We start from the raw sequence: 55,799 nt of genomic DNA on the forward strand, positions 1-55,799 counted from the left end.
CCCCGACCCGCCCGCCGCGACACCGCGCTGGGGGCGAGGAAACGCTTCCAGTTCGGACTGAACCGATTTGAGCAGCTTGCAGCGTATTGACGTGCAGGGTTGCCGCAACTACGGAAACGTCACCGCCGCAACCTAAGGCGGGCAAAGACCAGAATTTCCATCCGGCCAGAATTCCATCCGGCCAAAATTCAGTCAGGAATGTCGGCTTTCGACAACTCGGAAAGGGCGCAGGCTGTTATAGCGCGCCCAACTAGCGTGAAGAGGTGACAGGCAAATGAAGATCCTTGTACCCGTGAAGCGGGTTGTGGATGCGAACGTCAAGGTTCGCGTGAAGGCTGATGGTTCGGCGGTGGAGCTCGCCAACGTCAAGATGGCGATGAACCCGTTTGACGAAATCGCGGTGGAAGAAGCAATCCGGCTGAAGGAAGCCGGCAAGGCCGAAGAAATCATCGTCGTCTCGATCGGCCCGCAGCAGGCGCAGGAAACACTGCGCACCGCGCTCGCCATGGGCGCCGACCGCGCCATCCTGGTCAAGACCGACGAACAGACCGAGCCGCTCGGCGTCGCCAAGGTGCTGAAAGGCGTCGTCGACGCCGAGCAGCCCGGCCTCGTCATCCTCGGCAAGCAGGCTATCGACGACGATTCCAACCAGACCGGCCAGATGCTGGCGGCACTGCTGGGCTGGGCGCAGGGCACCTTCGCCTCCAAGATCGTGCTCGACGGCGACAACGCCAAGGTGACGCGCGAGGTCGACGGCGGCCTGCAGACCGTGGAACTGAAGATGCCGGTGATCGTCACCGCCGACCTTCGCCTCAACCAGCCGCGCTATGCCTCGTTGCCCAACATCATGAAGGCCAAGAAGAAGCAGCTCGACGAGAAGACCCCGGCCGACTACGGCGCCGACGTCAAGCCGCGGCTGAAGGTCATCAAGACCGAGGAGCCGAGTGGCCGCAAGGCAGGCGTCAAGGTCAAGAGCGTCGCCGAACTGATCGACAAGCTCAAGAACGAAGCCGGCGTGCTGTAAGCGATCGGGAAAGGAACAAGAAAAATGGCTATTCTCCTCATCGCAGAACACGACAACGCAACGCTTTCCGACCAGACCGCCAAGGCGCTGTCGGCCGCCCTGCAGATCGGCTCGGACGTGCATGTGCTGGTTGCCGGCAAGGGCGCCAAGCCGGCAGCGGACGCTGCCGCCAAGCTCAAGGGCGTGAGCAAGGTGCTGCTGGCCGAAGCCGACGAACTCGCCGAGCGCCTCGCCGAGCCGACGGCAGCACTGGTTGTGTCGCTGGCGGGCGCTTACGACACCATCATCGCGCCGGCGACCTCGTCGGGCAAGAATGTCGCGCCGCGCGTGGCTGCGCTCCTCGATGTCGCGCAGGTGTCCGAGATCATCGAAGTCGTATCGGCCGACACCTTCAAGCGCCCGATCTATGCCGGCAACGCTATCCAGACGGTGCAGTCGAGCGACGCCAAGAAGGTGATCACGGTTCGCACAGCCTCGTTCCAGGCAGCCCCCGAGGGCGGCTCGGCGGCGGTCGAGACCGTCAAGGCCGCGGCCAATCCCGGCCTCTCCACCTTCGTCGAGAACAAGCTTTCCGAGACCGACCGTCCGGAGCTGACCTCGGCCAAGATCATCATCTCGGGTGGTCGTGCGCTGGGTTCGGCGGAGAAGTTCCAGGAGGTCATCCTGCCGGTCGCCGACAAGCTCGGTGCAGCCGTCGGCGCCTCCCGCGCCGCGGTCGATGCCGGCTATGCGCCGAACGACTGGCAGGTCGGCCAGACCGGCAAGGTGGTTGCCCCCGATCTTTACATCGCGGTCGGCATCTCCGGCGCCATCCAGCATCTCGCCGGCATGAAGGATTCGAAGGTCATCGTCGCCATCAACAAGGACGAGGAGGCGCCGATTTTCCAGGTTGCCGACTACGGCCTCGTCGGCGATCTCTTCGTCATTCTGCCGGAGCTGCAAAAGGCGCTTTGACGCTTTCTGCCAAAGGTATTAAATGGTGAGGGTGGGGTAGACGAAGTCGCCCCGCCCTTTTAGTTTGCACCGCACAAAAAGCAGGCCGCAAAGGCGAAAAGCAATCCAGCAAAAGTGCGCAGCGGTTTTCCCGGGAAAAGCGCGTAGCGCTTTCCCTAGGGAATTGCGGTAAAATAAAAAGGTGGAGCGCTTTCGCAGTTCAAGCGGAAGGGCTCAGGACGGGATCGGTGTAATGAGCAAGATCGAGACGATCGGCATCATCGGCGCGGGCCAGATGGGCGGCGGCATCGCCCATGTCTCCGCGCTTTCGGGCTACAAGGTGCTGATCTATGATATTTCGCCCGACCGCATCGAGAAAGGCATCGCCACAATCAGCGGCAACATGGCCCGCCAGGTGGGGTCCGGCAAGCTCGACGAGAAGGTGCGCAACGACGCGATGGGCCGCATTTCGGCCGCGCCCGCGATGGCCGATCTTGCCGGCGCGGATCTGGTGATCGAAGCGGCGACCGAGGACGAGACGGTCAAGCGCAAGATCTACGCCCAGCTCTGTCCGCAGCTCAATCCCGAAGCCATCCTGGCGACCAACACCTCGTCGATCTCGATCACGCGGCTTGCCGCGCAGACCGACCGGCCGGAGCGGTTCATCGGCATACATTTCATGAACCCGGTGCCGCTGATGAAGCTGGTCGAACTGGTGCGCGGCATCGCCACCGAGGACCAGACCTTCGAGGCGGCAAAGACCTATGTGAAGCAACTCGACAAGACGATTACGGTCTCGGAGGATTTTCCGGCCTTCATCGTCAACCGCATCCTGCTGCCGATGATCAACGAGGCGATCTACACCCTCTATGAGGGTGTCGGCTCGGTCGACGCCATCGACACCGCCATGCGGCTCGGCGCCAACCATCCGATGGGGCCGCTGCAGCTGGCCGATTTCATCGGGCTCGATACCTGCCTGTCGATCATGCAGGTGCTGCATGACGGCCTGTCGGACTCGAAGTACCGTCCTTGCCCGCTGCTGGTGAAATATGTCGAGGCCGGCTGGCTCGGCCGCAAAACCGGGCGCGGTTTTTACGATTATCGCGGCGAGCATCCCGTTCCGACGCGCTGAGCGCATCGTCGGCGCAAATCAGGGGCAAGCCTTTCGGCGGTGACAGGCTCGATCAGGAGGCCGCGGCCAGCGGCTCTGTCCGGCCATCCACGATCCGTGCGTCGGGCGCCACGGAGACACAGCCACGGCCGGCCGCCTTGGCCGCATAGCAGGCCGCATCGGCTCTCGCGATGATCTCGTCGACCTCGCCGCAATTGGCATTGATCGCAGCCAATCCGATGCTGGCGCCGATCACGTGAGGACGGCCGTCCCAGGTGAAATCCAGGCCGCCGATCGCATCGATGATGGAGCGCGCCGCGATCTTGGCGCCGGCTGCTGAACCCGATTTCAGAATGACCGCGAATTCGTCGCCGCCGAGGCGAGCGACGATATCGTCTCGACCAAGCACGCCGCGAATCGCCACGGCAACCCGCTTCAGCAGCGCGTCTCCCGCCGCGTGGCCGCCCGTGTCGTTGACCAGTTTGAAGTGGTCGAGATCGATGAACATGAACTGATGTCCGCTGGCTCCGGCCGACTTTGTCGTGTCGCCGGTCGACTTTGTCGTGTCGGCGGTGCCGTCCTTGCGCGCCTGGCCGACTAGGCCCTCCATGGCGCGGATGAAGCTCGAGCGATTGGCAAGGCCGGTCAGCGCATCGTGTGCCGCGGCGTGCGCCAGTTGGCGCTGCAGCGCGCGCGCATCGGTAAAGTCCTGGAAGACGATGACCAGCCCGCAGAATTCGTTCCGTTCGTTGATGATCGGCGACACGACCTGACGGATGCTGCAGCGCGTGTCGTCGCGCCGGATAAGGACGGCGCGGCTGTTCTGGTCGGCCGGCGCCTGAACGCCAACCACGGGCCGGGTCACGCCAATCCTGTGCCCCGTCTCCTCGTCGACCGCCCAGTAGACATGGCCAAGCACCTTGCCGAGGGCCTCGCCGCCGGCAATCCCGGTCAGCTTTTCGGCGACCGGGTTCATGAAGGTGATGCGGTTTGCGGCATCGGTGCAGATGACGGCATCGCCGATCGATTGCAGCGTCACCCTCAGCCGCTCCTTTTCATCGGCAAGCATTGCCGCCGACACAGTGAGGCGCTCTTCGGCCTCCTTGCGACGGGTGATGTCGGTCAGGCTGCCAATGGCCCTGATCAGCCGTCCATCCTCGTCGCGTTCGATAGCCTTGCCGCGGTCGAGTATCCACATCCAGTGGCCATCCTTGTGGCGCATCCTGAATTCGGCCTCAAAGAACGGTGTCTTGCCCTCGAGATGAGCGCGATCCGCTTCGGCGACAGTCTCGCGATCGTCGGGATGAATCATCGTCAGCCAGCTGTCGGTGTCGCCATCGAGCTCGCCATCCGCATAGCCCAGCATCTTGACCCAGGTCGAGGAATAGGTCGTGCCGCCCTTGCGCATGTCGAGGTCCCAGACGCCTTGGCCGGCACCAGCCAGAGCAAAATTCCAACGCGTTTCCGCTTCGGCAATGCGCGCCTCGGCCTGCTTGCGCGCGTCGATGTTCTCGATTTGCGAGACGAGATAGAGCGGACGGCCGCTGTTTTCATCGCGAATGACCGAGCCGGCAAGATGGGCCCAGACGGGCGTTCCGTCCTTCCTGAGATAACGCTTCTCGAAGTGGAAGGAATTGACCGTGCCCGCCTTCAGATCGTCCATCGTCTCCCGCCCGATCTGCAGATCGTCGGGATGCGTGATCTGGAAGAAAGTCAGCGCCTCGATCTCTTCGCTTGTGTAACCAAGCATGGCGGCGAAGGCCGGATTGGTCTGGCGGATGCGACCGTCGAGACCGACAACCACGATGCCGATCGCCGAATCCTCCATGGCGCGGCGGAAGCGCAGTTCGCTCTCGGCAATCTGTTGGCGATCCCTGCTGATCCTGCGGACGGACAGGGCAGCGAGGAACAGCGCGCCCACCGCCATCGCCACCGCGATCTGCAGGCAGAGCTTCAACGCTTCGGTGCCGAGGTCCAGGCGCGAAAGCAGGATCGAGGTCGCCAGCACGCCCAAGCCGGCGACGAGCAACGCCAACCCTGCATGCCCAAGAGATTCTCGGCTGGTCAATCCTCGCCACATCACGATACGTGCCACCCCCGTGCGCAAACGCATGTTCTCGCATCAACCTTGGCGGATCGTTTTTAAGGAAAGGTTGCGTCCGGCATGCCGGCGTGGTCGCCAACCGGCAAACAATTGCCGGCATGATTAAGGATCGGTGCACGGGTCCGCGATCGTTACGAAACGCTACCAGCGTATGAAAAACCGTCCGCCGAGCGCACCGAGCAATGCGAGCGCTGCGATCGCTATCGTGTACCAGGGGGCGACGAAAAGCGGCGAGTCGTCGAAGCAGTGCGCGGCATAGAAGGTTGCCGCCAGCCCGCCGGCGAGCAGGCCCGCCACCGCACCGGCAAGCACCGGCCGTGTCGGCGCGCCATAGCGCAGCATCCACAGGAAGACGGCAAGCGGGCCAATACCGATCAGCGGGATGAAGCCCATGCAGAGCATCATGTTGTTGCCGACCATCCGTGTACCCCACAGCGCCTCCGGCACCATAAAAAGCTCCAGAAGCACCGCCACGGCTACCAGCACTGGCGCCGCGGCCATCCAGGCCATTGCCCGGCCCGTCGAGGCGCCCGGCGTCGACAAGGCACGGATCAGGGCGAAGGCGCTGACGGCCAGCACGATGGTGAAGACGAATTTGGAGAGGAAGCGCATCGTGTGCGCGGCCGCCATGAAGTCTGGGCGCGGGCCAATGGTCAGCAGGAAAACGATGGCCGCGATCACCGCCCCCGCACCGGCGGCCAGCCACCAGGCCGATTGCAGCGGCATCGCCTTGCTGCTTGCATCGGCGTCCAGCGCCTTGATGAGATCGTCCGTCCTCATGTCATTCCCGCCCGAACCGCCCCTACCCGAATCGCTTGGCTATCGCGGCAAGTCCGCGATGCAGCGACACACGCACCGCCGTCTCGCTGATGCCGAACTTCGCCGCCGTCTCACCGATGGACCGCCCTTCCACCGACACGGCCGAGACCACGGCGCGCTGTGCCGGCGACAGGCTGTGCAATGCCCGGTTGATGTCTCGCTCGCTGACGGTCTCGGTTTCCGGCTCGGCGAACGTCTCGGCGATATCGTCGATGTCGATCTCGATGCGCCGTCCGCGCCGCCGGAACGCATCGATCAGCTTGAAGCGGGCGATCGCGTAGATCCACGGCAACACCGGCGCATCCTGGCGCCAGGTATGTCGTTTCACATGAATGGCCAGCAAGGTTTCCTGCACGACATCCTCGGGATCGACCCCGCCCAGCACGATCTTGCGCCTGGCAAAACCGCGAACCAGCGCGGCAATCCGGTGCAGAAAGTCGGCGTAAGCCCTTTCATCTCCCGCGATGGCGGCCCGCATCAGCCGGGAAAGTTCGGCCTCGTCCTTGCCGCTCACAAGAGTTCACTCCCCCGAATTTCGCGTCTCGGCGCTGATTTGTTACGTGGCCGGCGAAATAATGTCCAAGCCAAACTGCCGGCAAATCACGAAAGTTTGCTGCACACTGCGCGCCGATCGCCAGTGCGATATTGCCCCGCGCTCTTGTTCTTGAACTCAAGGCTTGGCGCCGAACATGGCATCCCGGAAAGACCTGAAGCCCTTTCGAACGGTCAGCTTCATTCGTCTGCGACGGTACTTGTTTCTCAGGCGGCCCAAGATCTGGAGATGTGTCTCATCGATATCCGGAGTGGATAGGGGATCGTTAGCATATGGCAGCTGTGCCAAGGCATCTGCATGCATGTTGGCGTAAGGCAACGAATCATATCTGTCGAAGGGTGTGGGAGGGTCGTTCAATACAGTGGGATTGGTGTTGATCTCGAAAACCTGGATGCGACCATCGACAATGGTGTAGTCGATCCTGCCATATGAGATCCCCGCCTTCTCGAAAATCGGCATCAGCTCTACCGCATGCGGATTGTCGCGCACAAAGGCGGTATGCTCGACCCGATGTTGCCCCGACATACCGCCTCCCTGTACCTTTATGAACCACTCCTTGCTGGCGAAGCAGTGTTGCGCATAACTGCGCTCGCCGATCCGATATGCCGAGTATTTTCGGTAGCTGCCATCGGCACCAGCCTTTGCTCCAAACTCCACCACCATGGGGCGAACAAAATTCATCGTACCCAGGTTCGAGAGCGCCTCGCCGAGTTCCGCCGGCGATTGCAACAGCGGCGGCACTTTATAAGCGGCGCCCGTCTCGTCACGCAGAAAGACAGGAAAACGCATTCCCGCCGGCAGAATTTCGGGTCTGTATACATTGAAATCATTGATGCCGTCCGCGAACAGCATACGCAATAGATCGAAACGCTGAAGGCTTTTTCGCGGATGGTTGAGTTGAAACAGATCAGGCTGCTGCGACTTCATTCGCTGGCTGAGATTGGAGCATGCTTCAATCTCTGCTTCGCTCAGTCGGTCCAAATCCGTCCAAAGAACGGTGCCTCTGGAAATCTCAAGCAGATGCGCCCGTTCGTCATAGGGGACAAAGCGCACAGAATCCTGCAAATCAGTTCGAAAATAGAGTAGCAGGCTTGCCAGGGTATAGGCATGCAAGCGATGGCAAACATAGAAGATCATGAGACAACCCGCCCCTACTCATGCACCCATCAACAGCTGGTATCAGAAAATTATCGATTCGATATCGCAATTACGAGCGGCCTTTCGACGATGAAGATGATCGTATTTCAACAACTTGTGGCAGACGACGTTCCGGGCATGGCCGCGATGGAGGCCGCAGCCTGGGGACGACTCGGTGCCAGCGAAAAAACAATTCACCACCGGCTTTCGCTCGGGCATACAATGATCCTGGCCATGGTTGAGAACCTTGTTGCAGGCGCGATCTGCTTCGTGGAAACCAGCCAAGATCCGCACGATACGGGAAGGTTCCCCAAGACCTTCTCCGCCTACTCTTCGCTTGTCAGGAGCCAACCTGCACGGTCACTCTACGTTTACAATCTTGGTGTGCGACCCGAATTCCGCGGCACCGACATGGCACGCCGCCTGTTGTCGCAAATGTCTGACTATGGCCGGCAGGTCGGTGCGCGTTGGTTGGTCGGCGACGGACGTTGCCCGTCCTACGCGGGAGCACAGGACGAGTTGCCCGACAAGGTTCGGCCGGATCCGGAATTTCGTCGGACCATCGACGATTGGCACCGGACCGGTGTCATGCCTTCGGTGGAATCAATAACGAGGGATCCGCTACTGCGGTTCTATAACCGTGTTCTCCGGTGCGAATTTCTACATCTCGCGTCCGATTTTCTACCTGAAGACATGAGTTCCGGCGGATTTCGCGTTATCTTTGCTGTCGATCTTGCCCGATGACAGATCAAGCTGATCTATTTGACCCCATTGCCCATGGCAGCGATGCGTTTCCCGAATTCGCCCGTCGTCGGAGTTCAGGAGGCGCCAGTTGGGGCAAACCTCCTTATCCCGAGGTCGGTGAAGCCTTCTACGTGTTCAGCCATGCGCTTGTTTCCCAGGCCTTGAAACACCCGCTGTTGCTGCAGGCACCGCCGGGCGCCTATCAGGAGGTCAGGCAAAAGATCAGCGCCAATCCGGCCCTGGACCTGTTGACCCGTTCCATGCTGCTGTCCGACCCGCCGCGGCACATGCGCCTGCGCCGCCCATTGGCTGGTTCGCTAAGCTTTTCCTCCAGCAATGGGCTGTTCGACCGGCTTGCGGCCAAAGCGTCGGAACTTACGCAGGCAGCTGTACAAAAACCGGAGTTCGACGCGGTTCGTGATATAGGCCTGCCGCTATCGTTTTCAGGCCTGGAACAGATCCTTGGTATCGACATGGACGATCCCTGGCGGATTGGCGCCGACGCACAGCTTATGGCCAACGCCCTGGAAATAAGGGCCGGAGGCGTAGACGAAGACGCAAACGATGCCTGCCGCCGGTTGGAGGCATGGGTATCCAGCGTAATAGAACACGGTGCTGTGCGCCCAAACGGTATTTCAGCTCAGATGCTTGCCGAAGTCGAGGCTGGCCGCTGGCTGAAAGACGATGCCATTGCAAACATCGTATTCCTGCTCTTTGCCGGGCAGGCGACAGTCGTCGATACCTTCGGCAATGCGCTGGTCGCGCTTGCACGCTTCCCTGAACAGCTTTCGCTGCTTGCAGATGGGAAAGTCAGTTGGTTTTCAGCAGCCGAAGAGCTGCTCCGTTTTTGCGCTCCGGTTCACTATGCCGGAGCGCGTATCGCCGCGGAAGATTTGCAGTTTGGTGGCGCAACCATAAAAGCCGGGCAGGCCGTTGTACCCGTGCTGGCGAGCGCCAATCGAGACATTTCTGTTTTTCCGGCGGGCGACCGGTTGGATTTGGGTTCCGGCATTTCGTCGGCCCTTGCCTTTGGCACCGGACTGCATGCCTGTCTGGGTCAACACGTCGCCCGGTTAGAAATGGCTGTACTGCTGGAGGCCTTGTTCACGCAGGCCAAAGGCTGGTGCTTGGATCTTCCCAGGGTCGTCAGGCGGCATTCGGTGCTTTTCCACGGTTTGCAAGCCGCCCCATTCATCCGGTCGGCCGATCAAACATCGGGTTGAATTCGGCACGCCATTCGCGTCACTTCATCACTTGGAATTGTGAGCCCGACATCAAGCGTTTGTGCTTCAGCGGCCGATTGAAGCAGATCACCAATGTTGACTAAGGCTGTCAGGTATCGGTAGGTGAGCCGGTGCCAACCGAACTTTAGGACAATGACATGAAATACGCTCTTTCCACCCTCGCCAGCGCCACCGCGCTGGCAATCTTGCTGATCGCCAGCCCGTCGATGGCCGAGGATGCCGGCATCATTGTCTACAACGCCCAGCACGAAAGCCTGACCAAGGCGTGGGCCGAAGGCTTCACCAAGGAAACCGGCATCAAGGTCACCGTGCGCAATGGCGGCGACAGCGACTTCTCCAACCAGATCGTCGCTGAGGGCACTGCTTCGCCGGCCGACGTGTTCCTGACGGAAAACTCGCCGGCCATGGTGCTGGTCGAGACGGCCGGCCTGTTCGCGCCGGTCGACGCCGACACGTTGGCACAGGTTCCCCAGGACTATCAGCCGGCCAGCGGCAAATGGGTCGGCGTTGCCGCGCGCAGCACGGTCTTTGCCTATAACAAGACCAAGCTGACCGCCGACCAGTTGCCCAAGTCGATGCTTGACCTCGCCGATCCGAGCTGGAAGGGCCGTTGGGCCGCCTCCCCGTCAGGCGCCGATTTCCAGGCCATCGTCAGTGCCCTGCTCCAGCTCAAGGGCGAAGCCGCTACCGCCGACTGGCTGAAGGCGATGAAAACCAACTTCACCGCCTATAAGGGCAACAGCACGGTGATGAAGGCGGTCAATGCCGGCGAGATCGAAGGCGGCGTGATCTATCACTATTACTACTTCGGCGATCAGGCCAAGACCGGCGAAAACAGCGGGAATGTCGAGCTGCACTATTTCAAGAACCAGGATCCGGGCGCCTTCGTCTCGATCTCCGGCGGCGGCGTGCTGGCTTCGAGCAAGCATCCGAAGGAAGCCCAGGCATTCCTGAAATGGCTGACCGGCAAGGGCGGCCAGGACGTGCTGAAAACCGGCGATTCCTTCGAATACGCTGTCGGCAAGGGTGCGGACTCCAACCCGAAGCTGGTGCCGCTCGCCGATCTGCAGGCGCCGAAGGTCGACGCCACGACGCTGAACTCCAAGAAGGTCACCGACCTGATGACGGCAGCCGGCTTGCTTTAGTTGCCATTCGTCCTAAAAGGACACCCGACCACGCTCCCGCGGGAATTCGCCTTCCGCGGGAGTGATTTTGTTTTTCGAGATGGCATTCGTCGATGACGACACGCTGTGTTCCCGACCGTGATCGCGGTCTTTCAATTGCTGCCGCTGGACGGCAGCGGCACGGCGTCTGACCTGATGCAGTCCGCGGTCGATCTCGCGCGTTCGGGCCTGCCTTCGGGCACAGGCCGAAGGGCCCGGCGACGCGCACCGCTTTGGCTGGTCCTCGCCGCCATCTTCGTTGCGCTGCTGGCGCTGGTGCCGCTCGCCTTCATCATCTGGATCGCGGTGCAGACCGGCTGGGAAACCGTCTCGGCGCTGGTCTTCCGGCCGCGTGTCGGCGAGCTTCTGGTCAACACCGTCCTGCTGGTCGCGCTCTCCGTGCCGATCACCATCGTGCTGTCGGTTGCGCTGGCCTGGCTGACCGAGCGCAGCGACCTGCCGGGCGCCCGGCTCTGGGCCTGGCTCTGCGTGGCGCCGCTCGCCATCCCGGCCTTCGTGCACAGCTATGCCTGGGTCACCATGGTGCCGGGACTGCACGGCCTGTGGGCCGGCGTGCTGGTTTCCGTGATCGCCTATTTCCCGTTCCTGTATCTGCCGGTGTCGGCGGCATTGCGCCGTCTCGATCCCGCCCTCGAGGACGCTGCCGCCGCACTCGGCCTTGGACCCCGGCGCGTGTTCTGGCGGGTCGTGCTGCCGCAATTGCGGCTCGCCATCTGTGGCGGCTCGCTGCTGGTCGGCCTGCATCTGCTGGCCGAGTACGGCCTCTATGTCTTCATCCGCTTCGACACCTTCACCACGGCGATCGTCGACCAGTTCCAGTCGACCTTCAACGGACCGGCCGCCAACATGCTGGCCGGCGTGCTGGTCAGTTGCTGCTTCGTGCTGCTCGGCCTCGAAGTGCTGGTGCGCGGCGAGGAGCGCTATGCCCGCGTCGGCTCAGGTGCGGCGCGCCATCAGCAACGCACGAGCCTCGGACGCGCCACCATCCCGAGCCTGCTCTTGCTTGTCGTCACCACGCTTTTGGCGCTCGGCGTGCCGTTCGTCACCATCGGCGGCTGGCTTGCCGCCGGCGGCGCCGCTGTCTGGCGCCTGGACGAAATCGGCCTGGCGCTTGGGCAGACGCTGTTCCTGGCGGTCGCCGGCGCCTTGCTGGCCACCGTCGCCGCCATGCCGATGGCCTGGATCTCGATCCGCGCGCCGGGGCCATTGCAGCGCCTGCTGGAGGGCTGCAACTACATTGTCGGCTCGTTGCCCGGCGTCGTCATTGCGCTGGCGCTGGTCACCATCACCGTGCGCATCGCGCTGCCGCTCTACCAGACCCTGTTCACGATCCTGGTGGCCTATGCGCTGATGTTCCTGCCGCGCGCGCTGGTCAGCCTGCGGGCGTCGATCGCGCAGGCGCCGGTCGAACTCGAACGCGCTGCTTCCAGCCTCGGCCGGCCGCCGCTGCAGGCGCTGTGGTCGACCACGATCCGCCTGTCGGCGCCAGGTGCCGCGGCCGGCATGGCGCTGGTGGCGCTCGGCATCATGAACGAACTGACCGCCACCCAGATGCTGGCGCCGAACGGCACCCGCACGCTGGCGATGGCGTTCTGGTCCTACAGTGGCGAGATTGATTATGCCTCGGCGGCACCCTACGCCTTCATCATGGTGGCGATGTCGCTTCCCTTGACCTGGCTGCTCTATGTCCAGTCGAAACGGATGGCCGGACGATGAGCTTTCTCGAAATCAGCGGCCTGCACAAGCACTACGGTCCGGTGGCCGCTCTTGCCGGCGTCGACCTGAGCGTCGCCAGTGGTAGCCGCACGGCGATTGTCGGTCCGTCCGGCTGCGGCAAGACGACCTTGCTGCGGCTGATCGCCGGCTTCGAGGCCCCGGACCAGGGCCGCATCACGCTCGATGGCGAGGTGCTGGCCAATGGCGGCGCGGCGGTACCAGCGCATCGCCGCGGCATCGGCGTGGTGGCGCAGGACGGCGCCCTGTTCCCGCATCTGACCATTGCCGACAATATCGGCTTCGGCATGGCCCGAGGCGAGGACAAGCGCGCTGAGCGCATCGTCGAACTCGCCTATATCGTCGGGCTCGACAAGGCGATCCTCAAACGCCGCCCGCACGAACTCTCCGGCGGCCAGCAGCAGCGTGTGGCATTGGCCCGCGCCATGGCGATGAAGCCCAGGCTGATGCTTCTGGACGAGCCGTTCTCGGCGCTCGATACCGGCCTGCGCGCCTCGATGCGCAAGGCGGTAGCCGAGCTGCTGGAAGCCGCCGGCATCACCACCATCCTGGTGACGCACGACCAGGCCGAGGCGCTGTCCTTCGCCAGCCAGGTCGCGGTGATGCGCGACGGCAAGTTCTCGCAGATCGGCACGCCGCGCGAACTCTATCTCAAGCCGAAGGACAGGATGATCGCCGAATTCCTGGGCGACGCCATCATCCTGCCGGCCAAGATATCGAATGGCTTCGCCAACTCGCCGCTCGGCCGCATCGCGGTCGACACCAATGACAGCCGCGATATCGCCCGCATCATGCTTCGCCCGGAGCAGATCGCGCTGAAGAGAACGTCGCGCGAGGGCATGTCCGGCACCTCGGACATGCTGTTCGGCGAAGTGACGGAATCGGAATTCGCCGGCTCGATGTGCACGGTCGCGGTGCGGCTCTTGAACAATGCCGATCCGCCCGATGCGGCAGCGATCGGCAACACGCCGCTGGTCCTGCGCAAACCGGGCATGGACGCGCCGGCGGTCGGCGAGATCGTCCGGCTGACCGTATCGGGAAAGGCGCATGTCTTCGCCTGAACGCCGTATGCGGTTAACCGACGCGCTTTCCTGCCTGATCGAACCAGTGCAGCTTTTCTGCCTTGGCAACCACGCGCAATTGGTTGCCAACCGTGGCGGTGGCGCGACCCGCGACACGCACGACGATGCGGTTGCCGCCTGCCGCACAGTGAAGGAAACTTTCGGCGCCTACCGGTTCGACTGCCTCGACCAGCGCCGGCAGAACGAGCGCGCCGGACGGCGCCTCCGCATTGAAGGTGACGTCGGCATCCTCGGGCCGAAAACCGAGGGTCGCAGCTCTTGCCTCCCGAGGCGCGAAAGCGATCGCCGTGCCGTCTGCGAGCACCGCGCCCGAGGCGCCTTCGGTCAGTGCCAGGAGATTCATCGGCGGCGCGCCGATGAAGGAAGCGACGAAGGTCGAGGCCGGTCTTTCGTAGACGTCGAGCGGCGCCCCCATTTGCTCGACCAGTCCGGCATTCATGACGACGAGAATGTCGGCCAACGTCATCGCCTCGAGCTGGTCATGCGTGACATAGACCGACGTGATGCCAAGCGAGCGTTGCAGGTTCTTTATCTCGACCCGCATCTGGCCACGCAATTTGGCATCGAGATTGGAGAGCGGCTCGTCGAACAGGAAAAGCCTCGGGTTGCGCACAATGGCACGACCCATGGCGACACGCTGGCGCTGGCCGCCGGAAAGCTCCCGCGGGCGGCGGTCGAGCAGCGCCGAAAGTTCCAGTATTTTCGCCGTCGCGCGAACCCGGCTGTCGATCTCGTCTTTCGGCGTGCCGCGGTTGCGCAGCCCATAGGCCATGTTGTCGTAGACTTTCATATGCGGATAGAGCGCATAGTTCTGGAACACCATGGCGATGTCACGCTCGGTCGGACCGATTGAATTGACGATCTTGCCGTCGATCGCAACTGTTCCCGAGGAGATGGTTTCGAGCCCGGCGATCATTCTGAGCAGCGTGGACTTGCCGCAGCCGGATGGGCCGACCAGCACGCAAAGCTCCTTGTCGGGAACGGCGATGGAAACGCCTTTCACGGCCTCGAAACCGCTGGGGTAGACCTTCTTCACATCCTTCAGATCGACGGTCGCCATCAGCTTCTCACTTTTCGGAATCGACCAGGCCGCGAACGAACCAGCGTTGCATCAGCACCACGACCAGGATCGGCGGCACGATGGCCAGCATCGCTGTGACCATGACCAGGTTCCATTGCGTATCGGCATCGGCGAAGGAGACCATCTTTCTGAGCGCGATGACGATCGTGTTCATGTTGCTGCTGTTGGTGACGAGCAACGGCCATAGATACTGCGTCCAGCCATAAATGAAGAGGATGACGAACAGCGCCGCGATATTTGTCCGCGACAACGGCAACAGGATATCGAAGAAGAAGCGCCACGGCCCCGCACCGTCGACACGCGCCGCCTCCACCAGCTCACCTGGAATGGTCATGAAAAACTGTCGAAACAGCAATGTGGCGGTGGCCGAGGCGATCAGCGGGATGATCAAGCCGGCATAAGTGTCGATCATGCCGAGATCGACCATCACCTTGTAGGTCGGCAGGATGCGCACCTCAACGGGAAGCATCAGGGTGATGAAGATCAGCCAGAAGAAGACCATCCGCAGCGGAAAACGGAAGAACACGATCGCATAGGCCGACAGGATCGAGATGAAAATCTTCCCCACCGCGATGCCGAGCGCCATGACCGTGGTGTTGAGCAGCAATCGACCGACGCTGACGCCGCCGATGCGACCGACACCGCCGAACAGCGCTTCGGCGTAATTGTTCCAGAACTGATCGCCGGGCAGGAGCGGCAATGGCGGCCTGAGGATCGTTTGCAGCGTCTGCGTCGAGGCAACGAATGTGTAGTAGATCGGGAAGGCGACGATCAGTATGCCGAGGATCAGCACGACGTGGGCGATGACGGTGCGGAGCGGTGACTGGCCGATCATCGCTCGCCCTCAGCCGTAATGGACTTTGCGTTCCACGTAGCGGAACTGGATGGCCGTGAGCGAGATGACGATGACCATCAGGATGACCGACTGCGCCGCCGAGTCACCGAGGATCAGATTGACGAAGCCGTCATTGTATACCTTGTAGACCAGCGTCTCAGTCGTCTTGCCCGGACCGCCTCCGGTGACGGCATGGACGATGCCGAACGTGTCGAACAGGGCATAGACGGTGTTGACGACCAGCAGGAAGAAGGTCGTCGGCGCAAGCAGCGGGAAGACGATGGTCCAGAATCGCTTGGTCTCGCCGGCGCCGTCCATGGCCGCCGCCTCGATCAAGGCTTTCGGCACCGCCTGCAGGCCGGCGACGAAGAACAGGAAATTGTAGCTGATCTGCTTCCAGGCAGCGGCGGACACCAGCAGGATCATGGCGTGGGTGCCGTTGAGAAGTGGATCCCAGGCGATGCCGAAACTCCTCAGCATGTAGGCCAGCGACCCGATCGACGGGTTGAAGAGGAACAGCCACAGCATACCGGCGATCGCCGGCGCCACTGCGTAGGGCCAGATCAAGAGCGTGCGGTAAAGACCTTTGCCGCGCACCACCTTCTCTGCCATGACCGCAAGCAGGAGCGCCACGCACATGGCGACGATAGCGGTCGCAAGGGAAAACACCACCGTGACCTTGATCGAGTTCAGGTAGGCCGGATCGGCAAGCACTTTCCTGAAATTGGCGAACCAGACGAACTTGGTCCTCAGTCCGAACGGGTCCTGCCTGAGCATGGATTGGTAGAACGCCTGACCGGCCGGCCAGTAGAAAAAAACGAGCGTGATGGCCAGTTGCGGCGCCACAAGCAGGTAGGGAAGGACCTTGTTGGGAAACACGACGCGAGGGGTCATGGAGCCACTCCGAGGTGATGAGGCGGGCGGCACCATGTGGCACCCCTCTTCGCCAAGATGGCTTTGATGAGCGTTTCGGCGTTGGCGTCATCGAGCATTGGCGAAATCGCAAGGGACGGCAAAACTCCCCTCGCCGAGGGGAGACGCCTGGCAGGACAGGTGGGTGCGCCGTAGAGCAAGGACCTGCGCTCGCTCTAATTCCCCAGCGCTTCCTTGATCGCCGCATTGCCACGCGTAACCGCATTGTCGAGCGCCTGCTGTGCGGTTTGCTGGCCGGCGAGCATCTTCTCGAACTCCTCGTTCTGGATATCGCGCACCTGCGGCAGGTTCGGCAGACGTACGCCCTTGGAATTGTCGGTCGGCGCCTTACCCGTCATCTGCAGGATCGGGGTCTCGCGACCGACGTTCTTGTCATAGAAACCGGACTTCTTGGTCGCTTCATAAGCCGCCAGCGTCACCGGCAGGTAACCCGACTTCTGGTGCAGGTATTCTTGCACCTCGGTCTTCGACAGGTAGGCGAAGAAGGCCGCGACGCCCTTGTATTCCTCGTCGGATTTATCAGCGAAAACCCACAGGCTGGCGCCACCCGGCGTCGTGTTCTGCGGCGCGCCCTTGGCGTCGCTGTCATAGGGCAATTGGCCGATGCCGTAATTCATGCCGGACTTGACGATATCGCCAAGTCCGCCGGAGGATTCGGTCATGATCCCGCATTCGCCCGCAAGGAATATCTGCTTGGCTTCCGAGGTGCGGCCGCCATATTTGAAGGTGCCGTCCTTGGCGAGGTCTGCGAGCGCTTGGAAATGGTTGACGAAAATCGGCGCATTGATCTTGAGCTCGACATCGCCGCCGGCCAGACCGTTCTGCTGGGTGGCCCATGACACGTCATTCCAGGCCGCGAAATTCTCCAGATGGATCCAGGTCAGCCAGGTCGAGGTGTAGCCGCAGGCGGCTGCGCCGCTCGCCTTGATCTTCTTGGCGTCTTCCCACACCTCATTCCAGGTCTTGGGTGGGCTGTCGACGTCGAGACCAGCCTTCTTGAAGATATCCTTGTTGTAATAAAGGATCGGCGAGGAGGAGTTGTAGGGGAAGGAGAGCATGGTGCCGTCCGGCTTCGAATAATAGCCGACTATGCCTGGCAGATACTGGCTCTTGTCGAAGGTCATTCCAGCGCTGGTCAACACATCGGCTGCCGGCTTGATTGCGCCTTCGGCTGCCATCATCACGCCGGTACCGACGTCGAACACCTGCATGATATCGGGCGCCTGGCCCGCGCGGTAGGCGGCGATGCCGGCATTCAGCGTCTCGGGATACGTGCCTTTGAACACCGGAACGAGTTCATAGTCGCTCTGGCTGGCATTGAAATCTTTGGAGATCTTGTCGACAACTTCGGCATTGGCGCCAGTCATGGCGTGCCACCAACTGATCTGCGTGACAGCAAAAGCGGAGGTTGAGGAAAGCAGCATAAAGGTGGCGGCAACACCGGCCGCGAAGCCGAAGGACTTCATGTTTCATCTCCCGTTTGTCATTGGCGAAAGGGGCACTCCCGCAAAGGCAATATGTGTCGCTCGTGACAATCAGACAACGGTTTTGTTGCAGATCGACGAACTTCACCCTTTACCTCACGCCACCCTCGCCTCCGCTTTGAGACATGGAAAGCCACACGGTTAGCCGGCTTAGCGCGACGACAAGCGCGCCAGGAACTACCATCGGAACTGCCAAGCTGGCTTCGGCGTGTCAGCCCTGATTGCAGCCGCCGCAACCCGAAGAGACACGCCAAGGTTGCAGGCGACTTTATCGATCCCTCAACGGCAACGCGCTACTCAATCCTGCTGCCCTGTTTATTTCCAAAGATCAGGTGAAATAAAATGCTGACGGTCTACAATTGTATCGTCAACGAACACGATCTGAGACTGGTCGCACTTGCCGCGCTGATCTGCGGAATTTCCTGTTTCTCTGCCGTCAACCTGCTTCATCACATAAGCCGCTCCACCGATCGGAACCGGCTTGCCTGGCTGATGATCGCGGCCACTTCGACCGGCTTCGGCATCTGGGCAACGCACTTCATCGCCATGCTCGCATTCACACCGGGCATACCCAGTGCTTACGATCCCGCACTCTCCGTGCTTTCGCTCGCTGCTTCGGTCACTCTGACGGCAGCCGGCATGTGGATCGCCACCTTGCGGAATGAGTTCGATTATCATCTCGTCGGCGGCGCCGTGCTGGGCGGCGGTATCGCGGCCATGCACTACATTGGTATGGCGGCGTTCGAGGTTCAGGGCCGCATCGAGTGGAACCTGTTGCTTGTCGCCGTTTCCCTTCTGGCCGGCGTAACGCTCGCGGCGCTGGCGCTGCGTGTCGTGCAGCGCCGCCCCTCCCTGAAGGCGACATCCGGCGGCGCGGTGCTGCTGACGCTGGCAATCTGCACCCTGCATTTCATCGGCATGGGTGCCGTCTCGATCTTCCCCGATCCCTCGATCGTCATATCCGAATACACGATCGAGCCGACCTCGCAGGCTTTCGCCGCCGCCGCCGCCACATTGGTGATTCTGGTCCTGTCGGCATCGGCGCTGTGGATCGATTTGCGCTTCCGTCGCCAGAAGCTCGAGGTCGACCGCATGCACGGCCTGGCCAATGCCGCCGTGGAGGGGCTGATCGTCTGCGACGGCAACCGCATCATCAGTGCCAATGACAGCATGGCGACATTGACGGGCATCGCAACAGCGACGCTGAACGGAATGCAGCTTGGCGATCTCTTCGGATCCGACATGTCAGGCTTCGGCGAACAGCCGCAGGAGGCCGAATTGAGCGGCCGCGATGGCACGAGCATTCCTGTCGAGCTGATCGCCAGGAGCATCGACTACTGTGGCAAACCGCACAACGTGGTCGCGGTCCGCGACATTCGCGAGCGCAAGAAGGCGGAACAGGAGATCCTGCGGCTTGCCCATTTCGATCCATTGACCGGACTGGCCAATCGCCGCAGCTTTTCCGGCCGGCTGGAGACGGAAATTGCTGCGATGGGCCGGACCAGGAAAGGCGGCCAGCTTGCGCTTCTGCTGCTCGATCTCGACCGGTTCAAGGAGGTCAACGACCTGTATGGGCACGGCGCGGGCGACGCCATGCTGCAGAAGGTTGCGCATTGCGTTACCGGCATTCTTCGCCAAGGACAGATGGTGGCGCGACTGGGCGGCGATGAGTTCGCCATCATCGCGCCGAACCTGACCGACCCGTTGGAGGCGGGCCGTATCGCCGACGCGGTGCTGACCGCCATGCGCGAGGAAAACCGGCTTTCTGTCGGCGGCGGCCTTGTGTCGGCCAGCATCGGCATAGCGCTGTATCCATCGGATGCCGAGAACCAGGCCAGCCTGATAAGCCACGCCGATACGGCACTCTACCGGGCCAAGACCGAAGGCAAGGACACCTACCGTTATTTCGAAGCTTCGATGGGGGCCGAGGCCCGCGACAAGCGCGTGATGGAGCACGAGCTGCGCCAGGCGGTCGCACGCCAGGAGTTCTACCTCGTCTACCAGCCGCAGAAAGAGATCAGCAGCGGAAAGATGGTCGGCTTCGAAGCGCTGGTCCGCTGGCGGCATCCGACGCGCGGCGACGTGTCGCCGAGCATATTCATCCCGGTGGCCGAAGACAGCGGAGCCATTGGCCAGATTGGCGAATGGGTGCTGACGGCTGCCTGCGAGGAAGCCGCCCGCTGGGGAAATCCGCTGACGGTGGCCGTCAACGTTTCGGCGGTGCAGCTCCACAACACGAATTTCAGCCGCAAGGTCCACGAAACCTTGCTGAATTCCGGCCTGGCGCCCGGCAGGCTCGAGCTTGAGATCACCGAGACGGCGCTTGTTAAGGACATGCCGCGGGCACTGGCCACCTTGCGGCAGGTCAAGGCGCTGGGCGTGCGCGTCGCCATGGACGATTTTGGAACAGGCTATTCCTCGCTCTCCAACCTTCGCGCCTTCCCCTTCGACAAGATCAAGATCGATGGCTCCTTCATCAAGTCCGTCGACAAGAACGGCCAGGTCGCGGCGATCGTGCGCGCCGTCCTGGGACTTGGACGCGGTCTCGGCCTGCCGGTTCTGGCGGAAGGTGTCGAGACGCTCGGCGAACTGAAATTCCTGGACGCCGAAGCCTGCGAGATCGGCCAGGGCTATTACATCGGCAGGCCAGCTCTCATCGAGGAATTCGGCGAGCTGACCGGTGTCGTCGCACCCGCTGTCGGCAGCAAACCCGCCACCTTGCGCGACAGAAGCGTTCTGGCCTTCGCACCCGCGCCTGTCCTCAATAGGGCTTAAAAACTCTCGGGCTTGAGTGCCGTCTCGATCAGCCGCCTGGCGTCCGGCCCCGACCATTCGGCCGGGCCGTTCATATGGGCGATCAGGCAGCCTTCGCCGTCGATCAGCATGGTAACGGGAAGGCCTAGCGCCAGGCCGCGCTTCTTGAGGTCGTTGAACAGCGCCATCGTCGAATCCCGGTAATAATCGAGCGTCGTGACGCCGGTATCGCTGAGGAACTTCTTCGGCTTCACATCGTCGCCGGCATCGACATTGACGGCGACCACTTCAAAGGAGTCGCTGCCCTTTTCCTTCTGCAGCGCATCGAGCGCCGGCATTTCGGCACGGCACGGCGCGCACCATGTCGCCCACAGATTGAGCAGCACCGTCTTGCCGGCATGATCGGCAAGCGTCATCGGCTTGCCGTCCGGGCCATTGAAGGCAAGGCTCTTCAGGGATTGTGGCGGATCGGCCGGCAAAAGTGCCGCAACCTCACCGGTGGCCGACGCCGCGATTTTCTTGGCGCGGTCGCTCTTGGCCGCGCAGGCGACATCGTCCTTGCTCTCATCCACGGCAGCTTGTGCCGGTGCATTGTTGCCAGACCGGCTCTCGCTGACATATACCGCGACCGCGCCCGCCAGCGCGCCCGCCACCAAGGCGGCGAGGATCAGGCGCGGGGCCGGGAAGAATCTACTACCGTCTGCCATTTTTTCAAAACTGCTCCGAAGCACGGGTTATAGCCATGAGCGACAAGAAAACCAGCAACCAGATGTGGGGCGGACGTTTTGCCTCGGGTCCGGCCGCGATCATGGAAGCGATCAACGCGTCTATCTCCTTCGACCGCAAACTCTATGCGCAGGACATCAAAGGCTCGATCGCCCACAGCGAGATGCTGGCGCAAACGGGCATTATTTCGGCGGCCGACCAAGAAAAAATTGCTGACGGGCTGAACACGATCCTGAAAGAGATCGAGGCCGGCAGCTTCGAGTTTTCGACACGGCTCGAAGACATCCACATGAACATCGAGGCGCGCCTCGCCGATCTGATCGGCCCGGCGGCCGGCCGGCTGCACACCGCCCGCTCGCGCAATGATCAAGTCGCAGTCGATTTGAGGCTGTGGGTCAAGGATGAGTGCTTTCGCGTCGCCGAGGCGTTGAAAGGGCTGATCGAGGCGCTGCTGGAGCGGGCCGAGGAGCATGCCGCGACCGTGATGCCGGGCTTTACCCATATGCAGGCGGCACAACCGGTGACCTTCGGCCATCACTGCATGGCCTATGTCGAGATGTTTTCGCGCGACCTGTCGCGTGTGCGCGATGCGATCGAGCGGATGGACGAAAGCCCGCTCGGTGCCGCGGCCCTCGCCGGCACCAGCTTCCCGATCGACCGTCACCGGACCGCCAAGGCGCTCGGCTTCCGGGAGCCGATGCGCAATTCGCTCGACAGCGTCTCGGATCGCGATTTCGCGCTTGAGTTCCTCGCTCTTGCCGCGATCTGCGCCACGCATCTGTCACGGCTGGCCGAAGAGATCATCATCTGGTCGACGCCGCAGTTCGGCTTCGTCAGGCTGTCGGACTCGTTTTCCACCGGCTCCTCGATCATGCCGCAGAAGAAGAACCCCGATGCCGCCGAACTGGTGCGCGGCAAGACCGGCCGCGTCACCGGTCATCTGGTCGGCCTGCTAACGGTGATGAAGGGCATGCCTTTGACCTATGGCAAGGATATGCAGGAAGACAAGGAATCGGTGTTCGACGCCGCCGAGACGCTCGACCTGATGCTGGCGGCGATGACCGGCATGGTCTCGGACATGACGGTCAACGCTGCCGCGATGAAGAAGGCCGCCGGCTCCGGCCACGCGACAGCAACCGACCTTGCCGACTGGCTGGTGCGCACGCTCGGCCTGCCGTTCCGCGAAGCGCATCATGTCACCGGCCGGGCGGTGGCGCTGGCCGAAGACAAGAAGGTGGGGCTGGAGAGGCTTTCACTGGAGGATTTGCAGTCGATCAATTCCGGCATCACGGCCGACATATTTTCGGTGCTGGCGGTGCAGAACTCGGTCAAGAGCCGCATCAGTTTCGGCGGCACCGCGCCGTCGGAAGTGAGGAAGCAGATCCGCGCCTGGAAAAAGCGGCTGGCGAAGGCGTAATGCCGGATATTGCGAGCAGTAATATCCCGGATATTTCGACGAGCAATATCTCGGGGTGCAATGCGCCGAGAACTCGGCTAAAAGCGGCGGCTGACAAACGTTTCGGACGGATGGATCGATGACCGGAAGCAGGATTTTGGTGACGCTGACGCTGCTGGTTGCGATCGCGGCCGTTTCGGCCTGCGGCAGGAGGGGCGCTCTCGACACGCCCTATGAGGCGGCCGTGCAGGCGCGCAAGGATGCCTCGAAGGCCCACCAGCCCGTGCCGCCGGAGCCGGAAAAACCGGTCAAGGACAAGAAATTCATCCTCGACCCGCTGATCTAGAGCCGACGAGAGCGGGGCCTTCCAACCCGATCTCATCGAGCCCCAACTTTCCGGAACCACTCTCGTGAACCATTTCGACTACCGCGACGGCGTGCTCCATGCGGAGGACGTGGCGATACCAGATATCGCCGCACAGATCGGCACGCCATTCTACTGCTATTCGACGGCCACCCTGACCAGGCACTACCGGGTGTTTGCCCAGTCCTTTGCCGGGCTCGACGCGCTGGTCTGCTACGCCATGAAGGCCAATTCCAACCAGGCCGTCCTGCGGACGCTGGCCAAACTCGGCGCCGGCGCCGACGTGGTTTCGGAAGGTGAATTGCGCCGGGCGCTGGCCGCCGGCATTCCGGCCGGCAAGATCCTGTTTTCGGGCGTCGGCAAGACCGCGCGCGAAATGGACTTTGCCCTTGCCGCCGGCATCCTTTGCTTCAACGTCGAGTCCGAGCCTGAACTCGAGCTGTTGTCGGCGCGGGCCACTGCCCTTGGCAAGGTGGCGCCGATCTCGCTGCGCATCAATCCCGACGTCGACGCCAAGACCCACAAGAAGATCTCCACCGGCAAGGCCGAGAACAAGTTCGGCATCCCGTGGCAGCGGGCGCGGCAGGTTTATGCCCGCGCGGCAAAGCTTCCCGGCATCAGGATCACCGGCATCGATACCCATATCGGCAGCCAGATCACCGAGCTGCAGCCCTTCGACGATGCCTTCGCCCTGCTTGTCGATCTCGTCGGCGCGCTACGGGCGGACGGCCATGCCATCGAGCATATCGATGTCGGCGGCGGGCTCGGCATTCCCTACCGCATCGACAACAACCCGCCGCCGCTGCCCGACGCCTATGCCCAGATCGTCAGGAAGCATGTCACCAAGCTCGGGCTAAAGGTGATGTTCGAGCCTGGCCGGCTGATATCAGGCAATGCCGGCATCCTCGTCTCGGAAGTGATCTTCGTGAAGGAAGGCGACGCCAAGAACTTCCTCGTCGTCGACGCCGCAATGAACGATCTCATCCGGCCGACGCTCTACGACGCCTTCCACGACATCCGTCCGGTCGTGCAGCCGCCGGCCGACACGCCGCGCATGATGGTCGACGTGGTCGGCCCGGTCTGCGAGACCGGCGACTATATCGGCCTGGACCGCGATCTGCCCAGGCTGAAGGCCGGCGACCTGATTGCCGTCTCCACCGCCGGCGCCTATGGCGCGGTACAGGCCGGCACCTACAACACGCGTCTGCTGGTTCCGGAAGTGCTGGTCGACGGCGACCGGTTCCACGTCGTGCGCCCACGCCTGACCTATGACGACCTGATCGGGCTGGATTCCATGCCCGACTGGCTTGCATAGAAGCGCCGGAAACACACCTACCCGTCACAGGGAGCAATCATGACGAACGGCATCACCGTCACACGCGAGCGCATTGCCGCAATGGAACCGCGCATCCGCCCCTATATCAGGCTCACGCCAGTGCTGCGCGTCGACATGGCCGACTTCGACCGGCCGCCGCTGGCCGTCGACCTGAAGCTCGAATGCCTGCAGCATTCCGGCTCGTTCAAGGCGCGCGGCGCTTTCACCAATCTCCTGGAGCGGCCGGTTCCCGACGCCGGTGTCGTCGCGGCATCGGGCGGCAACCATGGCGCGGCCGTCGCCTATGCCGCCATGCGGCTGGGCCATAAGGCGACCATCTTCGTTCCCGAGGTGAGCCCGGCGGCCAAGCTGGAACGGATCCGCAGCTACGGCGCCGAGCTGATCGTCGGCGGCGCCCGCTATGCCGAGGCGTTGGCGGCCAGCGAACGTTTCGCCGAGAAAACCGGCGCCTTGCAGATTCATGCCTTCAACCAGGAGGAAACGCTCGTCGGCCAAGGCACGCTCGGGCTCGAAATCGAGAGCGATTTGCCTAAGATCGACACGCTGCTGGTCGCTGTCGGCGGCGGCGGCCTGATCGGCGGCATCGCTGCCTGGTTTGCCGGCCGCATCCGCATCATCGCCGTCGAGCCGGAAGGAGCGCCGACGCTGCATCGCGCCTTCGAGGCCGGACACCCCGTCGACGCACCGGCCGAGGGCATCGCCGCCGATTCGCTGGCGCCAAAGCGCGTCGGCGAAATGATGTTCCCGATCGCCGAGGCCTTTGTCGAACGCTCGATCCTGGTCAGTGACGACGACATCATCGCCGCGCAGAAGGCGCTGTGGAACCGGGCTCGCATCATCTCCGAGCCGGGAGGTGCGGCCGCCTTTGCCGCGGTCCTGTCCGGCCGCTATGCGCCGGCGGCGGGCGAACGGGTCGCCGTACTGGTCTGCGGGGCGAATGCAGACCCCGCTACCTTCTAAAGGGGCCCACCAACTTCTGAAGGGTATGCAGGATGGAACGATAACGGCCACTTCACGTTTTTCCGAACTGCCTCGCCTTTGCCGTGTTTGCTGGTATTCTTTGAGTCGTGAGGCGTCGGGCTATCCTGCCCGCTCCACAGCATGATCCCGAAAAGTGAAATCCCTTTCGGAACAGATCATGCTCATAGGGATAGGGCCGCATCCCGGTTTCCGGGATAGGCTCAAGGAAGGGCGGCCGATGACGCAACGACCCACCTTCAGCAGCAATCGCGGCCTCGCCGGGCGGCTGGCCGTGAGCCGGCTGGCGACGCGGGTCTCGATGATGGTCGAGCGCGGCTGGCCGTTGCTGCTTCCGCTCGTCATCGTCGCCAGCCTGTTCCTCAGCATCTCCTGGCTCGGGCTGTTCTCCCGGCTGCCGGATATGGCGCGCATCGGCCTCGTCGCTGCTTTTGCCATAGCGGCACTGGCCGCGCTCTATCCGCTGCGCTTCTTCCGCCTGCCGGGCGCCGGCGAAATCGACCGCCGCATCGAGGCCGCCAATCAATTGTTGCACAGCCCGGTGCTGGTGCAGACCGACCGGCCCAGCGGCAGGGAAAGCAGCTTCTCGCAGGCGTTGTGGCGTGAACACCAGAAGCGCATGGCCGGAAAGCTCGACAACCTTGGCGCCGACCTGCCGCGCACGCGCGTGCCGGAGCGCGACCCCTGGGGGCTGCGCGCGGTGGCGGCCCTTTTGCTCGTTACCGCCTTCGCCTTCTCCTTCGGACCGACGGGCGGCAGGATCAGCGACGGCTTCAATGCCCATGGGACGCGCGATATCGTGCCGCCGCGCATCGATGCATGGGTGACGCCACCGGCCTATACCGGCAAGCCGCCGATCTTCTTGACCGCCGACGCAAACCAGGCGATCCCGACCTTTACGGTTCCCGAAGGCAGCGACGTTTCGCTGCGCGTGACGGGCGGCTCGGGCGAGGAAACGCTCGGCTATGCCGACAAGAATGGCAACGCCCGCGTCATCGACCCCGCTGCGCCGCAGACCGCCGCCAAGCCGGCTGCAAGCCCGGCGACGCCGTCCAAGGTGCGCCAGTTCACCAGCAAGCTGACCGGCGACGGCACGCTGACGCTGACGTCGGGCGAGGAACAGCTCGGCCGCTGGGCCTTCGCGGTCATATCGGACAAGCCGCCGCAGATCCGCTTCGTCGGCGAGCCCAAGCGCGCCGCCAATGGCGCCTTCGAGCTAAACTACCAAATCGACGACGACTATGGCGCCGCCACCGCCAAGGCGGTGTTCGCGCTCGCCGATCCGCAGGCGCCGAATGCGCGTCCGCTGTACGGTGCACCTGAAATGCCGCTGACGCTGCCGCGCCGCGGCGGCAAGTCGAACGCCGCCAGGACCTCCAAGGACCTGACCGAGCATGTCTGGGCCGGCAGCAGCATTAAGCTGACGCTGGTCGCCACCGACGATGCCGGGCACACCGCATCGAGCCAAACCAAGACGCTGCTGATGCCGGAGCGGCCTTTCGCCAATCCGCTGGCACGCGCCGTGATCGAACAGCGCCGCCTGCTGGCGCTCGACGCCAACGCCAAGCCGCGCGTGCTCGACCTGATGGACGCCATCACGCTGCGGCCGGAAGACACGTTCGACAATATGTCCCACTACCTCGCCATTATGAGTGCCCGCACCCGGCTGAAGATGGCCGAGAGCGACGATCAATTGCGCAGCGAGGTCTCCTATCTCTGGGAAATCGCGCTCGGCATCGAGGAAGGCAATCTTTCGGCCGCCGAAAAGCGGCTGCGCCAAGCGCAACAGGCGCTGCAGGACGCCATCAAGAATGGCGCCAGCGACGCTGAAATCGAAAAGGCGATGAAGGAACTGCGCGAGGCGATGAACCAGTTCCTGCAGGAATTCGCGGAGCGCGCCAAGCAGAATCCCAACGCCCCGCAGATGCAGCAGAACGGCCAGGAACTACGCCAGAGCGACATCGATCGCATGATGGACCAGATCGAAAACCTGGCGAAGTCCGGAGATCGCGACAAGGCCCAGCAACTGCTGTCGCAACTGCAGGACATGATGAACAATCTGCAAGCCGGCCGTCAGCAGCAAGGCGGCCAGCAGGACAGCGAGATGCGCCAGCAGATGGACAAGCTGGGCGAGATCCTGCGACGTCAGCAGGAGATGATGAACGAAACCTTCCGCATGGATCAGATGCAGCGTGGCGAGCGCCAGCGCGGGCAGAACCGTGACGAGCAGCTCGGCGAAGGCGGCCAGGATGAGGACAGACCCGGCGTCGGCGAAGACCGCGATCCGCTCGCCCGGCAAAAGCCGATGACACCCCAGGAATTCGCCGATGCGCTGAAACAGCTGCAGCAGGGCCAGGGCCAACTGCAAAGCGACCTCGAGCAGCTGAAGAAAGGCCTCGAAGGCATGGGTATGGAGCCCAATGAAGGATTTGGCGAGGCCGGCAAGTCCATGGGCAATGCCGAACAGGCACTCGGCGAGGGCGAAGGCGATGCGGCCGTCGGTCATCAGGGCCGGGCGCTGGAAGCGCTGCGCAAGGGCGCCAAGGACATGATGAAGCAGATGCAGGCCATGCAAGGCGACCAGGGCGGCGGCGAGGAAGGCGGCCGCCAGCAGAACGCCGATCGTGATCCGCTCGGCCGGCCACGCGCCAGCACGGGTCCCGACTTCGGCGATTCGGTGAAGGTGCCCGACGAGATCGACGTGCAGCGTGCCCGCCAGATACTGGAAGCGATCCGCAAGCGGCTCGGCAATGCGCTCAGCCCTGACATTGAACGCAGCTATCTGGAACGGCTGCTCGAGCTGAAATAGAGCAATTCCAGGAAAAGTGTGAAGCGGTTTTCCGTCCGGAATTGCGAAAAAACATAGGATTGCCGCCCGCATCCGTCCCACCTGAAAAATCCTCTCGCACGGTTGCACCACCATGCCCAGACTTGGCCCCGTCACACCCATCCTGCGCATCTTCGACATTGCCAAGGCGCGTGAATTCTATGTCGGCTTCCTCGGCTTCGAGGTGCAGTGGGAACATCGCTTCGCCGACGACGCGCCGCTTTACATGGCGGTCGGCCGCGACGGCTGCGTTCTGCATCTCAGCGAACATCACGGCGACGGTGCACCCGGCATCGCCGTGCGCATCGAGGTCGAGGACATCACGGCTCTTCATGGCGAACTGATTGGCAAAAACTACCGCTTCGCCCGGCCAGGCGTGGAAGAGACGCCTTGGAAGACCCGCGAGATATCGGTCGCCGATCCGTTCGGCAACAGGCTGCATTTCTACGAGGATGCCGCCGGCTGACTGAGCCTGTTGACGAAGGCTTCGCGGATAGCATCCTGCATGCCGTCGATCGCCTCGCCTGACGCATTCGGGTTGCGGTGCATCACCACGTTCGAGGAATCGATGGCGCCGAATCCGTCTGCCGTGGTCAGTTCACGACAGCCGTCCGGAATGTTACTGCGCGAAATCGGCGCGATCGCCAGTCCGGAGGTGACGGCGAGCTTGAGGCCGCCGGTGGTGTCGCTGGTATAGGCGACACGATAGGCAAGATCGCGCTGCTCCAACGATTTGATGGCAAAGTCCTTGCACCAGCCGGCCCGGTTGTAGAGCGCGATCGGCACCGGCTGTTCCTCATGCATATGGTGCAGGGTCGACGTCACCCACACGGTCGGGTCGTGCATCAGCACTTCGCCGCCGGCAGGATCCTGCCATTCGAACACCACGCACAGATCGAGCTCGCCGGCGGCGAGCGCCGCCATCTGTGCCCCGGAATGGGCATAGCGCACAGTGACTTCGACCTGCGTATGACGCTTCGAGAAGGCGCCGAGAGCGCGCGACAGGATGGCGTGGCCATATTCCTCCGGAATGCCGATGCGAACCGGACCGCCAAGCGGCGCTGCCGCCATCGATGCCGACGTCTCGTCGAGCAGCGAGACAATGCGGCGGGCGTTGACGATGAGTTCGCCGCCGCGCCGCGTCAACGCGACGCCGCGCGAACCGCGCTCGAACAGGCTGGCGCCGATCAGCTCTTCGAGCTTCTTCATCTGCATCGACACCGCGGATTGGGTGCGGCCGGCCTGCTCCGCCGCCTTGGTGAAATTGCCGGTCTCGGCAATGGCCACGAAGGTGCGCAGGAGATCGCTGTCGAGGGTCGGCCGCATGAAATCCGCCATAAGGGAATTTGATTGCTGGCATCATTCCAATTCGTTTGCAACATGTCAAACGACGGACGATAGTTGCTTCACCCATTGGATATGCGGCTGAGAAATCAGCCGCGGACCAATCAAGAGTCCTCACTCGTGCCCGCTGCCCGAAACGGTGGCGGGTTCTTTTTACGCCGCAGGCGGCAGCTTCGGATCGTACGCGCAGGAGCCTGGATGCAGATGCAGAATCGGATGGTGGGCGGCATCCTGAGCCTGTGCCTCGGCGTGCTGGTCTTTTCGCTGCAGGATCCGCTCGTCAAAGCCGTGTCCAGCGGTTATCCAGTGACCGAGGTGATGGCGATCCGCTCGATCGTCGCCCTGCCGATCCTGATATTTCTGGTCCATGCCGATGTCGGCTTGCAGGCGATCCTGTCGAAGCGATTCGGCATGCTGACGGTGCGCGCCTTCATCCAGTTCACCTCCTATACGATGTACTACCTGGCCATCGCCGCCTTGCCGCTTGCCGATGCGGTGGCGCTTTATTTCATGGCGCCGCTGTTCATCATGGTGCTGGCCGGGCCGTACCTTGGCGAGCGCGTCTCCTGGCAGACACTGGCAACCGTGCTGATCGGCTTGTTCGGCGTCCTCGTGATGCTGCGTCCGGGCGCAGGGCTGTTCGACTGGGCTGCGCTGCTGTCGCTGGGCTCGGCGGCGCTCTATGGTTTTTCGCAGCTGATGGCCCGCAAGATCGGCGATACCGAATCCTCCACCGTCATGGCCTTCTATCAGAACGGCGCCTATCTGGTCGGCGCCGCCGTGGTTGCCGGGGCGTTTCACCTGGCCGGCATTACACACGCCGTTCACCCGAGCCTGGAATTCCTGGTAAGGCCATGGCTTTGGCCGACGCTGCCGGATTTTCTCAAGATGGCCGCCTGCGGTTTCGTCGCCTCCGCCGGCATGATCCTGCTGTCGCAGGCCTACCGGATGGCGCCGGCCAACCGCGTTGCCACCTTCGAATACACCGGCATCCTGTGGTCGCCGCTGTGGGGTTTCCTGTTCTTCGCCGAAGTACCGCGGTCGACAACCGTCATCGGGGCCGTCTTGATCATCGGCGCCGGCCTGTTGGCGCTCAACACCGAACGGCGCAAGAGCGTTCCACCCGTGCTCACTGCTGCCGATCCAGCCTGATCAGACGAAGCAGATCAGCGCCCGCTCGACGCGCGAGCGGATTTCGGCCAGCGTGAAGGGCTTCTGCACGACATCGAGGATGATGCCGTTCAATTCCTCGGCGCGCTCGCGCTGGTCGGCATAGCCGGTCATCAGCACGATCTTCATCGCCGGAAACAGTGCCGCCGCCGCGATCGCCATCTCGATGCCGTCCATCTCCGGCATGCGGATATCGGAGACGACGAGATCGTAGCCGCCACGCGCCGCCTGGATCAGCGAAAGCCCCTGCGCGCCGTCCGCCGCGATATCGATTGTGTGCCCGGCACGTTCAAGCGCGCGGGCGGCCAGAGTGCGGACGGACTCATCGTCCTCGACGATCAGAAGCTTTGCCATGGCCGGCATATTTGGCCGCCAAAAGTTGACTTTTCCTGAAAGCCCAGAGCAATTCAGGAAAAGTGTGAGACGGTTTTCCCGGGAAAAGCGCAAAGCGCTTTCCCTTGGGAATTGCGTCAAAACAAAAAACTAGAGCGGTTCGGCGTTTTCGTGAAGCGGCGAACCGCTCTAAGCATCAGCAAACCTTTTTGATGCCGCTCAGACATCCCCTTTGACGACACCGACAAACGGCAACTCGCGAAAAGCATGCGCGACATCCATGCCGTAGCCGACAACGAAATAGTCGGGGCAGTCGAAGCCGACATAGTCGGCATTGAGCTCGGTCTGGCGGCGCATGCGCTTGTCGAGCAGCACGGCGATCGAACAGCTCTTGGCGCCCCGCGACAACATCAGCTCGCGGGTAAAGCTCAGCGTCTTCCCCGATTCGAGAATGTCGTCGATCAGCAGCACGTCGCGGCCGGCGACCTCATTGTCGATGTCGCGCAGCACCCTCACCTCGCCGCTGCTGGTGCCGGCGCCATAGCTGGAGATGAAGATGAATTCGACCTCCGGCGACAGGCCGACATCATGCATGGCGCGGATGAGATCTGCGGCGAAGATGAACGAGCCCTTCAGGACCGAGATCACCAGCAGATCGTGATAGTCGTGGCCGGCAATCTCCTTGGCGAGTTCCAGATTGCGCCGCGCGATCGCCGATGCTGAAAACAGAACCTCGATGTCCTTGCCGCGTACGATGGGCATTGATGGTCTTCCCCGGTGATCGCCTATTCGGCGAAAGTGACCGACACGGTCTTCACACCGTTTCTAGGCACGTCGAGCCGGCTGGCAAAGCCGAATCTTTCGCCAGAGGCCAGCGAGCGGCCGGATGTCCCCAACGTATAGCGGGTGGTCTGCCCGTCATTGCCAGTCACCCGGATTTCAAGCGGCGGCAACTGCGTCGGTTTCGCACCGTCATTGACGGCCTCGCCATCGACGAACAGTGCGGCGTTCGGCCCGGTAGCGTCGACGCGTGACGTGACGCCCGAAATGCTGAGCGCCGACGCCTGCGCGCTGGACAGGAACGGCGCCTGGCGCACCAGCGCGTGCCCGCCGGAGACCCAGAACGCGGCCAAGGCAGCGCCGATACCAGCGACCCAGAAGATCGGTCCGCCGCGCGAGGCCGGTAGCCGCTCCGGTGAGGCTTCGGGCTTGCGCAGCATGTCCATGCCTTCGATGGGCGGCGTGACGATCGCGCGCGGCAGCGGCGAAACGCTTTCCACCGCAGGCGCAAGGCGCGGCATCACCACGTAGTCGGCATCGACGATGTCGGCGGCCGAACCACGCATGAACCTGTCCGCTGCGGCAATTGCCGCCGGATCGGTCATGATTTCGCCGGAAACCGGGCGCGCGGTTCGATCGTCAGCTATCATGGCCCCAGCATTGCAGCACGTGTTCGCTTTTCGTTTCTTTTGCGTAAACACAAATGGTTAACGCTTCCCCACCGGAGCCCTCGTGACAAGCCGAAAGAGCCCAGAAATTAACCGCCGGTTAACCATGCCGGCCGATGGTCTTTACCCAGAACAGGCCGGCTCGCCGCCGTGCCGAAATTCGGGTCGTCGAAATTGATTCGTTTCGAAAATGTCGGCCTCCGCTATGGCATGGGTCCGGAAATCCTCCGCGACATCTCCCTGCACATCCCGGAGCGCTCCTTCCAGTTCCTCAGCGGGCCTTCGGGCGCCGGCAAGACGACCTTGCTGCGCCTGCTGTTCATGTCGCTGAAGCCGACGCGCGGGCTGATCACCATCTTTGGTAAGGACCGTTCGCGCATCTCGCGCACCGAATTGCCGCATCTGCGCCGCCGCATCGGCGTGGTCTTCCAGGATTTTCGCCTGCTCGACCACATGACCACCTACGAGAACGTCGCGCTGCCGTTGCGCGTGCGCGGGCGCGAGGAGGCGAGCTACCGCACCGATGTCACCGAGCTGTTGAAGTGGGTCGGGCTGGGCGAGCGCATGCACGTGCTGCCGCCGGTTCTGTCCGGCGGCGAGAAGCAGCGCGCGGCGATCGCGCGGGCGCTGATCGAGCAGCCGGAAATCCTGCTCGCCGACGAACCGACCGGCAATGTCGATCCGCCTCTGGCGCGACGGCTGTTGCGGCTGTTTATCGAGCTCAACCGTCTCGGCACCGCGGTGGTGATCGCCACCCACGACCTTGGCCTGATGGAACAGGTCGACGCGCGCCGCATGATCCTGGCCGGCGGAAGGCTGGACATCTATGACTGAACTGTCCGCCGAACATTTTGTGGAGCGGGAGCAGGACGCCGAGGCGACCGAGGCAAAGCCGCGCGCCCAGCGCAGGATGGCGCCGATCGTGCCGGCGCAGAATATCGCCGGCCGGGCACTGGTCCTGGTGATCGCCATCATGACCTTCCTGTCCTGCCTGACTTTCGGCGCGGTGACGCTGGTGCGCGACACAGCGTCCGTCTGGGAGAACCAGATTTCGCGCGAGGCGACGATCCAGGTCAAGCCGGTCGACGGGCTCGACATGGAGGCAGCCCTTGCCCAGGCTTCGCAGATCGCCGGCGAATTTCCCGGCGTGAAGGGGACCCGGATCATCGACCGCGAGGCGACCGCGAGGCTCCTGGAGCCCTGGCTGGGCTCGGGCCTCAATATCGACGAATTGCCGGTGCCGCGACTGATCATCGTCACCATCGACGAGAACAGCCCGCCCGATTTCGCCGCCATGCGCGCCGCGATCACGCCGAAACTGCCGAGCGCATCGCTAGACGATCACCGCACCTGGGTTGACCGGCTGGTGGCGATGGCCCGCACGACGGTGACCATCGGCATTGCCGTGCTGGCGCTGATGCTGTCGGCGACCGTGCTGACCGTGGTGTTCGCGACGCGCGGCGCCATGGCCGGCAACGGTCACATCATCGAGGTGCTGCATTTCGTCGGCGCCGAGGCACGCTTCATCGCGCGCGAATTCCGCCGGCATTTCCTGGTCACCGGCATGAAGGGAGCAGCGGCTGGCGGTGCCGCCGCAGTGCTCGTGTTCATCGTCTTTTCCTGGTGGTCGTCGCGCAATATGGCGACGCCGCAGGCCGACCAGGCGACCGCCCTGTTCGGCAATTTCGCCATCGGTTCGGCAGGCTATCTCGGTGTCGTGTTGATGGTGCTGGTGATCGGCGGACTGACGGCTGCCACGTCCCACGCCACCGTGGTTGCCTATCTCAGCGACATCGATGTCCGCCAACCGGATGCAGGCTAATTCATGTCGCCCAAAAGTGGGAACCGGTTTTGGGACAACGCCATGGATAAAACAGGGTGATCACGGATGGAGAATTCACGTAACGCAAAGTGCGTCTTTTACCTACCCAAAGCCGCATTTCAGGATTAACCATATGGCGATGGACGCGCGGGATTCGACGGGTACGGCTGGGCAGATGCCAGTGGTGGTTGCCCGTTCGCATGACCGCCGCGCTGTGAGCCGTCTAAGAGCCGCGTTGCGCCTCTCGGCTCTGTCTCTGCTCATCCTCGCTACGTTGTTTGCCGGCGGTTTCGGCTGGTTCGCCAACAAGGTAAGCCATCTGACGACGCCCGCCAATCCGGCCAGGGCGGACGCGATCATTGTCTTGACCGGCGGCCAGTCCCGCCTCGATGCGGCGATGGATCTGCTGGCGTCCGGCAAGGGCGAACGGCTGCTGATCAGCGGCGTGCACCCTTCGGCCAGCCGTCGCCAGCTGCAGGCAGCGACCGGCGGCGACAAGAAGCTGTTTTCCTGTTGCGTCGACATCGACCGCGCCGCGCTCGATACGATCGGCAATGCGGAGGAAAGCGCCAAATGGGTCGAGAGCCACGCCTATGGCACGGTGATCCTCGTCACCAACAATTATCACATGCCCCGCAGCCTGCTGGAAATGGGCAGGCTGCTGCATGGCGCCAAGCTCGAGCCCTATCCGGTGGTCAATTCCAACCTCGACAATGGCGGCTGGCTGACCAAGCCGCGGGCATTGCGCGTGCTGTTCACCGAATACAACAAATATCTGCTGGCGCTGGCGCGCGGCATCGTGCCGGTCAAGCCGACGCCTAACGGCATCGCACTGGCCGAAACCGCGGCCGGCGGCTGATTATTCCCCTGCGGCCGCGCCCGAATTTCCCCTGAGCCGTGCGATCTCCTGCTCAAGGCGTTCGATACGCTTGTCCCGCTCTTCGAGTGCCGCCGCCACGTCGGCCGCCTCGAACCGTTGCGGGATATGCTGCGGGCAATTGGCATCCCAGGCCGAGACCGTGAACAGGATGACCTGCTCGGGGCGCGCCTTGTAGTCTTGCGGCATCAGTTTCGCCATCAACTCGGCGTCACTCTCGACTACCCGCGCCGTGCCCCAGATCTTGATGCGCTGGCGGTGCATATAGTCGATCAGGAACAGGAACGCCCTTGGATTGTCGGCCAGATTGCCCTGCGTGATGAACTGCCGGTTGCCGGCAAAATCCGCGAAGCCGATCGTGTGTTCATCCAGCACCTTGAGGAAGCCGGCGGGCCCGCCGCGATGCTGGATGTAGGGCTGGCCATCGCCATTGGCCGTCGACAGGAAAACGCTGGTCTGCATCTCGACGAAGGCGGCAAGGTCCGGGGTGATGCCGGCCTGCCAGCCGCCACGCTCCTCGACGCGGGCATAGGACTGACGTGAGCCCTTGCGGGCCTGGATCGCCTTGACGGTCGGCGTGAAGGCGACGTCGCTGGTGAAAGCATGCGCGTTCATTGAAAGCTTCCTTGCGGCAAGATGCTAAAGTCCGAGCTCCGACAGTGTCGGGTGGTCGTCCGGCCGCCGGCCGAGCGGCCAGTGATACTTGCGATCGGCCTCGCCGATCGGCAGGTCGTTGATGCTGGCGATGCGCAGGCGCATCAGTCCATGTTCGTCGAATTCCCAGTTCTCGTTGCCGTAGCTGCGGAACCATGAACCGCTGTCGTCGTGCCATTCATAGGCGAAGCGCACGGCGATGCGGTTGCCGTGGAAGGCCCAGACGTCCTTGATCAGACGATAGTCAAGCTCGCGGCTCCATTTGCGTGTCAGGAACGCCTGGATGGCATCGCGCCCTTGCAGGAATTCGGCCCGGTTGCGCCAGCGACTGTCCATTGTGTAGGCAAGCGCGACCCGTGCCGGATCACGGGAGTTCCAGGCGTCCTCGGCCATGCGCGCCTTTTGCGCTGATGTCTCTGCGGTGAAGGGCGGCAGTGGCGGCCGGGCTTCGGACATGGCAACTCCTTTGCGAGGCCATGCTGCAGGCAGGCCGACACCCAATATAAAGCCTTCCATCCTTCCAATGCAGATGGCATATTTGCAACTCATCCTTCCATTTTCCGGAAGAAGCTATGGATCGTCTCGAAGCCATGTCGCTCTTTGTCGCCGCGGTGGAGGCCGGCAGCCTTTCCGCAGCCAGCCGCCGTTTCGGCATTCCGCTGGCGACGGTCAGCCGCAAGGTTTCCGATCTGGAACGCCATCTGAACACACGCCTTTTGAACCGCTCCACGCGCAGGCTGACGCCGACCGATGCCGGCCAGGCCTATCTTGCCGCCTGCCGCCGCATCCTCGACGACGTCGGTGAGGCCGAACGCACGGCTGCCGGAGAGTACAGCGCTCCAACCGGCGAACTGGCCATCACCGCGCCGGTCGTCTTTGGCCGCCTGCACGTACTGCCGGTCGTCACCGGCTTTCTCGCAGCCTATCCCGACGTGGACATCCGCCTGATATTGGCAGACCGCATAACCCAGCTGGTCGAGGACCATTTCGACCTCGCCATCCGCATCGGCCGGTTGCCCGATTCGAGCCTGGTCGCCATGGGCGTCGGCGCAATCCGCCGCGTCGTTTGCGCCAGCCCCGCCTATCTGGCTGAACACGGCACGCCGATCACCCCGGAAGATCTGGAAACACACGATTGCATCACCTTTGAGGGACTTGCTTCCGCCGCCACCTGGAGCTTCATCAAGGGCAAGGCAGAAATCCCGGTTCAGGTCCATTCACGGCTTCAGGTCAACACCGCCGAAGCGGCCATCGATGCGGCGATTGCCGGCGTCGGGCTCACAAAAGTGCTCTCCTACCAGATCGAGGCCGCGCTGCGGTCCGGCATGCTGCGCGTCCTGCTGGAGGAGTTCGAGCCAAATCCATGGCCGGTAAGCCTGGTGCATGCGGGCCATGGCCTGCTGCCGGTGAAGCTGCGTGCCTTCCTCGATTTTGCCGGCCCGCGCCTGAAGGAGCGGCTGGCGCGGCTGAAGTAGCGGAACCGGGTCTCCCCAATCGGCGACCGCTTTCTTCGTCGGTCAAGGCGCCCTGCGGCCATTTCCTTTTTCCCCGCGCTTGGTGTAACCAACGCTCACCTCCTCACCGGGCCTCCCCCATGCTCTATGCCAGATCGCTGACGTTCAATTTCGTCTTCTACGTCAACCTGATCGTCCAGATGATCCTCTGGACCCCCTATTATTTCCTGTCGCCCCGTCACCGCGCCTGGTTCGTGCCGAAATTCTGGTCGCGCACCTCGATGTGGCTCTTCGACAAGATCGCTGGAACGAAGAGCGACATCACTGGCCAGGAAAACCTGCCAGCAGGCTCGTTCATCCTGGCGCCCAAGCACCAGTCGTTCTGGGACGCGATCGCCTTCTTCCCCTTCCTCCAGGACCCGCTCTACATCTTGAAACGAGAGCTGACCTGGATCCCGTTCTTCGGCTGGTACATCATGAAGATGCGGATGATCCCGGTTCACCGCGGCAGCCGCTCGAAGGCGCTGAAGGCCGTGGTCGCCGCGACCAAGGAGGAGATGGCGCGCAACCCTCGCCAGCTGATCATCTATCCCGAGGGCACACGCCGGGCACCGGGCGACGAACCGGCCTACAAATACGGCATCGTCGAAATCTATGCGCAGCTTGGCGTTCCGGTGGTGCCGGTTGCCCATGTCGCCGGCCTGTACTGGCCGCGCCGGAAATTCCTGCGCTACCCCGGCACCATCAAGGCACGCTTCCTGCCGCCGATCCCGCCCGGCTTGAGCAAGGACGAATTCATGGCCCGGCTGATCGGCGAGACCGAGGCTGCCTGCGACCAATTCCTGATTGATGTGGCGCGCGGTCCGAGCCCGCCTGCCTTGCCTCCGACAGCGGTGAAAAGGCTGCAAGAGCTGGACGCGGCTGAAAGAACCAAAGCCTGAATCGGAAGTCTCCGGCCGACAGTTCTCAACCGAACACGGCCGGCGTGGTGGTCAACACCAGCGTCGCGGCAAAGACCAGATTGATGATCCGCGAGGCCGCCGGCCGGCGCAGGAAGCGCGCGAACGATGCTCCCACGACAAGCCACAGAGCATGGATGGCAACGATCATCAGGGCGAGAGCCGTCAGCTTCAGCCATGGACCAAGCTCAGTGGCGCCCTGTTTGGACGAAGCACCGGCGAACACGGCGGCGATCGCCACATAGGCCTTTGGATTGGCGACCGCGAGAAGGAATCCAGCCAGCCATGTTGGACACGAAGCCTCGGCGCCGCGTGCTGCCATGGGCGGCGCCGTGGCGATCTTGAAGGCGAGATAGAGGATGTAGGCCGCGGAAGCGAAAGCCAGCAACGGCGCCAGCCTCGGCATCGCGGTGAGCACCGCCACGACCCCGGTCGCGACAACCAGAAGCACGGCGATCGTGCCCAGTATGATTCCCCAGGCATAACCCAGCGAGCGGCGCAAACCGAAGGCAGCGCCAACGGCGGTAACGCTTATCGTCGCCGGTCCCGGGCTGCCCATGATCACCAGGGCGGCAAGCATCAGCGCGAGAAGTTGTCCCCAAAAATCCGGCTGCGAAAGAAGCGGCTCAGCCATTTTATCCTCTGTCCTGCCTTGCGCGAAGAGACGGTATGGCAGGACCAGAGGGGCGTCTTGGACGTTCGTGCGAGGCGTCGCGACTGAGCTTCAGCCGCTCGCTCTGTCGAGTTCGGCCATGTCGTCGGCGGTCAGTTTCAGCGACGCTGCCCTGATCAGGCTGTCCATCTGTTCAGGCTTGGTGGCGCTGGCGATCGGCGCGGTGACGCCCGGCCGAGCGATAACCCAGGCAAGCGCCACTTCCGCCTGCTTGGCCGAATGCCTTGATGAAACCGCGTCGAGTGCCGCAAGGATGCGCATGCCGCGCGCATTGAGATAGTCCTTCACCCCGCCGCCACGCGGGCTTTGACCGAGATCGGCCTCGCTGCGGTATTTGCCGCTGAGGAAACCCTTGGCCAGGCTGAAATAGGTGATGACGCCGATGTCCTCGGCCACGCATAGATCGCGCAACGGCCCGTCGAAGGACGAGCGATCGTAAAGATTGTATTCCGGCTGCAGCACCTCGTAGCGCGGCAGGCTGCGCAAGCTCGCCACATCGAGTGCGGCACGCAACTGGCCGGCGTCGAGATTCGAACAGCCGGCATAGCGGATTTTGCCCTTGGCGAGCAGCTTCTCGTAGGCGCCAAGCGTTTCTTCATAGGGCGTTGCAGGGTCCGGCCAATGCGACAGATAGAGATCGATAAACTCGGTCTGCAGCCGCTTCAGCGATGCATCGACGGCCTTTTCGATGTATGCGGCGGACAGGTCCTTGTGCCCCTGCCCCATATCCGAACCGACCTTGGTGATCACCACGACTTTGTCGCGATTGCCACGGTCTTTCATCCATTTGCCGATGATGTTTTCCGATTCACCGCCTTTGTGGCCGGGAACCCAGCGCGAATAGGCATCCGCCGTATCGATGGCGTTGAGGCCGGCGCCGACGAAGCGGTCGAGCAGGTCGAACGAGGTTTTCTCGTCGGCGGTCCAGCCGAAGACGTTGCCGCCCAGAACCAGCGGCGCGATGGACAGGTCGGTGCGACCGAGACGACGTTTCTGCAAGGCGGATCTCCGGGATGATTGGGCGGGCAAATGGCGCCCGCGGGCTGAGGGTCGGAGCCTAACCTAGGTCTTGCCTGAACGAGGTCAAAGGCCTGGCCGCCTTTTTCCGCAGAGCCAGCTTCACAAAGGCGCGACCTGCCTGGCGACATCCTCCAGCCAGTGGTCGCTTATGCCCAACGCCTCGAGATGCTCAAGCGTGCTCAGCACATAGTCCTCGTTGTTGCCGGACTGGCCGACCGAGCCGCGCACCACGGCCGCCGCATCCGCCGCGTCGAGCGCTCCGGCATATTGCTCGTGGTGGCGGTCGACAATGTAGACCACCGCGTCGACCGTACCGCCCCCGTCGAGGCGAATCTTGAGCATGCGCTCCAGATAGACATTGGTGACCAGTTCGCGCTCGCGAAGATAGGCCATGACCTCGTCGCGCAAGTCGCCGGGGACGCGGAATGCGAGGCCGACGCAGGACCCGCCGCGGTCGAGGCCGAGCACCAGCCCCGGCCGCTCGCGCGTTCCGCGATGCACGAAGGAATAGACGCAGAGCGAGCGCCGGTAGCCATGCAGGCGGGCACGCTGTGTTTCGACATGCGCGAAACCCGGCCGCCAGATCAGCGAACCATAGCCAAACACCCAAAAATCGCCCATATCGCCGCGCCTGATTGCAAAAGATACCAACACCGTGCTGGGACCGGTGTTTTTTCCGCCCGTCTCTGTCTAACTATTCGTCTGTCTACCTGGCGGAATCGCCTACCCGTCCGCAACACCCATGCGTTAACGAGAGCCAAAGCATGACGTCAAGTGACGAACGCCAGCCGAACAAACGTCGCCGTGTGGTCTGGCTTGCAGCATTCATCGTCGTGCTGTTCGCCCTCTACAGCGGCGGCTGGTTCTATCTGGCTGACCGCGTCAGGAGCGAAGCCGACAAGGCGGTTGCCACGCTCAACAAGAATGGCGTCGAGGCCGGCTGCGGCAATCTCCAGGTCAGCGGCTATCCCTTGAGCTTTACCGTCTCCTGCGACAACCTCGCCTATGAGGACGATGCCAAGAACATTGCGGCTTCAGCCGGCAGTTTCAACGCAGCCGCCCAGATCATCCAGCCTCTGTCGCCGGTTGCCAATCTGCGCGGCCCGCTCAGGACCTCCGTTCCGGACATGGTGCCGCTGTGGATTGAATGGGACAATCTGCAGGCCAATTTCAAATTGTGGTGGCCGCTGCCGCAGCGGATTTCGCTGGAGGCAGAGGGCCTTTCCGGCCAGACCGACCCGGCCGACGACACCGATCCGGTGCAACTGTTCAGCGCCGGCAAGGCATCGGGTCAGTTGCAGCCCAACGGTGAGGATATCGACTATCTCGGCAGTTTCGGCGATCTCGAGATCGACCCCGACGCAATTGGCGGGCGCGTGCTTCCGGCGCTCGATGCCAGTGGCGACGTCACGCTGAAGAACGGTGTCGCGTTGATCGGCACGCAGGTGAAGAGCCTTCGTGGCCAGGCGATCGAAATCCGCAACCTCGACCTGTCGTCGGGGACGGCGCGCGTCACCGTTTCGGGACCGCTCTCGGTCGATGCCGAGGGCCTGATCAACGCCGATCTGATGATCAGGCTGAAGGACCCGAAGGCGGTGGCGGCCATTCTCGGCGCCGCCATACCCGAGCAGAAAAGCCAGATCGAGCAGGGCTTTGCTGCCCTGGCGGTGCTCGGCAACGAACCGTCGATGCCGCTGAAGGTGGTCAGGGGCAAGGCCTCGCTCGGCTTCATTCCGCTGGGCAAGATCAAGCCGGTGGAATAGCGCTGCGATGGCAAGACCCGTGAAGCTGCTGAGCGTTGGCGCTTTGACGCTGGACACCATCCTGCGCGTCGAGACGCTGCCCGTGCATCAAGGCAAGTTCATTGCCTCCGACGGCGTCCAGATCGCCTCGGGCATGGCCACGAGTGCTGCCTGCGCCGCGCATCGCCTGGGGGCCGAGGTATCGCTGTGGGCGAGCGCGGGTGACGATGCCGTCGCCGACCAGCTCATCGCCGGCATCGAGGCCGAAGGCGTCGATTGCACCTTTGTGCGCCGCGTCAGAGGCGCCCGCTCGGCGCTGGCCTCGATCCTGGTCGACGCGTATGGCGAGCGCATCATCGTGCCGTTCTATGACGGGCTTGCCCAGGCCGATCCCGAAGCCTTGCCGGTCGCCGACCTCACGGCATTCGACGCCGTACTGGTCGATGTCCGCTGGCCAGGTGCGGCAGCCCTTGCCCTGAGAGCGGCGCGCGCCCTCGGCCGGCCGGCAATCCTCGATGCCGATACCGCACCGTTGCAGATCCTGGAACAGCTGTTGCCGCTCGCCACGCACATCGTCGCTTCGGAAACGGCGGCGCGCATTGTCTGCGGCCAGGCGCTCGATCCAGAAACGGCTTGCGCCGATCTCGCCAGCCGCACCGACGCTTTTGTCGCAGTGACAGGCGGCGCGGCGGGCAGTTGGTGGCACGACCGTCGCGCAGGCTGCGTGCGCCATGTCGCGGCACCGAAGATCAAGGCGATCGACACATTGGCCGCCGGCGATGTCTTTCACGGCGCCTTCGCCGTCGGGCTGGCGGAAGCCATGCCGGTCGAGCAGGCTTTGCGCTTTGCCAGTGCGGCCGCCGCGCTCAAATGCCTGCGCTTCGGCGGCAGGCTTGGTGCGCCGAACCGGGCCGAGACGCTGGCCATGGTTGCGCAGACCTGGCCAGCCTGAAACTGACTTAGCCCTTCGCGGGATGCTCGACGGCCTGGCGACCGAAATCGGGCACGTCGATGTCCTGGCCGGCCTCGATGATCGAGCGGCGCACAGCGCGGGTGCGGGTGAACAGGTCGAAGAGTTTTTCGCCGTCCCCCCAGCGGATCGCGCGTTGCAGGGACGCCAGATCTTCCGAGAACCGCGCCAGCATTTCGAGGATGGCGTCCTTGTTGTGCAGGCACACATCCCGCCACATGGTCGGATCGGAAGCGGCAAGACGCGTGAAGTCGCGGAAGCCGGAAGCCGAATATTTGATCACTTCGGACTTGGTCACCGACTGCAGATCGTCGGCGGTGCCGACGATGTTGTAGGCGATGATGTGCGGCAGGTGCGAGACGATGGCCAGCGTCATGTCGTGATGCTGCGGGTCCATGGTATCGATGTTGGCGCCGCAGCGGCGCCAGAACTCCGACAGCCGCTCCAGCGCGTCCGCGTCGGTATCGGGCAGCGGCGTGAAGATGCACCAGCGATTGTCGAACAGGTCGGCGAAGCCGGCGTCGGGGCCGGATTTTTCCGTGCCCGCCAGCGGGTGGCCGGGAATGAAATGGACGCCTTCAGGGACATAAGGCTGCATCTGCGCGATGACAGACGCCTTGGTCGAGCCGACATCGGTGAGGATCGCGCCCTTCTTCAGCGCCGGCGCGATTTCCTCGGCAACCGCGCCGGATGAGCCGACCGGCACCGAAATGACGACTAGGTCGGCATCGCGGACCGCCTCTTTCGCATCGGTGGTATAGCTATCGCCGAGCCCGAGTTCCTCGGCTCGCGCCAGCGTCGCCGCACTGCGCGTTGATATGGCCACGTGACGGGCCAGCCCCTCGCGGCGGATGACGCGGGCCAGCGACGAGCCGATCAGGCCGATGCCGACCAGCGCGATCTTTTCAAACATCGGTGATGTCATGGCGTTCTAGCTTTTCAGAAATGTCGTGAGAGCGGCGACAACGCCGCGATTGGCTTCTTCGGTGCCGACGGTCATGCGCAACGCGTTGGGAAAGCCATAGCCCGAAACGCGCCGCAATATATAGCCGCGCGCCGTCAGATAGTCGTCCGCCGCCGCCGCCGAATGCTTCTGATCGTCAGGAAAATGAACGAGGACGAAATTGCCGACGCTCGGCGTTACCCGCAGCCCGAGCTTTGTGAATTCCTCGCTCAGCCAGGCCAGCCAGGTCTCGTTGTGCGCCACGCTGCGCTCGACATGGGCGCGGTCGCGGATGGCTGCGATACCGGCCTCGATCGCCGTCGCATTGACGTTGAAGGGACCCCGCACGCGGTTGATGGCGTCGACGATATGCATCGGCGCATACATCCAGCCGATCCGCGCTCCGCCGAGGCCGATCTTGGAGAAGGTGCGGGTCATCACCACGTTCTGGGCAGCACCGACCAGCTCGATGCCGGCCTCATAGTCGTTGCGGCGGACATATTCGGCATAGGCCGCGTCTAGCACCAGAAGCACGTGCCTGGGCAGGCCGGCATGCAGGCGGCGCACCTCCTGGAAAGGCACATAGGTGCCGGTCGGATTGTTGGGATTGGCCAGGAACACGATCTTGGTGCGCGGCGTGACGGCTGCGAGGATGGCGTCGATATCGGCGCGCTCGTCTCTTTCCTTGATCGTCACCGGAACGGCACCTGCCGACTGGATGTAGATCTTGTAGACCATGAAGGCGTGTTCGGTGATGACAGCCTCGTCGCCGGGCGCCAGATAAGTCTGCGCCAGCAGGCCGAGGATCTCGTCGGAGCCGTTGGAGCAAATGATGTTCTGCGGGTTGAGACCATGCACCTCGGCGATCGCTTCGCGCAGCCGCCTGGCGGTGCCATCTGGATAGACGTCGAGCTTTCCGGCAATCTCGCGCGCGGCTTCGATCGCTTTCGGCGAGGGCCCTAGCGGATTCTCGTTCGAGGACAGCTTGTGAACCTTGGCGACGCCCGCGGGCGCCGTGCTCTTGCCCGGCACATAGGCGTCTATGTCCATGATGCCCGCGCGCGGGGTTGGACGTGCCTGGTCCGGTGTCTGGCTCATGTCGCAAAATCCGTCGAGAACGCTTCCTGAGGGAAGCCGCAGCGGAAATACAAGCCGTGGCCTGCAATGTCGAGAGGCGACAGCCACCGCCCAAGGCTGGCCGTTGACGCCGGCGCGCCACAGCCCTAGAAGGGGAGCGGACTTCCGTGGTGATTTGGCCGGTCGGCTTGCAGCCACGTTAAACAACTTGCTAAAGGGCCGTTTGCATCCTGTAACCGGCTTTGCAACCGCAATGCCGGTTTTTTGTTGTCCGCGCCGGCCGGACACCCGGATCGGCATCGACTTTCGACAAGCGCGATGCGTGGGCTCAAAGTGTGAGATGGATGTCATGGCCGTTCTGCGTGCCCGCAAAACCAACAACGAGGTCGACCAACCGTCGAGCCCGGTTTTGCGTTTTGGATCCGACAAGCCGCTCAAGCTGGACGCCGGCACGCTGCTGTCACCGTTCCAGATCGCCTACCAGACCTACGGCACGCTGAACGATGCCCGCTCCAACGCCATCCTCGTCTGCCATGCACTGACCGGAGACCAGCACGTCGCCAGCACCAATCCGGTGACCGGCAAGCCTGGCTGGTGGGAAGTGTTGATCGGCCCCGGCAAGATCATCGACACCAATCGCTTCTTCGTCATCTGCTCCAACGTCATCGGTGGTTGCCTTGGGTCCACCGGTCCGGCCTCGACCAATCCCGCCACCGACAAGCCCTATGGGCTTGACCTGCCCATTATCACCATCCGCGACATGGTGCGGGCGCAGCAGATGCTGATTGACCATTTCGGCATCGAAAAGCTGTTCTGCGTGCTCGGCGGCTCTATGGGCGGCATGCAGGTGCTGGAATGGGCATCGAGCTATCCGGAGCGCGTCTTCTCGGCGCTGCCGATCGCCACCGGCGCGCGCCATTCCTCGCAGAACATCGCCTTTCATGAGGTTGGCCGCCAGGCTGTCATGGCCGATCCGGACTGGCATGGCGGCAAATATTTCGAGCACGGCAAACGCCCGGAAAAAGGCCTGGCGGTGGCGCGCATGGCCGCCCACATCACTTACCTGTCGGAAGCCGCCCTGCACCGCAAGTTCGGCCGCAATCTGCAGGATCGCGAGGCGCTGACCTTCGGCTTCGACGCCGACTTCCAGATCGAAAGCTATCTGCGCCACCAGGGCATGACCTTCGTCGATCGCTTCGACGCCAATTCCTACCTCTACATGACGCGGTCGATGGACTATTTCGACCTTGCCGCCGACCATGGCGGCCGGTTGGCCGATGCCTTCGCCGGAACGAAAACCCGCTTCTGCCTGGTGTCTTTCACCTCGGACTGGCTGTTTCCGACCGAGGAGAGCCGCTCGATCGTGCATGCGCTCAACGCCGCCGGCGCATCGGTATCCTTCGTCGAGATCGAAACCGACCGCGGCCACGACGCATTCCTGCTCGACGAGCCGGAACTGTTTGCCGCCATTAACGGCTTCATCGGCTCGGCGGCACGAGCAAGAGGGCTCTCATCATGAACGTCAATTTCGACCAGCGCGTCGACCTTGAAGTCGTCGCCAACCTCATCCCACCACAGTCGCGCGTGCTCGATGTCGGCTCGGGCGACGGCTCGCTGCTCGAATTGCTGCAGGACAGCAAGCAGGTCGACGGCCGTGGGCTCGAGCTGTCGCAGCGCGGCGTCAACGAATGCGTGGCGCGCGGCCTCTCGGTCATCCAAGGCGATGCCGACAAGGATCTCGAATTCTATCCCGACAAGGGCTTTGACTTCGTCGTCCTCTCGCAGACGCTGCAGGCCACCCGCAACCCGAAGCTGGTGCTCGACGAACTGCTCAGGATCGGCAATCGCGCCATCGTCTCCTTCCCCAATTTCGGCCATTGGCGTGTGCGTCTGTCACTGTTCGTCAACGGCCGCATGCCAGTGACCAAGGATCTGCCCTACTCCTGGTACGACACGCCCAACATCCACTTCTGCACCATCCGCGACTTCGTCAATCTGTGCGACGAGCTCGGCGCGACCGTCGAGAAGGCAACCGCTCTCGACGCCAACGGCCAGAAGATCGGCCTGTCGATGCCGTGGTGGTTCTGGAACTTCTTCGGCCAGCAGGCAGTGTTCTTGCTGAAACGGCAGTAGCCGCAAGCTATTCGAGGATGTCCGTGGCCTTGTGCGGATGTTCGACGCCGTCAGCAAACACCACATCGGCCTCCGAATTGTCCGTGCGCAGCGCCAATATCGCCTGGTAGGCGGACGAATTGTACCAGCCATGCACATGCTGCCTGTCGGGAAATTCGATGATGATCAGATGGCCCGGCCAGTTGTTCTCGATCACCTCGACATCGCCGCCATGGACCAGAAAACGGCCGCCGAAAGGTTCCAGCGTGGCATCGATCTTGTGCAGGTATTCGACGATCTGCGGGCCCATCGTGGCTTGGCGCATATGGGCAACGGCGTAAGCGGTCAAAGTGCACTCCCTTTCAATCGAAGCCGATTGCCGGCTCCACAGGCACAGATTGCCAAGGGTCGTGACGGAATTCGATTACTCCAAAAGTAATAAGAATGACATGGACGCGATCGTGACGAATCGGCCTGCGCGATCCTGAGGCCGTTTCCAGTCTCCGGCCCTCAGGGTGTTGCCGTTGAGACGCAAGGTTGCGAATTCGTGGTTGCGGACGGATTGAACTCTGCAACCAGATGATGACACGGGAATATGTTTTTCGTAGTGTCATGCCGGACGCGATGCCGAGCGAAGCACGGAGCGGGGAACCTGACCTATTCGATCGTTGTCGAAATGGAAAACGCCAAGTCCATCAATGAAGATGAGATCGGCGTTTCGTTGAGTGCTTTGGCACGGGAAATAGAAGCCGTGACGACAACCGGTCAATACCTAAAACCGGAGGTCATCGTCGTTCACAGCGGACCAGATACCGACACACCGCTTCTGCGGCATCGTCTCACCGAAATTGTTCCGCAACTTGGCATGGTAGCAAATGCGGTCTTCAGCGCCTGCACGGGCGGCCGGTACTATGAGGTCAAGAACGCAGGCGCCGCGCTGGCCAAGGGCGACATCGTCATTTTCTGCGATTCCGATACAGTGATCGAAGACGGCTGGCTCTCGGCACTTCTCAAACCATTCCAGGACCCGAAGACAATCGCCGTGAACGGTTACACCTATCTCGGCTGTGACGATTTCGCGTCGCGGACCTTTGCGCTTCTGTGGTTCTTCCCGCTGCGTGATGGTGATCGGCGCTTTGCCTCCAAGCGCGCGATGAACGCCAACAATTGCGCCTTCCGCAGAAGCTGGTTAGCCGGCCATCCCTTTCCGGCCAGCAATGGATTCAAGGTTTCTTGCACGTTGCTCACCAGCCAGTTACGAGCAAGCGGGCATGATTTTGTCAGAGTCGATGCCCGGGCCAGCCATTATCCTCCGCGCGGTTGGCGCTTTTTCTTTTGGCGTGCCCTGGTCACCGGGCGCGATGCGGACCGGAAATATGTGGCACTGGCATCGCCATCCCAAGCCGCGCGAGTGCTGAAGGCGACAAGACGTTGGTTTTCGACGTCCTGGAAAGTGGGCGGGCGTATTCTGACGCATGCAACTCGGCTCGGAATGCCGGCATGGCAGATCCCGTTTGCACTGATCGTCGGATTGGCCTTTTGCGCGCTGGTTTTTTGTGCACAAGCGGCCATGGCCCTTGGGCTGGTTCGGGACGAGGTTGAAAACGTGCCCCTCTACGTGGGACATAGCTGAAGCACTATGGTCAAAATGGTCAAAACCATCGAACCAACACCTCTCATCACGGTCATTACGCCGACCCACAACCGACGCGAAACGGTGTTGCGCGCCGTGGAAAGCGTACTCTCCCAGAGCATGTCGAGGCTTGAGCACATTGTCGTCGACGATGGTTCGACCGATGGAACCGAAGCGGCGCTGGCCCGTATCCAGGACCCGCGGCTGATCTATGTCGGGGCGAAATGGCGAGGCGCCAACGCAGCCAGGAATGCCGGCATCGAGCGCGCGCGGGCACCGTTGGTGACGTTCCTCGATTCCGACGATATCTACATGCCGCACCGGCTTGAACGAACCCTGACCTGGTTCGATGAGAATCCTGCACTGCAAGTGCTGATCAGTTCGTTCGTGTCCCTGAAAGGCAATCGCATCACAAACTGCGTCAACCCCGAGGCGTTCGTGAGCCCCGCAATGCTGGAGCGGACGCTGGTTGGGCAGACCATCTTCATTGCCGGCTCCGCGATCACCGCTCGCCGCGAAGCCTTGCTGGCCATCGGCGGCTACGACAGCGACATCACCCGCATGCAGGATCGCGAATTGCTGCTGCGCCTTGCCCGGCGCTTCGGTGCGCAGTTGTCCAGGGATCTGGACTGGACGAAATACAATTCGGAGAACTCGATTTCCGGCCGCCGTGACGGCTATGTCGAGGCCTATGCGAACCTGATGGGCAAACATCCGCATATTGCCCATGCCTACCCGCACATTCCGCCTTACATGATCTCGCGGCAGCTCATCGCCGACATCCTGCGAGGCAGGATACCGGAGGCATTTCAGGGCTACATGGCCAACCGTTCATCCAAAACGCTTGGCTATTCGCTGCCGGAATTGATGCAAGGCTATGTCCATGGCCGGCGCTGGCGCCGCGATCTCTCCAACGAGTTTCGCAATCAATTTGGTGCCCGGCCCGCTTAAACCGAGAGGGATTCCGGGAAATTGTGGAACGGTTTTTCCTCCGGATCGCGTTAACCCCTCTGTCGAGAGTTCAACGGTCAAGTTCGGGAAAATACGGATCCGATAGAAACCGCCTGTCCCGTTCGCCTTGCAGGCAGTCTATCGGCGTCGCCGCGTCGACGGGGATGCTTCTCACCTCGTCCTGAATGCCGCTCACTTCCAGGAGCAGCTTGCGCCGGATGGCTGTCGAAAACTCGGCGGCGGCATAGATAGGCAGCACGAAGGAACCGGGTCCGCCGATCACGCACTGCGCATAATACTGGTCGAGATGGCTGAAGGTGGGCGACGGGCTGATCAGGATCGGCAGGCCATTGACGACGATGCCTTTGCCAGTCGCCGCATCACGCGTCGCGGTGACCGGCGGCCCGATATTGTTCGGTCCGTCGCCCGAAATGTCGATGACGCTGCGTTCGCCCTGGAAAGACGTGCGGTCGAAAAGCTCGGTGCCGAAGGCCAGCGCGCCGGAAATCGAAGTGCCGCGAAAGCTGCGGAACGGACGAGCCGCGACCTTGTCGGCAAAGCTGTTCGCGCTGTCGGCACTATCGATAATCTGCCAGCTGATGACCGCGTCGTCGCGCACCGTGCCGGCCCATTCGAAATAGGTCAGCGCTATGCGGCCCTTGGCGCCGGCGCGGACAGCCTTGATGAAGTCGGGATGCCGCAGCGCCTCGACATAACCGGCCCGCTGCAGGGCGAACTCCTTCTCGTCCATCGACAGCGAGATATCGACCGCCAGCACCAGCTCGACGTCGACGGCGAGCGCATCCGGCGGCGAGGCGGCCGGGGCAGCCTGGGCGCAGGCAAGACAGGCAAGCAGGCGCAGAGCATCAAGCATGGCCGTCGCCAAGATTGTTTCTCCCGAGGAGCTTCCCTCGCGATCGGGGCAAAATAAAGCTCTGCTTCCCTCGCCCGGAAATCAGCTCATTTCTTGCGACGAGCGGCGGCTGGCGGCGGTTCGATCGCGCCGGCCCTGACGCGGGCGGGCTTCAGGGCTGGCGCACCGGAATCCTTGACGATCGTCAACGCGCGCGGGAAGAAGTGGTTGTTGTGCTGGCCGCGCCCGATGTTGAGGATTGCTGTCCTCGGCAAACGCTTCTCGAGCATCGACAGCACGCGTCTTAGCGATGGGCCGTCGAACGCATCCAGCGCCTCATCGATGATCACCCATTTCGGCTGCCGCAAGGCGAGCCTGGCGAAGGCCAGCGAGCGTTGTTCGTCATCGCCCAACTCATGGTCCCAACGCCCGGCGCGGTCGAGCGATGAGGATAGCCGTCCTAGACCGACCTCGGCCAGCACCGCCGAGATGTCGGCATCGTTCGCCGGCGCGGACCCGTTCGGGTGATCGAGGACTTCGCGCAACGTGCCGACCGGAAAATAAGGCACGCGCGGCACGAATATGGGGGTTTCTCCCGCCGGCAGGCCGATCCGGCCGCTTCCCCATGGCCACAGGCCGGCAATGGCACGAAAGAACAGCGTCTTGCCCGCACCGGGGTCTCCGGTGATCATGACGCGCTCGCCGGGGCGGATTTCGACATGCGGGTCGGCGAGTCTGGTGCAACCCTCCGGCGAGGCCACTTCGAGCTTCTCGAAAGTCAGGCTGCCATTGACGTTTTGGCCGAAGGCGATGCGCTTTTCGGTGTCATGCAGCGCATCGGTTTCATCGAGCGCGATGCGGAAATCGGCCACGCGCATCAGCGTGGCGCGCCAATCGGCGATACTGCCGATGTTGTTGATGAACCAGCGCAAGGAGGAGTGGACCTGGTTGAAGGCGCCGACCGCCATCATCAGCCCGCCAAAGCTGATATCACCTGAGAAATAGACCGGCGAAGCGACCAGTATGGGCGCCACGACGGTGATCCAGCCATAGGTGTCGGTCACCCAGGACAGGTTGATCTGGGCGGTGTAGATGCGCCGCATGGCGCCCAGCACCGTGCCGAGATCGAGTTCGAGCCGCCGCCTGGCGTCGGCCTCGCCATGATACAACGCAATGGCATCGACATTCTCGTTGACGCGCACCATCGAGGAGCGCAGCTCGGCTTCGCGTGTATAGCGGTCGCTGTTCAGGCGGATGAGCGGGCGCCCGACCAGCCAGCTCAGCCAGGAGGCGATGCCGGCGTAAAGGATGGCGGCCCAGACCATGTAGCCCGGTATGGCCAGCGAGGTCCCGCCGATGTGGAACACGAAGCCCGAGGACAGCTCCCACAGCACCCCGACGAAGGACACGAGCAGGATGCACGACTGCAGCAGGCCGACGCCGAGATCGGTTGACAGGTCGGACAGATGCGCGGCGTCCTGCTGCATGCGCTGGTCGGGATTGACGCCGATGGCGCCGGCATTGGCCAACCGGAAGGCGCGCGCCGGCCGCATCCACTGATCGATCAGATCCAGCGTCAGCGCCTCGCGCAGTTTGAGCCTGATCATCTGGTTGAGCCAGGTCTGGCCGATATTGAGCACCAGCAGCCCGCCGGCGATCATCGCGAAGACGAGGAGCTGGTGCAGGAAGGCCGCCATGTCGCGGCGCGCAAGCGCATCGTAGAAAGGCTGGTTCCAGCGGTTGAGCAGAACCTGGCCGATCGACGTTGCGATGATCACGGCCATGATGCCGACCGATGTCCACTGCAACCATTTGCGAACCGGCGATCCCGCCAGCGCCCGCCGGATCGTCATCACCTGATCGCGCAGGCTGCTGGCTTCGACCGCCACGGCAACCGGCTGAACGGCGGCGGCATTGTCCGGTTGATCAGCCATGGCCGAGGTCCTTGCGTCAGTGCTGAAACCGGATGGAGAAACTTGACAGGCGTTCGTATGGGCTGCCGGATGGGCTGTCGGTCCGCTTGCGACAGATAGGCAGGGAAACGACGTCAGGCACGCTTGCCGTGATCACGAAGCCGTCACCCGCGCAGCCGAGGGCTCGGCACCGGCTTTGTGACGGCCAAGCCGGGTGGCGCCATGCGGCGACAGCACCGGCACGAAGACGCGGCGCGAGGCGCGCTGGACGACGGGCACGCCTTGATAGAGCCGTTTCTGCGCCTCGACGACGATGACGCCGGAAAAGATCGGCCACAGCCGCCGGCCGGCGCGCTCCAGCACATTGTGGAAGCGCATCATGAAACGGCGCCTCGACGGCGGAAAGAACAGCGCATCGGACCAGGCGGCGGGCGTAAAATTCGCCTCGCGCAGCAATTCGGTGAGCTGGCCGCGCGAAAAGGGCCGGCCATTGCCGAATGGGGTGTGCTCGAAGCGCGCCCAGACACCGCGCCGGTTGGGCACGACGATGACGACCCGGCCAGCCGGCGACAGCACGCGCCAGATCTCGTTCAGCGTCTCACGTGGGTTCTCGACATGTTCGAGCGAATGGACGAGCAGCATGCGGTCGATGCAGGAATCGACCAGCGGCAGTTCCTCGTCGAAGACCAGTGCCGTCGCCGTTGGCCCTGTCGCCGGCCACACCACCGCGCCCTGCGTCGCCGGCATGAAGGCGAAGACCCGCTCGGCGTCGCAGCCGAACCTCTCCAGCCACGGCAAGGTGTAGCCCAGACCAACCAGCCGCTCGTTGGGCACGACCGCCCATATCGACGACAACGCCATGGTGATCGAACGCTCGGCGAAACGGCCGAGTGTTGTCGAATAGAAGGAGCGAAGATCGACGATGTCGGAATGCATGGCAGGGATGTAGCCGCGATATCGGCGGGTTTCAACAACAGGCCGCGACGACCTGCCATTCCGGGAATGTCACTAGACATTGCGGGATGTTGTTCAACGTCCCGGAATGTTGCTCAACATCCAGCATGTCTTCAACATCCAGGATGACATCCACGCGCCGGCGCCCTATGTCTGCGGCCATAAACGGAGAGATGCGATGCCGGTCGAAATCGAACAGTTCATGTGCCGCAGCGACAATTTCGGCGTGCTGGTGCATGATCCCAAAAGCGGCCAGACCGCGATCATCGACGCGCCCGAGGAAGCGCCTATCCTGGCCGCGATAAAGCGCACCGGCTGGACGCCGACGATGATCCTGACCACGCATCATCACATGGATCACGTCGAGGCCAATCTTGCGTTGAAGGAGCGCTTCAAGCTGCGCATCGTCGGCCCGGAAGCGGAAAAGGCCAATATCCCCGGCATCGACGAAACCGTCGAAGACGGCTCGGTCCTCCATCTTGGCGATGAAAAGATCGAAGTCATCGCCACGCCCGGCCACACCGCCGGCCACGTTTCCTACTATTTGCCGGCTTCGGGTGTGGCGTTCACCGCCGACACGCTGTTTGCGCTGGGTTGCGGACGGCTGTTCGAATGCAAGCCGCCGGTGATGTACGATTCGCTGAAGAAGCTGGCCGCGCTTCCGGCCGAAACGATTATTTATTGCGGTCATGAATACACGCTCGCCAACGCCCGTTTCGCGCTGACCGTCGACCCGACGAATTCGGCATTGAAGGAACGCGCCGCCAAGATCGAAAAGCTGCGCGCCGACAATAAGCCGACGCTGCCGACGACGATCGGCGAGGAGCTGTCGACCAATCCCTTCCTGCGCTGGCACGATCCGGCGATCCGCAAGCATCTGGGGCTGGAGAAAGCTTCGGACGCCGAGGTCTTTGCCGAAATCCGCAAGCGCAAGGACAATTTCTAGGCCCGGTGGTATCGTCGCCATGACCAGCTCCGCAGAAATTATCGCGACGCTCGGGCTGAAGCCGCATCCGGAAGGCGGCTGGTATGCCGAGACCTTTCGCGATGGCACCGGCGGCGCGCGCGGCCATTCGACTGCCATCTATTTCCTGCTTGAGGAGCATCAGGTTTCGGCCTGGCACCGGGTCAAGGATGCCGCCGAGGTCTGGCATTTCCATGCCGGCGCCCCGCTGGCGCTGTCGATGTGGGAAGAAGGCAGCCCGAAGGTTGATCAGGTCATAGAACAAGTCCTCGGTATCGATCTCGCAGCCGGTGAGCGGCCGCAGATCGTCGTGCCCGCAGGCTGGTGGCAATCGGCGCGCAGCCTGGGCGAATGGACGCTGGTCGGCTGCACCGTCGCGCCGGGCTTCGAGTTTGCGGCCTTTGAACTGGCGGCACCCGGCTGGCAGCCTGGACAATCCTAACTTGGCAAGAACCCTAATTTAGCAGGAAGCCTAGCGTGGTCGCGAGCTGGGCGGCGTAGTACAGCGCCCAGACGGCGAAGCGCATCCAGGCGCGGTGGGGCGAGATGGCGGCGACCAGGAATTTCTCCGTGGCGAGCAGCCCGTCCGATGCCATGAACAGCACGGCGCCACCGATCACCCACATATTGCTTGTTGTCAGCGCCGAGATGCCCATTGCCAGGATCGCGGCGATATAGACGGTGATCGGGATACGCAGGCTGGGACCGACACGACGCCACAGCGCCGCCAGCACGATGACCACGAACACCGCCATGGCGAGCGCGATCGCTCCGCGCCACGGCTCGGCGCCAAGCACTCCCAACCCGCCACCGCTGCGCAGGAACAGCGCGACATAGACGATGTGAGCGACAAGAAAACTGGCCAGCCCGCCGAGAAAGGCCTTTTCGCCGTCGCGTGACAGGAAGGCGTCGCCAACGGCGCTGAGTGCGAGCGCGGCGACCAGCAGCAGCGGGCCGCCTTGCAGCCCCGCCAGAACGGCAAGCATCGCTACGGCAAGCGTCTTTGCCGCCGAGCGGGCGAGCGTCGGCGGCATGCCAAGCGTGAAGGCGTAGATGACCGCCGCCGCCAGCGAAAAAATCAGTGTCGCATTGGCATTGGCGTCGATGCCGCCCGCAAACGGCATCGTCATGCCTTGGCTCCGCCTTCGGATGCCCGGGCTCCGTCTTCGGATGCCCGGGCTCCGTCTTCGGATGCCCGGGCTCCGTCTTCGGATGCCCCGGCTCCGCTTTCGGATGCCTCGGCTCCGCTCTCGACCGCAGCCGGCTTGCGCAGGAACAGGGATTTTGCGGCGAGCACCGCGCCGCCGGTGATGAGCACGCAGGCGGCGAGGATGCGCAGCGACGGCTCGGCGACGCCGGGCGCGATCAGCACCAGCGTCGACAACAGCGGCGCCGCATAGCTTGCAGCACCCAGCACCTGGATGTTGCCGCGCTTGACGCCGATGTCCCAGGCATAGAAGGCGGCACCCACCGGCATCAGGCCAAGGCCGAGCACGGCCAGCCACTGGCCGACACCGTCAGGCAGAATCGTCTGTTCCAGCGCCAGGTGG

Annotated in this window: 55 protein-coding genes and 1 riboswitch (1 of these 56 running past the window's edge); of the genes, 29 read left to right on the plus strand and 26 right to left on the minus strand. The window is 62.9% G+C overall.

The window, feature by feature from the left end; genetic code table 11:
* Positions 1–274 precede the first annotated feature (274 nt).
* The 3 genes from EOA19_RS20520 to EOA19_RS20530 all read left to right on the plus strand — a co-directional run bounded on the left by EOA19_RS20520 (position 275) and on the right by EOA19_RS20530 (position 3,089).
* A complete protein-coding gene (locus EOA19_RS20520; protein WP_023811130.1) occupies positions 275–1,024 on the plus strand; it encodes an electron transfer flavoprotein subunit beta/FixA family protein in 750 nt (249 codons plus the stop codon).
* 24 nt (positions 1,025–1,048) lie between these two features.
* On the plus strand, positions 1,049–1,978 hold the full coding sequence (locus EOA19_RS20525) for an electron transfer flavoprotein subunit alpha/FixB family protein (RefSeq protein WP_128304638.1): 930 nt from the start codon (positions 1,049–1,051) through the stop codon (positions 1,976–1,978).
* A 232-nt stretch (positions 1,979–2,210) separates the two neighbouring features.
* The gene (locus EOA19_RS20530) at positions 2,211–3,089 is read left to right on the plus strand and encodes a 3-hydroxybutyryl-CoA dehydrogenase (RefSeq protein ID WP_013529423.1); all 879 of its coding nucleotides are present in this window, start codon (positions 2,211–2,213) and stop codon (positions 3,087–3,089) included.
* 52 nt (positions 3,090–3,141) lie between these two features.
* On the opposite strand, the gene EOA19_RS20535 is transcribed toward EOA19_RS20530, so the two are convergent.
* The 4 genes from EOA19_RS20535 to EOA19_RS20550 all read right to left on the minus strand — a co-directional run bounded on the left by EOA19_RS20535 (position 3,142) and on the right by EOA19_RS20550 (position 7,681).
* Positions 3,142–5,103 (minus strand): PAS domain S-box protein, encoded by a 1,962-nt coding sequence (locus EOA19_RS20535; protein WP_245486232.1) that lies wholly within the window; start codon positions 5,101–5,103, stop codon positions 3,142–3,144.
* Positions 5,104–5,313: 210 nt separating this feature from the next.
* On the minus strand, positions 5,314–5,952 hold the full coding sequence (locus EOA19_RS20540) for an NrsF family protein (protein ID WP_023811127.1): 639 nt from the start codon (positions 5,950–5,952) through the stop codon (positions 5,314–5,316).
* A gap of 22 nt (positions 5,953–5,974) precedes the next feature.
* Positions 5,975–6,505 carry a sigma-70 family RNA polymerase sigma factor gene (locus tag EOA19_RS20545; RefSeq protein ID WP_128304640.1) on the minus strand — a complete coding sequence of 177 codons (531 nt, stop codon included), beginning with the start codon at positions 6,503–6,505 and terminating at the stop codon, positions 5,975–5,977.
* Between the two features lie 156 nt (positions 6,506–6,661).
* The gene (locus EOA19_RS20550) at positions 6,662–7,681 is read right to left on the minus strand and encodes a hypothetical protein (protein ID WP_023811126.1); all 1,020 of its coding nucleotides are present in this window, start codon (positions 7,679–7,681) and stop codon (positions 6,662–6,664) included.
* Here EOA19_RS20550 and EOA19_RS20555 point away from each other — a divergent pair.
* From EOA19_RS20555 to EOA19_RS20575, 5 genes are all read left to right on the plus strand, one after another.
* The gene (locus EOA19_RS20555) at positions 7,652–8,425 is read left to right on the plus strand and encodes a GNAT family N-acetyltransferase (RefSeq protein WP_196815322.1); all 774 of its coding nucleotides are present in this window, start codon (positions 7,652–7,654) and stop codon (positions 8,423–8,425) included. The genes EOA19_RS20550 and EOA19_RS20555 overlap by 30 nt on opposite strands.
* The gene (locus tag EOA19_RS20560; protein WP_128304641.1) at positions 8,422–9,648 is read left to right on the plus strand and encodes a cytochrome P450; all 1,227 of its coding nucleotides are present in this window, start codon (positions 8,422–8,424) and stop codon (positions 9,646–9,648) included. Before EOA19_RS20555 ends, EOA19_RS20560 begins: the two co-directional genes overlap by 4 nt.
* A 158-nt stretch (positions 9,649–9,806) precedes the next feature.
* Complete coding sequence (locus EOA19_RS20565) at positions 9,807–10,814, plus strand: iron ABC transporter substrate-binding protein (protein WP_128304642.1); 1,008 nt, start codon at positions 9,807–9,809, stop codon at positions 10,812–10,814.
* A gap of 174 nt (positions 10,815–10,988) precedes the next feature.
* Positions 10,989–12,569, plus strand: a complete 1,581-nt coding sequence (locus EOA19_RS20570) for an iron ABC transporter permease (protein ID WP_164892980.1) — start codon at positions 10,989–10,991, stop codon at positions 12,567–12,569.
* Positions 12,566–13,648: an ABC transporter ATP-binding protein gene (locus tag EOA19_RS20575; RefSeq protein WP_128304644.1), complete on the plus strand. Its 1,083-nt coding sequence runs from the start codon at positions 12,566–12,568 to the stop codon at positions 13,646–13,648. The genes EOA19_RS20570 and EOA19_RS20575 overlap by 4 nt, the downstream gene beginning before the upstream one ends.
* A 13-nt stretch (positions 13,649–13,661) precedes the next feature.
* Here the strand turns inward: EOA19_RS20575 and EOA19_RS20580 are convergent, their stop codons facing one another.
* The 4 genes from EOA19_RS20580 to ugpB form a co-directional block, all read right to left on the minus strand.
* Positions 13,662–14,729, minus strand: a complete 1,068-nt coding sequence (locus EOA19_RS20580) for a sn-glycerol-3-phosphate import ATP-binding protein UgpC (protein WP_128304645.1) — start codon at positions 14,727–14,729, stop codon at positions 13,662–13,664.
* A gap of 7 nt (positions 14,730–14,736) precedes the next feature.
* Positions 14,737–15,585, minus strand: coding sequence for a sn-glycerol-3-phosphate ABC transporter permease UgpE (gene ugpE / locus EOA19_RS20585; RefSeq protein ID WP_128304646.1), 849 nt, complete (start codon positions 15,583–15,585; stop codon positions 14,737–14,739).
* 9 nt (positions 15,586–15,594) lie between these two features.
* Complete coding sequence (gene ugpA, locus EOA19_RS20590; RefSeq protein ID WP_027038135.1) at positions 15,595–16,479, minus strand: sn-glycerol-3-phosphate ABC transporter permease UgpA; 885 nt, start codon at positions 16,477–16,479, stop codon at positions 15,595–15,597.
* A 194-nt stretch (positions 16,480–16,673) separates the two neighbouring features.
* Positions 16,674–17,984, minus strand: coding sequence for a sn-glycerol-3-phosphate ABC transporter substrate-binding protein UgpB (gene ugpB / locus EOA19_RS20595; protein ID WP_023811116.1), 1,311 nt, complete (start codon positions 17,982–17,984; stop codon positions 16,674–16,676).
* A gap of 360 nt (positions 17,985–18,344) precedes the next feature.
* Between ugpB and EOA19_RS20600 the strand changes: the two genes are divergently transcribed.
* Complete coding sequence (locus tag EOA19_RS20600) at positions 18,345–20,777, plus strand: EAL domain-containing protein (RefSeq protein WP_128304647.1); 2,433 nt, start codon at positions 18,345–18,347, stop codon at positions 20,775–20,777.
* Here the strand turns inward: EOA19_RS20600 and EOA19_RS20605 are convergent.
* On the minus strand, positions 20,774–21,463 hold the full coding sequence (locus EOA19_RS20605; RefSeq protein ID WP_128304648.1) for a TlpA disulfide reductase family protein: 690 nt from the start codon (positions 21,461–21,463) through the stop codon (positions 20,774–20,776). The genes EOA19_RS20600 and EOA19_RS20605 overlap by 4 nt on opposite strands.
* A 35-nt stretch (positions 21,464–21,498) precedes the next feature.
* On the opposite strand from EOA19_RS20605, the gene argH reads away from it, so the two are divergent.
* From argH to EOA19_RS20635, 6 genes are all read left to right on the plus strand, one after another.
* On the plus strand, positions 21,499–22,899 hold the full coding sequence (gene argH, locus EOA19_RS20610) for an argininosuccinate lyase (protein ID WP_128304649.1): 1,401 nt from the start codon (positions 21,499–21,501) through the stop codon (positions 22,897–22,899).
* 118 nt (positions 22,900–23,017) lie between these two features.
* Positions 23,018–23,224, plus strand: coding sequence for a lipoprotein (locus tag EOA19_RS20615; RefSeq protein ID WP_023811112.1), 207 nt, complete (start codon positions 23,018–23,020; stop codon positions 23,222–23,224).
* A 64-nt stretch (positions 23,225–23,288) separates the two neighbouring features.
* Positions 23,289–24,557, plus strand: coding sequence for a diaminopimelate decarboxylase (gene lysA, locus EOA19_RS20620; protein WP_128304650.1), 1,269 nt, complete (start codon positions 23,289–23,291; stop codon positions 24,555–24,557).
* Between the two features lie 39 nt (positions 24,558–24,596).
* Entirely contained in the window at positions 24,597–25,538 is a 942-nt protein-coding gene (locus EOA19_RS20625) for a threonine/serine dehydratase (RefSeq protein WP_128304651.1), read from the plus strand.
* Between the two features lie 238 nt (positions 25,539–25,776).
* Entirely contained in the window at positions 25,777–28,365 is a 2,589-nt protein-coding gene (locus EOA19_RS20630) for a TIGR02302 family protein (protein WP_128304652.1), read from the plus strand.
* A gap of 112 nt (positions 28,366–28,477) precedes the next feature.
* Positions 28,478–28,849, plus strand: a complete 372-nt coding sequence (locus EOA19_RS20635) for a glyoxalase superfamily protein (protein WP_128304653.1) — start codon at positions 28,478–28,480, stop codon at positions 28,847–28,849.
* Here EOA19_RS20635 and EOA19_RS20640 read toward each other — a convergent pair.
* The gene (locus EOA19_RS20640) at positions 28,828–29,709 is read right to left on the minus strand and encodes a LysR family transcriptional regulator (RefSeq protein ID WP_127269182.1); all 882 of its coding nucleotides are present in this window, start codon (positions 29,707–29,709) and stop codon (positions 28,828–28,830) included. The genes EOA19_RS20635 and EOA19_RS20640 overlap by 22 nt on opposite strands.
* Before the next feature lie 222 nt (positions 29,710–29,931).
* Here EOA19_RS20640 and EOA19_RS20645 point away from each other — a divergent pair, with 222 nt between their 5' ends.
* Entirely contained in the window at positions 29,932–30,879 is a 948-nt protein-coding gene (locus tag EOA19_RS20645; RefSeq protein ID WP_164892981.1) for a DMT family transporter, read from the plus strand.
* Here the strand turns inward: EOA19_RS20645 and EOA19_RS20650 are convergent, their stop codons facing one another.
* The 3 genes from EOA19_RS20650 to EOA19_RS20660 all read right to left on the minus strand — a co-directional run bounded on the left by EOA19_RS20650 (position 30,880) and on the right by EOA19_RS20660 (position 32,660).
* Positions 30,880–31,251 carry a response regulator gene (locus EOA19_RS20650; RefSeq protein WP_164892982.1) on the minus strand — a complete coding sequence of 124 codons (372 nt, stop codon included), beginning with the start codon at positions 31,249–31,251 and terminating at the stop codon, positions 30,880–30,882.
* Positions 31,252–31,449: 198 nt separating this feature from the next.
* Complete coding sequence (gene hpt / locus EOA19_RS20655; protein WP_023811104.1) at positions 31,450–31,992, minus strand: hypoxanthine phosphoribosyltransferase; 543 nt, start codon at positions 31,990–31,992, stop codon at positions 31,450–31,452.
* Between the two features lie 23 nt (positions 31,993–32,015).
* Positions 32,016–32,660, minus strand: a complete 645-nt coding sequence (locus EOA19_RS20660) for a hypothetical protein (RefSeq protein WP_128304656.1) — start codon at positions 32,658–32,660, stop codon at positions 32,016–32,018.
* Between the two features lie 192 nt (positions 32,661–32,852).
* Here EOA19_RS20660 and ftsE point away from each other — a divergent pair, with 192 nt between their 5' ends.
* From ftsE to EOA19_RS20675, 3 genes are all read left to right on the plus strand, one after another.
* Positions 32,853–33,512, plus strand: coding sequence for a cell division ATP-binding protein FtsE (gene ftsE, locus EOA19_RS20665; protein ID WP_010911739.1), 660 nt, complete (start codon positions 32,853–32,855; stop codon positions 33,510–33,512).
* Complete coding sequence (locus EOA19_RS20670) at positions 33,505–34,500, plus strand: ABC transporter permease (RefSeq protein WP_128304657.1); 996 nt, start codon at positions 33,505–33,507, stop codon at positions 34,498–34,500. The genes ftsE and EOA19_RS20670 overlap by 8 nt, the downstream gene beginning before the upstream one ends.
* Positions 34,501–34,633: 133 nt before the next feature.
* Positions 34,634–35,359: a YdcF family protein gene (locus EOA19_RS20675; protein WP_128304658.1), complete on the plus strand. Its 726-nt coding sequence runs from the start codon at positions 34,634–34,636 to the stop codon at positions 35,357–35,359.
* Here the strand turns inward: EOA19_RS20675 and EOA19_RS20680 are convergent, their stop codons facing one another.
* The gene (locus EOA19_RS20680; protein WP_023811100.1) at positions 35,360–35,992 is read right to left on the minus strand and encodes a pyridoxamine 5'-phosphate oxidase family protein; all 633 of its coding nucleotides are present in this window, start codon (positions 35,990–35,992) and stop codon (positions 35,360–35,362) included.
* A gap of 24 nt (positions 35,993–36,016) precedes the next feature.
* Complete coding sequence (locus EOA19_RS20685; protein ID WP_128304659.1) at positions 36,017–36,487, minus strand: DUF1348 family protein; 471 nt, start codon at positions 36,485–36,487, stop codon at positions 36,017–36,019.
* Between the two features lie 116 nt (positions 36,488–36,603).
* Here EOA19_RS20685 and EOA19_RS20690 point away from each other — a divergent pair, with 116 nt between their 5' ends.
* On the plus strand, positions 36,604–37,506 hold the full coding sequence (locus EOA19_RS20690) for a LysR family transcriptional regulator (RefSeq protein ID WP_128304660.1): 903 nt from the start codon (positions 36,604–36,606) through the stop codon (positions 37,504–37,506).
* Between the two features lie 119 nt (positions 37,507–37,625).
* Positions 37,626–38,426, plus strand: a complete 801-nt coding sequence (locus EOA19_RS20695) for a 1-acyl-sn-glycerol-3-phosphate acyltransferase (RefSeq protein WP_023811098.1) — start codon at positions 37,626–37,628, stop codon at positions 38,424–38,426.
* Between the two features lie 25 nt (positions 38,427–38,451).
* Here EOA19_RS20695 and EOA19_RS20700 read toward each other — a convergent pair whose 3' ends face one another.
* From EOA19_RS20700 to EOA19_RS20710, 3 genes are all read right to left on the minus strand, one after another.
* On the minus strand, positions 38,452–39,078 hold the full coding sequence (locus EOA19_RS20700; RefSeq protein ID WP_128304661.1) for a LysE family translocator: 627 nt from the start codon (positions 39,076–39,078) through the stop codon (positions 38,452–38,454).
* Between the two features lie 90 nt (positions 39,079–39,168).
* Positions 39,169–40,116 carry an aldo/keto reductase gene (locus tag EOA19_RS20705; RefSeq protein ID WP_128304662.1) on the minus strand — a complete coding sequence of 316 codons (948 nt, stop codon included), beginning with the start codon at positions 40,114–40,116 and terminating at the stop codon, positions 39,169–39,171.
* 120 nt (positions 40,117–40,236) lie between these two features.
* Positions 40,237–40,758: a gamma-glutamylcyclotransferase gene (locus EOA19_RS20710; RefSeq protein ID WP_128304663.1), complete on the minus strand. Its 522-nt coding sequence runs from the start codon at positions 40,756–40,758 to the stop codon at positions 40,237–40,239.
* Between the two features lie 143 nt (positions 40,759–40,901).
* Between EOA19_RS20710 and EOA19_RS20715 the strand changes: the two genes are divergently transcribed.
* Both EOA19_RS20715 and EOA19_RS20720 read left to right on the plus strand, forming a co-directional pair.
* Complete coding sequence (locus tag EOA19_RS20715; RefSeq protein WP_128304664.1) at positions 40,902–41,900, plus strand: DUF2125 domain-containing protein; 999 nt, start codon at positions 40,902–40,904, stop codon at positions 41,898–41,900.
* A gap of 7 nt (positions 41,901–41,907) precedes the next feature.
* Positions 41,908–42,831 carry a sugar kinase gene (locus tag EOA19_RS20720; protein WP_023811093.1) on the plus strand — a complete coding sequence of 308 codons (924 nt, stop codon included), beginning with the start codon at positions 41,908–41,910 and terminating at the stop codon, positions 42,829–42,831.
* A 7-nt stretch (positions 42,832–42,838) separates the two neighbouring features.
* On the opposite strand, the gene EOA19_RS20725 is transcribed toward EOA19_RS20720, so the two are convergent.
* Complete coding sequence (locus EOA19_RS20725) at positions 42,839–43,774, minus strand: prephenate/arogenate dehydrogenase family protein (RefSeq protein ID WP_023811092.1); 936 nt, start codon at positions 43,772–43,774, stop codon at positions 42,839–42,841.
* A gap of 6 nt (positions 43,775–43,780) precedes the next feature.
* Positions 43,781–44,890, minus strand: a complete 1,110-nt coding sequence (gene hisC / locus EOA19_RS20730) for a histidinol-phosphate transaminase (RefSeq protein ID WP_023811091.1) — start codon at positions 44,888–44,890, stop codon at positions 43,781–43,783.
* Between the two features lie 136 nt (positions 44,891–45,026).
* Positions 45,027–45,104, plus strand: a riboswitch (SAM riboswitch).
* Positions 45,105–45,218: 114 nt separating this feature from the next.
* Here hisC and EOA19_RS20735 point away from each other — a divergent pair.
* Together EOA19_RS20735 and metW are read left to right on the plus strand one after the other, a co-directional pair.
* Positions 45,219–46,388, plus strand: a complete 1,170-nt coding sequence (locus EOA19_RS20735; RefSeq protein ID WP_128304665.1) for a homoserine O-acetyltransferase — start codon at positions 45,219–45,221, stop codon at positions 46,386–46,388.
* A complete protein-coding gene (metW, locus tag EOA19_RS20740) occupies positions 46,385–47,002 on the plus strand; it encodes a methionine biosynthesis protein MetW (protein ID WP_128304666.1) in 618 nt (205 codons plus the stop codon). The genes EOA19_RS20735 and metW overlap by 4 nt, the downstream gene beginning before the upstream one ends.
* A 7-nt stretch (positions 47,003–47,009) precedes the next feature.
* Here metW and EOA19_RS20745 read toward each other — a convergent pair whose 3' ends face one another.
* Complete coding sequence (locus EOA19_RS20745; protein WP_128304667.1) at positions 47,010–47,330, minus strand: DUF1330 domain-containing protein; 321 nt, start codon at positions 47,328–47,330, stop codon at positions 47,010–47,012.
* A gap of 327 nt (positions 47,331–47,657) precedes the next feature.
* Here EOA19_RS20745 and EOA19_RS20750 point away from each other — a divergent pair, with 327 nt between their 5' ends.
* Together EOA19_RS20750 and EOA19_RS20755 are read left to right on the plus strand one after the other, a co-directional pair.
* Positions 47,658–48,614 (plus strand): glycosyltransferase, encoded by a 957-nt coding sequence (locus EOA19_RS20750; RefSeq protein ID WP_245486234.1) that lies wholly within the window; start codon positions 47,658–47,660, stop codon positions 48,612–48,614.
* A 15-nt stretch (positions 48,615–48,629) separates the two neighbouring features.
* Positions 48,630–49,565, plus strand: a complete 936-nt coding sequence (locus tag EOA19_RS20755) for a glycosyltransferase family 2 protein (protein ID WP_128304669.1) — start codon at positions 48,630–48,632, stop codon at positions 49,563–49,565.
* Between the two features lie 70 nt (positions 49,566–49,635).
* Here EOA19_RS20755 and EOA19_RS20760 read toward each other — a convergent pair whose 3' ends face one another.
* The 3 genes from EOA19_RS20760 to EOA19_RS20770 form a co-directional block, all read right to left on the minus strand.
* Entirely contained in the window at positions 49,636–50,439 is an 804-nt protein-coding gene (locus tag EOA19_RS20760; protein WP_128304670.1) for a DUF1194 domain-containing protein, read from the minus strand.
* Positions 50,440–50,525: 86 nt separating this feature from the next.
* Positions 50,526–52,352, minus strand: coding sequence for an ABC transporter ATP-binding protein/permease (locus EOA19_RS20765; RefSeq protein WP_128304671.1), 1,827 nt, complete (start codon positions 52,350–52,352; stop codon positions 50,526–50,528).
* A gap of 132 nt (positions 52,353–52,484) precedes the next feature.
* Entirely contained in the window at positions 52,485–53,267 is a 783-nt protein-coding gene (locus EOA19_RS20770) for a methyltransferase domain-containing protein (RefSeq protein WP_023811083.1), read from the minus strand.
* A gap of 196 nt (positions 53,268–53,463) precedes the next feature.
* Between EOA19_RS20770 and gloB the strand changes: the two genes are divergently transcribed.
* Together gloB and EOA19_RS20780 are read left to right on the plus strand one after the other, a co-directional pair.
* Positions 53,464–54,231: a hydroxyacylglutathione hydrolase gene (gloB, locus tag EOA19_RS20775; protein ID WP_128304700.1), complete on the plus strand. Its 768-nt coding sequence runs from the start codon at positions 53,464–53,466 to the stop codon at positions 54,229–54,231.
* A gap of 19 nt (positions 54,232–54,250) precedes the next feature.
* On the plus strand, positions 54,251–54,691 hold the full coding sequence (locus EOA19_RS20780) for a cupin domain-containing protein (RefSeq protein ID WP_128304672.1): 441 nt from the start codon (positions 54,251–54,253) through the stop codon (positions 54,689–54,691).
* A gap of 13 nt (positions 54,692–54,704) precedes the next feature.
* Here the strand turns inward: EOA19_RS20780 and EOA19_RS20785 are convergent, their stop codons facing one another.
* Positions 54,705–55,379 carry a lysoplasmalogenase gene (locus tag EOA19_RS20785; RefSeq protein ID WP_128304673.1) on the minus strand — a complete coding sequence of 225 codons (675 nt, stop codon included), beginning with the start codon at positions 55,377–55,379 and terminating at the stop codon, positions 54,705–54,707.
* A protein-coding gene (locus tag EOA19_RS20790; protein WP_128304674.1) for an EamA family transporter crosses the window boundary here: on the minus strand, positions 55,376–55,799 show its 3' end. The gene runs 575 nt beyond the window's last position; 424 of the gene's 999 nt are visible here — the last part of the coding sequence; its start codon lies beyond the right edge, outside the window; the stop codon is at positions 55,376–55,378. Before EOA19_RS20790 ends, EOA19_RS20785 begins: the two co-directional genes overlap by 4 nt.

Source organism: Mesorhizobium sp. M7A.F.Ca.US.010.02.1.1, assembly GCF_004023085.1.
GTDB lineage: Bacteria > Pseudomonadota > Alphaproteobacteria > Rhizobiales > Rhizobiaceae > Mesorhizobium.

Bases quoted from the DNA above. Each gene is read 5' to 3' on its own strand.
- EOA19_RS20520 (WP_023811130.1), top strand. From the start codon at position 275: ATGAAGATCCTTGTACCCGTGAAGCGGGTTGTGGATGCGAACGTCAAG.
- EOA19_RS20525 (WP_128304638.1), top strand. From the start codon at position 1,049: ATGGCTATTCTCCTCATCGCAGAACACGACAACGCAACGCTTTCCGAC.
- EOA19_RS20530 (WP_013529423.1), top strand. From the start codon at position 2,211: ATGAGCAAGATCGAGACGATCGGCATCATCGGCGCGGGCCAGATGGGC.
- EOA19_RS20540 (WP_023811127.1), bottom strand. From the start codon at position 5,952: ATGAGGACGGACGATCTCATCAAGGCGCTGGACGCCGATGCAAGCAGC.
- EOA19_RS20555 (WP_196815322.1), top strand. From the start codon at position 7,652: ATGCAAGCGATGGCAAACATAGAAGATCATGAGACAACCCGCCCCTAC.
- EOA19_RS20550 (WP_023811126.1), bottom strand. From the start codon at position 7,681: ATGATCTTCTATGTTTGCCATCGCTTGCATGCCTATACCCTGGCAAGC.
- EOA19_RS20560 (WP_128304641.1), top strand. From the start codon at position 8,422: ATGACAGATCAAGCTGATCTATTTGACCCCATTGCCCATGGCAGCGAT.
- EOA19_RS20565 (WP_128304642.1), top strand. From the start codon at position 9,807: ATGAAATACGCTCTTTCCACCCTCGCCAGCGCCACCGCGCTGGCAATC.
- EOA19_RS20570 (WP_164892980.1), top strand. From the start codon at position 10,989: ATGCAGTCCGCGGTCGATCTCGCGCGTTCGGGCCTGCCTTCGGGCACA.
- EOA19_RS20575 (WP_128304644.1), top strand. From the start codon at position 12,566: ATGAGCTTTCTCGAAATCAGCGGCCTGCACAAGCACTACGGTCCGGTG.
- EOA19_RS20580 (WP_128304645.1), bottom strand. From the start codon at position 14,729: ATGGCGACCGTCGATCTGAAGGATGTGAAGAAGGTCTACCCCAGCGGT.
- ugpE (WP_128304646.1), bottom strand. From the start codon at position 15,585: ATGATCGGCCAGTCACCGCTCCGCACCGTCATCGCCCACGTCGTGCTG.
- ugpA (WP_027038135.1), bottom strand. From the start codon at position 16,479: ATGACCCCTCGCGTCGTGTTTCCCAACAAGGTCCTTCCCTACCTGCTT.
- ugpB (WP_023811116.1), bottom strand. From the start codon at position 17,984: ATGAAGTCCTTCGGCTTCGCGGCCGGTGTTGCCGCCACCTTTATGCTG.
- EOA19_RS20600 (WP_128304647.1), top strand. From the start codon at position 18,345: ATGCTGACGGTCTACAATTGTATCGTCAACGAACACGATCTGAGACTG.
- EOA19_RS20605 (WP_128304648.1), bottom strand. From the start codon at position 21,463: ATGGCAGACGGTAGTAGATTCTTCCCGGCCCCGCGCCTGATCCTCGCC.
- argH (WP_128304649.1), top strand. From the start codon at position 21,499: ATGAGCGACAAGAAAACCAGCAACCAGATGTGGGGCGGACGTTTTGCC.
- EOA19_RS20615 (WP_023811112.1), top strand. From the start codon at position 23,018: ATGACCGGAAGCAGGATTTTGGTGACGCTGACGCTGCTGGTTGCGATC.
- EOA19_RS20625 (WP_128304651.1), top strand. From the start codon at position 24,597: ATGACGAACGGCATCACCGTCACACGCGAGCGCATTGCCGCAATGGAA.
- EOA19_RS20630 (WP_128304652.1), top strand. From the start codon at position 25,777: ATGACGCAACGACCCACCTTCAGCAGCAATCGCGGCCTCGCCGGGCGG.
- EOA19_RS20635 (WP_128304653.1), top strand. From the start codon at position 28,478: ATGCCCAGACTTGGCCCCGTCACACCCATCCTGCGCATCTTCGACATT.
- EOA19_RS20640 (WP_127269182.1), bottom strand. From the start codon at position 29,709: ATGCGGCCGACCCTCGACAGCGATCTCCTGCGCACCTTCGTGGCCATT.
- EOA19_RS20645 (WP_164892981.1), top strand. From the start codon at position 29,932: ATGCAGAATCGGATGGTGGGCGGCATCCTGAGCCTGTGCCTCGGCGTG.
- EOA19_RS20650 (WP_164892982.1), bottom strand. From the start codon at position 31,251: ATGGCAAAGCTTCTGATCGTCGAGGACGATGAGTCCGTCCGCACTCTG.
- hpt (WP_023811104.1), bottom strand. From the start codon at position 31,992: ATGCCCATCGTACGCGGCAAGGACATCGAGGTTCTGTTTTCAGCATCG.
- EOA19_RS20660 (WP_128304656.1), bottom strand. From the start codon at position 32,660: ATGATAGCTGACGATCGAACCGCGCGCCCGGTTTCCGGCGAAATCATG.
- EOA19_RS20670 (WP_128304657.1), top strand. From the start codon at position 33,505: ATGACTGAACTGTCCGCCGAACATTTTGTGGAGCGGGAGCAGGACGCC.
- EOA19_RS20675 (WP_128304658.1), top strand. From the start codon at position 34,634: ATGGCGATGGACGCGCGGGATTCGACGGGTACGGCTGGGCAGATGCCA.
- EOA19_RS20680 (WP_023811100.1), bottom strand. From the start codon at position 35,992: ATGAACGCGCATGCTTTCACCAGCGACGTCGCCTTCACGCCGACCGTC.
- EOA19_RS20685 (WP_128304659.1), bottom strand. From the start codon at position 36,487: ATGTCCGAAGCCCGGCCGCCACTGCCGCCCTTCACCGCAGAGACATCA.
- EOA19_RS20690 (WP_128304660.1), top strand. From the start codon at position 36,604: ATGGATCGTCTCGAAGCCATGTCGCTCTTTGTCGCCGCGGTGGAGGCC.
- EOA19_RS20695 (WP_023811098.1), top strand. From the start codon at position 37,626: ATGCTCTATGCCAGATCGCTGACGTTCAATTTCGTCTTCTACGTCAAC.
- EOA19_RS20700 (WP_128304661.1), bottom strand. From the start codon at position 39,078: ATGGCTGAGCCGCTTCTTTCGCAGCCGGATTTTTGGGGACAACTTCTC.
- EOA19_RS20710 (WP_128304663.1), bottom strand. From the start codon at position 40,758: ATGGGCGATTTTTGGGTGTTTGGCTATGGTTCGCTGATCTGGCGGCCG.
- EOA19_RS20715 (WP_128304664.1), top strand. From the start codon at position 40,902: ATGACGTCAAGTGACGAACGCCAGCCGAACAAACGTCGCCGTGTGGTC.
- EOA19_RS20720 (WP_023811093.1), top strand. From the start codon at position 41,908: ATGGCAAGACCCGTGAAGCTGCTGAGCGTTGGCGCTTTGACGCTGGAC.
- EOA19_RS20725 (WP_023811092.1), bottom strand. From the start codon at position 43,774: ATGACATCACCGATGTTTGAAAAGATCGCGCTGGTCGGCATCGGCCTG.
- hisC (WP_023811091.1), bottom strand. From the start codon at position 44,890: ATGAGCCAGACACCGGACCAGGCACGTCCAACCCCGCGCGCGGGCATC.
- EOA19_RS20735 (WP_128304665.1), top strand. From the start codon at position 45,219: ATGGCCGTTCTGCGTGCCCGCAAAACCAACAACGAGGTCGACCAACCG.
- metW (WP_128304666.1), top strand. From the start codon at position 46,385: ATGAACGTCAATTTCGACCAGCGCGTCGACCTTGAAGTCGTCGCCAAC.
- EOA19_RS20750 (WP_245486234.1), top strand. From the start codon at position 47,658: ATGGAAAACGCCAAGTCCATCAATGAAGATGAGATCGGCGTTTCGTTG.
- EOA19_RS20755 (WP_128304669.1), top strand. From the start codon at position 48,630: ATGGTCAAAACCATCGAACCAACACCTCTCATCACGGTCATTACGCCG.
- EOA19_RS20760 (WP_128304670.1), bottom strand. From the start codon at position 50,439: ATGCTTGATGCTCTGCGCCTGCTTGCCTGTCTTGCCTGCGCCCAGGCT.
- EOA19_RS20765 (WP_128304671.1), bottom strand. From the start codon at position 52,352: ATGGCTGATCAACCGGACAATGCCGCCGCCGTTCAGCCGGTTGCCGTG.
- EOA19_RS20770 (WP_023811083.1), bottom strand. From the start codon at position 53,267: ATGCATTCCGACATCGTCGATCTTCGCTCCTTCTATTCGACAACACTC.
- gloB (WP_128304700.1), top strand. From the start codon at position 53,464: ATGCCGGTCGAAATCGAACAGTTCATGTGCCGCAGCGACAATTTCGGC.
- EOA19_RS20780 (WP_128304672.1), top strand. From the start codon at position 54,251: ATGACCAGCTCCGCAGAAATTATCGCGACGCTCGGGCTGAAGCCGCAT.
- EOA19_RS20785 (WP_128304673.1), bottom strand. From the start codon at position 55,379: ATGACGATGCCGTTTGCGGGCGGCATCGACGCCAATGCCAATGCGACA.